The 41,913-nt window shown below is 36.3% G+C and carries 31 protein-coding genes and 2 pseudogenes; 14 read left to right on the top strand and 19 right to left on the bottom strand.

Annotated elements, in window-relative coordinates:
* Positions 1–648: 648 nt before the first annotated feature.
* From ACFOU2_RS00005 to ACFOU2_RS00055, 11 genes are all read right to left on the bottom strand, one after another.
* Complete coding sequence (locus ACFOU2_RS00005; protein ID WP_377911054.1) at positions 649–2,403, bottom strand: phospho-sugar mutase; 1,755 nt, start codon at positions 2,401–2,403, stop codon at positions 649–651.
* Positions 2,404–2,684: 281 nt separating this feature from the next.
* The gene (gene manA, locus ACFOU2_RS00010) at positions 2,685–3,632 is read right to left on the bottom strand and encodes a mannose-6-phosphate isomerase, class I (RefSeq protein WP_377911056.1); all 948 of its coding nucleotides are present in this window, start codon (positions 3,630–3,632) and stop codon (positions 2,685–2,687) included.
* Positions 3,633–3,736: 104 nt separating this feature from the next.
* Entirely contained in the window at positions 3,737–4,945 is a 1,209-nt protein-coding gene (locus ACFOU2_RS00015) for an MFS transporter (RefSeq protein WP_377911058.1), read from the bottom strand.
* A gap of 92 nt (positions 4,946–5,037) precedes the next feature.
* Positions 5,038–5,919: an ROK family protein gene (locus tag ACFOU2_RS00020; protein WP_377911060.1), complete on the bottom strand. Its 882-nt coding sequence runs from the start codon at positions 5,917–5,919 to the stop codon at positions 5,038–5,040.
* A 16-nt stretch (positions 5,920–5,935) separates the two neighbouring features.
* Complete coding sequence (locus ACFOU2_RS00025; RefSeq protein ID WP_377911062.1) at positions 5,936–6,943, bottom strand: zinc-dependent alcohol dehydrogenase family protein; 1,008 nt, start codon at positions 6,941–6,943, stop codon at positions 5,936–5,938.
* 18 nt (positions 6,944–6,961) lie between these two features.
* Positions 6,962–9,469 carry a beta-mannosidase gene (locus ACFOU2_RS00030; RefSeq protein WP_377911064.1) on the bottom strand — a complete coding sequence of 836 codons (2,508 nt, stop codon included), beginning with the start codon at positions 9,467–9,469 and terminating at the stop codon, positions 6,962–6,964.
* 91 nt (positions 9,470–9,560) lie between these two features.
* The gene (locus ACFOU2_RS00035; protein ID WP_377911065.1) at positions 9,561–10,622 is read right to left on the bottom strand and encodes a BtaManbiosPhlase; all 1,062 of its coding nucleotides are present in this window, start codon (positions 10,620–10,622) and stop codon (positions 9,561–9,563) included.
* A gap of 12 nt (positions 10,623–10,634) precedes the next feature.
* Entirely contained in the window at positions 10,635–11,579 is a 945-nt protein-coding gene (locus ACFOU2_RS00040; RefSeq protein WP_377911067.1) for an MTP-1 family protein, read from the bottom strand.
* 220 nt (positions 11,580–11,799) lie between these two features.
* Positions 11,800–12,636, bottom strand: coding sequence for a carbohydrate ABC transporter permease (locus ACFOU2_RS00045; protein ID WP_377911069.1), 837 nt, complete (start codon positions 12,634–12,636; stop codon positions 11,800–11,802).
* Positions 12,623–13,504, bottom strand: a complete 882-nt coding sequence (locus tag ACFOU2_RS00050; RefSeq protein WP_377911071.1) for a carbohydrate ABC transporter permease — start codon at positions 13,502–13,504, stop codon at positions 12,623–12,625. Before ACFOU2_RS00050 ends, ACFOU2_RS00045 begins: the two co-directional genes overlap by 14 nt.
* On the bottom strand, positions 13,504–14,823 hold the full coding sequence (locus ACFOU2_RS00055; protein WP_377911073.1) for an ABC transporter substrate-binding protein: 1,320 nt from the start codon (positions 14,821–14,823) through the stop codon (positions 13,504–13,506). The genes ACFOU2_RS00050 and ACFOU2_RS00055 overlap by 1 nt, the downstream gene beginning before the upstream one ends.
* Before the next feature lie 556 nt (positions 14,824–15,379).
* Between ACFOU2_RS00055 and ACFOU2_RS00060 the strand changes: the two genes are divergently transcribed.
* On the top strand, positions 15,380–16,393 hold the full coding sequence (locus ACFOU2_RS00060) for a substrate-binding domain-containing protein (protein ID WP_377911075.1): 1,014 nt from the start codon (positions 15,380–15,382) through the stop codon (positions 16,391–16,393).
* A gap of 989 nt (positions 16,394–17,382) precedes the next feature.
* Here the strand turns inward: ACFOU2_RS00060 and ACFOU2_RS00065 are convergent.
* Together ACFOU2_RS00065 and ACFOU2_RS00070 are read right to left on the bottom strand one after the other, a co-directional pair.
* Entirely contained in the window at positions 17,383–17,766 is a 384-nt protein-coding gene (locus tag ACFOU2_RS00065; protein WP_377911077.1) for a hypothetical protein, read from the bottom strand.
* Complete coding sequence (locus ACFOU2_RS00070; protein ID WP_377911079.1) at positions 17,763–18,029, bottom strand: hypothetical protein; 267 nt, start codon at positions 18,027–18,029, stop codon at positions 17,763–17,765. Before ACFOU2_RS00070 ends, ACFOU2_RS00065 begins: the two co-directional genes overlap by 4 nt.
* Before the next feature lie 316 nt (positions 18,030–18,345).
* Between ACFOU2_RS00070 and ACFOU2_RS00075 the strand changes: the two genes are divergently transcribed.
* Positions 18,346–19,053: an IS6 family transposase gene (locus ACFOU2_RS00075; RefSeq protein ID WP_377911081.1), complete on the top strand. Its 708-nt coding sequence runs from the start codon at positions 18,346–18,348 to the stop codon at positions 19,051–19,053.
* Between the two features lie 471 nt (positions 19,054–19,524).
* Here ACFOU2_RS00075 and ACFOU2_RS00080 read toward each other — a convergent pair whose 3' ends face one another.
* On the bottom strand, positions 19,525–21,363 hold the full coding sequence (locus ACFOU2_RS00080) for a helix-turn-helix domain-containing protein (RefSeq protein WP_377911083.1): 1,839 nt from the start codon (positions 21,361–21,363) through the stop codon (positions 19,525–19,527).
* Positions 21,364–22,592: 1,229 nt separating this feature from the next.
* On the opposite strand from ACFOU2_RS00080, the gene ACFOU2_RS00085 reads away from it, so the two are divergent.
* The 3 genes and pseudogenes from ACFOU2_RS00085 to tnpB all read left to right on the top strand — a co-directional run.
* Complete coding sequence (locus tag ACFOU2_RS00085; RefSeq protein WP_377911085.1) at positions 22,593–24,131, top strand: hypothetical protein; 1,539 nt, start codon at positions 22,593–22,595, stop codon at positions 24,129–24,131.
* A gap of 918 nt (positions 24,132–25,049) precedes the next feature.
* The gene (locus ACFOU2_RS00090; RefSeq protein ID WP_377911087.1) at positions 25,050–25,667 is read left to right on the top strand and encodes a hypothetical protein; all 618 of its coding nucleotides are present in this window, start codon (positions 25,050–25,052) and stop codon (positions 25,665–25,667) included.
* A 366-nt stretch (positions 25,668–26,033) separates the two neighbouring features.
* Positions 26,034–27,077 (top strand): annotated as a pseudogene (gene tnpB / locus ACFOU2_RS00095) (IS200/IS605 family element RNA-guided endonuclease TnpB); the annotation flags it as partial.
* 344 nt (positions 27,078–27,421) lie between these two features.
* Here the strand turns inward: tnpB and ACFOU2_RS00100 are convergent.
* Positions 27,422–27,544, bottom strand: a complete 123-nt coding sequence (locus ACFOU2_RS00100; protein ID WP_377911089.1) for a hypothetical protein — start codon at positions 27,542–27,544, stop codon at positions 27,422–27,424.
* Between the two features lie 208 nt (positions 27,545–27,752).
* On the opposite strand from ACFOU2_RS00100, the gene ACFOU2_RS00105 reads away from it, so the two are divergent.
* The 4 genes from ACFOU2_RS00105 (at position 27,753) to ACFOU2_RS00120 (ending at position 31,023) form a co-directional block, all read left to right on the top strand.
* On the top strand, positions 27,753–28,217 hold the full coding sequence (locus ACFOU2_RS00105; RefSeq protein WP_377911091.1) for a hypothetical protein: 465 nt from the start codon (positions 27,753–27,755) through the stop codon (positions 28,215–28,217).
* Complete coding sequence (locus ACFOU2_RS00110; protein ID WP_377911093.1) at positions 28,201–28,758, top strand: hypothetical protein; 558 nt, start codon at positions 28,201–28,203, stop codon at positions 28,756–28,758. The genes ACFOU2_RS00105 and ACFOU2_RS00110 overlap by 17 nt, the downstream gene beginning before the upstream one ends.
* Before the next feature lie 390 nt (positions 28,759–29,148).
* The gene (locus tag ACFOU2_RS00115; protein ID WP_377911095.1) at positions 29,149–30,360 is read left to right on the top strand and encodes a hypothetical protein; all 1,212 of its coding nucleotides are present in this window, start codon (positions 29,149–29,151) and stop codon (positions 30,358–30,360) included.
* Positions 30,361–30,420: 60 nt separating this feature from the next.
* Positions 30,421–31,023, top strand: coding sequence for a hypothetical protein (locus ACFOU2_RS00120; RefSeq protein ID WP_377911097.1), 603 nt, complete (start codon positions 30,421–30,423; stop codon positions 31,021–31,023).
* A gap of 384 nt (positions 31,024–31,407) precedes the next feature.
* On the opposite strand, the gene ACFOU2_RS00125 is transcribed toward ACFOU2_RS00120, so the two are convergent.
* The 4 genes from ACFOU2_RS00125 to ACFOU2_RS00140 all read right to left on the bottom strand — a co-directional run bounded on the left by ACFOU2_RS00125 (position 31,408) and on the right by ACFOU2_RS00140 (position 33,724).
* Complete coding sequence (locus ACFOU2_RS00125) at positions 31,408–31,875, bottom strand: UPF0158 family protein (RefSeq protein ID WP_377911099.1); 468 nt, start codon at positions 31,873–31,875, stop codon at positions 31,408–31,410.
* A 194-nt stretch (positions 31,876–32,069) separates the two neighbouring features.
* A complete protein-coding gene (locus ACFOU2_RS00130) occupies positions 32,070–32,276 on the bottom strand; it encodes a hypothetical protein (RefSeq protein ID WP_377911101.1) in 207 nt (68 codons plus the stop codon).
* A gap of 428 nt (positions 32,277–32,704) precedes the next feature.
* Complete coding sequence (locus ACFOU2_RS00135) at positions 32,705–32,998, bottom strand: hypothetical protein (RefSeq protein ID WP_377911103.1); 294 nt, start codon at positions 32,996–32,998, stop codon at positions 32,705–32,707.
* 213 nt (positions 32,999–33,211) lie between these two features.
* On the bottom strand, positions 33,212–33,724 hold the full coding sequence (locus ACFOU2_RS00140) for a hypothetical protein (protein ID WP_377911105.1): 513 nt from the start codon (positions 33,722–33,724) through the stop codon (positions 33,212–33,214).
* A 2,447-nt stretch (positions 33,725–36,171) separates the two neighbouring features.
* On the opposite strand from ACFOU2_RS00140, the gene ACFOU2_RS00145 reads away from it, so the two are divergent.
* From ACFOU2_RS00145 to ACFOU2_RS00165, 5 genes and pseudogenes are all read left to right on the top strand, one after another.
* A complete protein-coding gene (locus tag ACFOU2_RS00145; RefSeq protein ID WP_377911107.1) occupies positions 36,172–37,146 on the top strand; it encodes a hypothetical protein in 975 nt (324 codons plus the stop codon).
* Between the two features lie 548 nt (positions 37,147–37,694).
* The gene (locus tag ACFOU2_RS00150; RefSeq protein ID WP_377911109.1) at positions 37,695–38,204 is read left to right on the top strand and encodes a hypothetical protein; all 510 of its coding nucleotides are present in this window, start codon (positions 37,695–37,697) and stop codon (positions 38,202–38,204) included.
* A 23-nt stretch (positions 38,205–38,227) separates the two neighbouring features.
* Positions 38,228–38,794, top strand: a complete 567-nt coding sequence (locus tag ACFOU2_RS00155) for a hypothetical protein (protein WP_377911111.1) — start codon at positions 38,228–38,230, stop codon at positions 38,792–38,794.
* Positions 38,795–39,985: 1,191 nt separating this feature from the next.
* Complete coding sequence (locus ACFOU2_RS00160) at positions 39,986–40,504, top strand: HNH endonuclease signature motif containing protein (RefSeq protein ID WP_377911113.1); 519 nt, start codon at positions 39,986–39,988, stop codon at positions 40,502–40,504.
* Between the two features lie 147 nt (positions 40,505–40,651).
* Positions 40,652–41,020: pseudogene (locus tag ACFOU2_RS00165) on the top strand (C40 family peptidase); the annotation flags it as partial.
* Between the last annotated feature and the right edge of the window lie 893 nt (positions 41,021–41,913).

Here is a 41,913-nt window from a genome sequence, read left to right on the forward strand (position 1 = left end):
ATTGGAGAATCCACGGATGTTTGGGTATCACCGCTATCGTTTTCATGTCCAAACCATGCTTCTTATGCATAATATTGGATGTTTATTATAGTTTTGCGACACGCTCTATCAAACAAACACTATCTCTATGACACAACTAATAAACAGCCAGTAGAAATTTTTAATGATTTAAAAAGTCGTTTTGAACAATTTAGACTCTAACTTTGTTCAACTATCCTGAAAATTACTATTTTCATTTATTTGATGGTGCTGCAACTGTGCGGCATGGAGGTCTACCACGGAAGAACGATAAATATTCCATCATCTGTGGTGCTACGAAGTGTGGCATGGTTGGCTAACGGTGGCTTGAGTTTAAGAAGAGGATTTGCTGCGGCAACTCCTCTTCTTATTGTGCTAACGTGGCAGGTTAATTGAATAAGATTGCTCAAACTCCTACTATCTCTTATGACGTATTTGGCTCAAACTGTGCAGGAAGGAGGATAAACTTATAACGTAATTTCTCCAATTAGAAAACCTACATAAACTGTTTGGATTAGCTGCTTAATATTAAAATTCGAAAGAAATGAATAAATCTAATGTGTGTAGTGGAAATTTTTACATCAAAACCCAAATTTCGTCCCACCGGCTCTAGTACGCCTAAAATCATGATTATCCCTCATTTCGGTTATTGAGACATCTATTGACTGTAGCAAGAAAAGCTGTTTTCACTCGTTCAAGCTTAGCTAAGCTATTTTCAAGGGATGTTCCTTTCACTCCAAAATAAAACTTAATTTTTGGTTCTGTACCGCTTGGCCGTAAGCTTAGCCACGTTTCATCTTCTAAATGATATTTTAGGACATTAGATTTAGGTAGTGTTAAAGATATGTCACTTTTCTTCCTCATTTCCTTGCGAATGGATTGTTGATAATCTTCTAGATAATTCACAGATATCCCTGCAATAGAAGTAAGCTGGTTGTGGCGGAAATCTTCCATTAACTGATTAATTTGCTCGGCACCTTCTTTTCCTTTTAAAGTTAAGGAATACAAGTCTTCACAATAATAGCCGTATGTTTCAAAAATATCTAATAATCCGTCATACAAGCTTTTGCCTTGTTTTTTATAATAGGCGGCAACTTCACAAATAAATAATGCAGCTTGTACAGCATCTTTATCACGTACAAAATCCCCAATTAAGTAACCGTAACTTTCTTCGTAGCCAAATATAAAGGAATGCTTTCCAGTTTGTTCAAATTCCTTGATTTTTTCACCAATAAACTTAAAACCTGTTAACGTATCAATCGTTGTAAGACCATAACTTTCAGCAATTGCTCTTCCAATTTCAGATGTTACAATTGTTTTTAAAATAACACCATTCTGAGGCAGTGTAACTTTTTGTTTCTTTTGTGAAAGCAAATAATGCAGCATCAGTGCTCCTGTTTGGTTCCCGGTTAGCACTTGGTAGTGTCCATTCTTATTTTTCACAGCTACTCCAAGTCGGTCTGCATCTGGGTCCGTTGCAAATAAAATATCCGCATTTTCCCGTTCACCATATGAGATAGAAATCTCAAAAGCAGCATGTTCTTCAGGATTTGGTGATTTAACAGTTGAGAAATTAGGGTCTGGATTTTTTTGCTCTTCTACAATCGTTACATTTTTATACCCAAAGCGTTCAAGCCCCTTTTTAATTAAAGCATACGACGTTCCATGCAAGGGGGAATAGACAATCTTTAATTTTTCTGCCATTTCACTAATTAGAGATTGATCCAAAACAATGGATTGTAACGCATCGAGGTACGCTTCGTCTATTTCTTCTCCAATAAAAGTTAAAATCCCTTTACTTATTAATATGCCTTCATCCGCTATATCAATTGCTAACTCATTTTCCACACTATTTACATAACGAACTAGTAAGTCTGCTGAGTGAGGTGGCAGCTGTCCACCGTCTTCACCATACACTTTATAGCCATTATATTCTGGAGGATTATGGCTAGCCGTAATCACAATACCTGCAAAAGCTCCTAAATGTCGGACAGCAAATGATAACTCTGGTGTAGGGCGTAATTCTTTAAATAAATACACTCTAATATTGTGTTGCCCTAGTGTAAGAGCCGCTTCCTTTGCAAACTCAGGAGATTTATGGCGTGAATCGTAAGCAATAACCACTCCACGTTTTTTTGCCTTTTCTCCATATTCTTCGATAAAGCGAGCCAGCCCTTCGGAAGCTTTGCGAACTGTATAGATGTTCATTCGGTTTGTACCTGCTCCAATTTCTCCACGCATTCCACCTGTTCCAAACTCTAACATTTTATAAAAGGCATCTTCTAAAAATTTTTCATCTTGTGAATGAGCTGCTAGTTGTTCTTTCAACTCTGGATCTAAATCCTCATACTCATTCCATTTTCTGTAAATTGCATTCCAAGCCACAGTGTATCACCCATTATTCGTTCAAATTTGATATGGTCAGAAAGACAGTTCCTTTGATTATGAACTGTACCAAAACTATAAAGCCAGCTAAAGCGTTCTCCTGTTTTGATACTATGTCAATAAAGAAGACGCAGATTTTTTATAGATATAGTATCAATTCTTATGTTCATAACCCTAAAGTCTATTCCAAGCACTTTTCATCATATGTCACAATCGGATAAGTGTATCCGTATCCATGTCTGGAAACCCCAAGCTAAGCCCTTTTGTTATTTCAAATTAATTTAAAGGTGGGATACTATTAAACTTATACTACCCTTCATAGTAAATTGTCCTACTGTAGACGGTAGGATGAAATGGTCTCCTTTCGCTAACTTAAACAAAGAATTGGCTATTTGCAGTTCTCCTTCTCCCTCGATAACACTCACAAGTTGAAACGGTTGATTTTGCTCCTGAACAATCTGACCATTCAAGTCCCATTTATGAATCGTAAAAAATTCGTTACTTATAAAGGTTGTAATTTTCACATTACCCTGTTGTTTAACCTTTACAGACGTATTTGCTGGTTGATGAGGAATTGTTGTTACTGCAATTGCTTTCTCGATGTGTAATTCTCTTTTATTTCCGTTATCATCTACACGGTCATAATCATACACACGATACGTCGTATCTGAACTTTGCTGTGTCTCTAATACTCTTATTCCTTTTCCTAATGCATGCAGTGTACCACTTGGAACATAGAAAAAATCTCCTTTTTTGACAGGCACTCTTTGTAACAAACTATCCCATTTTCCTTGCTGGATCATATCTTTAAATTCTTCTTTTGTCTTTGCATGATGTCCAAATATGATTTCGGCATTTTCATTACACGATAAAATGTACCAGCATTCCGTCTTCCCTAATTCCCCATTTTCGTAAACAGCTGCATATTCATTGTCAGGATGTACTTGAACAGATAACTCATCATTTGCATCGATAATTTTAGTCAATAATGGGAATACTTTATGATTTATGTTCCCAAATAACTCAGGGTGCTCTATGTACAATTGGTCTAATGTCCATCCTTCATATTCACCATTTAATACTTTATTGGGTCCGTTTGGATGTGCAGAAATCGCCCAACATTCCCCTGATGTAGGAGATGGGATGTCGTACCCGTATTCGTCTCGTAAGGCTGTTCCTCCCCATATCCGTTCTTTAAAAACCGGTTTAAGAAAAATCGGTACTTTCATCAAACTCTCTTCCCTTCTTTACGGTATAATATCATTTTTAAGTATTCATTCTATTTCATTCAGAAAATACTAACTACCAATCCAATTTTTGTACTAAAACGTAATTAAAAAATAGAGGTTCCATTATGTTTTCTTTCGGAAAAGAAGCGAAAATATCCGTATACAAGTAAAATCATCAGACTTAAAAATGCAAGTAGAATTTTTATTGCCTCTTCATTTATAAAAAATTGGTTCATGATAATGAAAAGAATAATACCTGCTATTCTACCTAAGTTAAGAGGGATTTCTCTTACAATCATATAATCTCCAAATTGTTCAGGCGGATGAATTGTTTTTTCAATAACTTCATAATTAATTGTCATAAAAGGGATGTTCCACCAACATTTAAAGATAGCTATGAGTAACCCATAAATAATAACTCCTGAATAGTTCGTCCAAGTTATTAGCACACCTGTAGCCATGATAGTAAAAATTGCTCCCGCTAAAAATATCAGCTCTTGGTTCGCTTTTGTTATATATTTGCCTATCCCATAACTACTTAGAACTGTGAGGAGAGAAATAAATGTCGTAAAGTTTCCTAAGCTCATTTCACTTTGAAACACTAAATATAATAGGATATTAATGATAAATGCGACAGCTCCGTCTTGAAACCCAATAAAAAAATTACCAACTAAAATCATACGCCATGTATGCTTATCCTTAAATGCCAATATACTGCTGAGATGGTACTCCCGTTGCAGTTGAAAGTCTTTTGCGCGATAACTAATAGCTCCTGCAATGACAAATAAAAGAAAAGTAAGAAGAAATACAAAATGATAACCCGTCAACGCTTGATTGCTTGAGATAATCCATCCAGACACGATTGGAGAAACAATTCCGGTGAAAGCGGCTAGTGCACCGCTGATTCCAAGATAATATCCTCTATTTACTTGATTCGTTACATAATAGACCAGTGTATTTTGTGCATAATAAAAACAGCCTGTACCGAAACCCGATAAAAACCCTAAAAAAACTAAATAATGAACCGCTTTTTCATTTAATAATAGAATGGAAAGATAATAGATAACAAAACCCAGCAATCCCATTCTTAAACAAAAAGTAATACTTTTCTTTCTTGCAATCCAACCAGACATTAGACTGACTGCCAGGACAGCTGTATAAGACCAAATGTTGTACCAGGCAATTTCTGTCATGTTTGCAGTAAGCTTCCAAAGATAAACATTTACAAAAAGACCAGATAATCCGATTGAAAGAAAAAAAAGCGTTTGAATTATCAGTAACTTATTGGCATCGATTGATAATGTTCGTTTCACTGTAATTCCCCTACGATACAATTTTCATAATTGTGCATGACAACAAGGGGAGAACATCCTGCTTTCAGGATGTATACCCCCTCTTGTTATCCTTACATTTTAGTACATTCCATCTCTAGTTTTGCCAGCGCTAACGCTCCACATAACCCTGCATTATTTCCTAAACCGGGAGAAACAATATATTCATTTATATGTGCTAATTGTTCAACTTGAACATAACCATTTAACATAGTAGCTAATTGCTGATAAATAAGCGGGAAAAGCTGCTTTTGTTTCATAACTCCTCCACCCATAATAATTTTTTTCGGTGAAAGGATTAAAATATAATTCATAAGGGCTTGCGCGAGATAGAAAGCCTCCAATTCCCATACCTTGCGCTGCTGCTCAAGTTCCACTCCGCTTTTCCCCCATCTTTTTTCGATTGCGGGTCCAGCTGCCATCCCTTCTAAGCAATCATGATGAAATGGGCAGTTTCCTGCAAATGAATCTTCCGGATGCCGCTGAATTAAAATGTGCCCCATTTCTGGATGAGACATTCCATGCAGAAGTTTCCCTTCCACAACGGCCCCTACACCGATGCCAGTACCAACTGTAATATAAATGCAACTGTCCACATTTTGAGCTGCTCCCCATTGTGTTTCTCCTAAGGCTGCCGCATTTACATCCGTATCAAAGCCAATAGGAATAGAAAAATGCTTCTTTAATTCGCCCCAAAAGTTATAATGACTCCATTGCTTTTTGGGCGTAGTTGTAATATAACCGTACGTTTCACTAGTTTTATCTAAATCTACAGGACCGAAGGAACCAACACCGATTGCATCTAATTCTTTCTCCTTAAAAAATGAAAGTACTCGATCGATTGTTTCCTCTGGTGTTGTAGTAGGAAAACTCACCCTTTCCAATACATGCCCATTCTCATTTCCAATTCCGCAGACGACCTTTGTGCCTCCAGCCTCTATACCGCCTAGTTTCATATATTTCTCCCCTCGTTTAATAGACAATAACTCCTTTAGATACTTGTAATGTCGGATAAGTCTTCATAATTTTAGGAAGTTTCTCTATGCTAAAGCGGTGACTAACAAGCCTTTCCGTGTCTATTATTTTCTGACTGATAAGTGAGATAGCTTCTTCATGAGTGTGCGGGTTAATGAAAGAACCCATGATTTTTAACTCCTTTGCAAATATCTCAAATGGAGAAATGGTCATTCGCGTTTCCGGTGAAGATACTCCAAATGCTAATACTTGTCCACCTTTTCTTGCTGCTTGAAAAGCAAATTCCATGCTTTCTTTTCGCCCCACACATTCTATTACAACATCTGCTTTGTTTTTTAACATTGCTTGATTTTCTTCCTTCATAGGATTCATTACTGTGTGGGCACCTAGTTTATATAATAATTCATGCTTATTTTCATCGGGTTCGCTTACAAAAATAGTAGAAGTTCCCCGCATTTTCACAAGCTGTAAAAATAATTGACCAATAAAACCGCCTCCAATTATTAATACCGTATGATTCGGTTTAATAGTCAGCTTCTTTATCCCATGCAGCACACAGCCAAGAGGTTCCACCATAGCGCCTTCTACAAAACCCATTTCAGTTGGTATTAGGTAACAATTTGCTTCAGGTACCGTGCAATATTCACCCATCCCCCCGTCTCTTGTCACTCCGATCGCTTGAAGACTATTACATAAATAATGTCTGCCATTTCTGCAAAATTCACATTCTCCACAATAAATATTAGGGTCAATAGAAACTCGATCTCCTACTTGTAAAGAGGTTACCTCTTTTCCAATTTCAACTACTTCTCCTGATAACTCATGGCCTAGCACGATTGGAGGCACCACTTCAGCTGAACCAGGATGTCCATGAAAAATATGTTGATCCGTTCCACAAATCCCGCAGGCTTTCACCTTAATGCGCACTTCTTTTATCTTTAATTCCTCATGATGCCATTCGGTTACATCAATTGTTCCTTTTCCTTTAAATACTGCTGCTCTCATATCCCTTTCCCCTCTTCTTTACTGTTTTGTGCTATTAATCGCAGATACCGTAAGAGTTTCCCAAGGAATACATTTCCCTTGCGCTTGTGTTATTTTCACCTTTTTCGTCACGTTAGGTAACAAATCGAAGAAATTATCATTTATGACAAGTTGCTCCATATCTAGTTCAATTTTTACCATACGTGCAAAAGCACTAGAGGTAATAGAGATTTCTTGTTTTTCTTTATCTACTGCTATCTCTAGATCGGCGACAGGAAACACTACATCTTTATGATCACGGAAATGATATACATTTTCTTCCAAATTATGCTGTAAGGATCGTAGAATCATAACAGCTTCCTTCGGATTTAGACCATTTAATACTTCCTTCTCTGATAAACTAGTGATAAATGTAGAGGCATTTGGCTCGGTCAATACTGGAATGACCTTTGAGAACTGTTTATTGCCAAAGAAGTCATATACAGCAAGTTCAATTTCATCTTCATAGTGTTCCAATTTATCATTTACGATCCAGATCTTCAGATCTTGATCCGGCTCGTGATCAATACTCAGCAAGATAGGATTGAAAAATTTACGAGCATAGTGATAGGAAGCTTTCGGCAAGCAATAATAGTCCACTACAGACCAGCTCGTACCCGGCCAACAATCATTGAGCTGCCAGAACAATGCTCCACTTGTATGCGGTTTATTTCTTCTATAGTGTTCAATTCCATATTTAAGGCCTTCTGCTTGAGTTAACATAGAAAAGTTCATATATTCTTCCATATCCTCAGGAACTCCTGTATATCCTTCCATCAATAAAATCCCCTTTGGATGGTGGATATCTTTGTTCCGATAAGCTATTTCATCGCTTCCCCAGAAAAATTGATTTTTCGGCAAATTCTTCTTTAAAGTATAACGATTGGACGAAGCATGCATACCAAACTCGCTTGCGAACTTAGTAGTATCTTTTTTGAAGTTCTTAAATGACAATCCTTCCATGCTGTAATCTACTGTTTGCGGCTCCCCAAACACACGAGGTTCTATATTTCCGTGCCATACTTGCCAGTTATGTGTATCTCCTTGCTCGCGTGAATTATGATCATTTCCTCCGTATGGGGAACTCGGCCAAAATAATCGTGTTGGGTCAAGTTCTTCCAGCAACTCCGGCATTAACTCATGATAAATTTTCTCTCCATAGAATGGGTGAGGAATTTCACCAGACGAATGGAGAGCCTCGTATAGCCAATCATTTTCGTTGTTGCCGCACCACAGTGCCAAACAAGGATGATTTCGAAGTTTTTTCACAACATGGACAATTTCTTGTCGCACGTTTTCCATAAAGTTTTTGTTATAATCTGGATAGAGTGCACATGCAAACATGAAATCTTGCCAAACTAAAATCCCCAATCGATTACATTCATCGTAAAAAACATCTTTTTCATAGATTCCCCCGCCCCAAACACGAAGCATGTTCATATTTGCGTCTTTTGCCATTTGAATAAGGTGTTTATAGCGTGAATCAGGTGTTGAAGCTAAAAAACTGTCAATTGGAATCCAGTTTGCTCCTTTTGCGAATATTTTTACTCCATTTAAAACGAAAGTAAAACTATATTCTCCACTTTCATTTTTCTGTTGAACTTCAATAGTACGAATACCAAAATTCTGTATCGTTTCATCAATTTTTTCCTTATTTGCGTATAAATTTACTGCTAGCCTATAAAGATTCGGTATCCCTAAATCATGGGTCCACCACAGCTTAGGTTTATTTATATTTAAGATAACACTTGCCCTTTTCCCATTCATTTGCACTCGTTCTTTAAACACTTCTTCCCCAAACGTCAGACATACATCTACTTCATAGTCTTTCGTTCTTACATGAGGGGCGATTTCCACATCTACCTTTACAATAGCGTGATTTTCCTCGATACTTACAGTTTGAGCAAACACGTTTTCTAATTTGGCATATCTTCTTTTTTCTAAGCGTACGTCCTTCCAAATACCGGTGCAAACTAAGCGAGGTCCCCAATCCCATCCGAAATGACTTTGTGCCTTGCGGGTCCAAATACGTTTTTTACTAAAACCGGACCAATAGTATTGTATTTTCTCTTTTACTCGTGTCTGAATAGGATCAAACTTTACTGCAAGTACATTTTTCCCTTTTCTTAGCTCCCGCGTAACATCAAATGTATGACTAATAAACATGTTTTCTGTCGAGCCAAGTTCCACTCCATTTAGGTACACGGTTGCATACGTATCAAGCCCTTCAAAAATGAGTTCCATTTTTTCCCCGTCGTTAATGACGCCATGAAAATCAAAATTTGTACGATACCACCATACTTTTTCTTCTACCCATCTACATTTTTGGTCGTTATGACCGAAGAATGGATGTTCAATAATATTACGTTCTATTAAGGTAGAATGAACGTCTCCCGGCACTTTCGTAGTAATCCAAAAATAATCAATAAAATCAGGTGAAGCTACCTCTAAATCCCTTACTTCACCAACATTAAAATCACGGATTTTCCAATTAGCATTTAGCTCCATATTCTTCTCCTAATAATGTTCATTTTCTGTCTATCAGTAGATAAAGATAACGCCAAAACCTCACTACAGATTTTGGCGTAAATTACTACATTTAATAATATGTGAGTGAACCAAGAATCTCTTGAAGGCTTAATTCAGCACATGCCATAGAAGTATCAGCTACGCCATAGTACATTTTTACGGTATCTCCTTCTACTAAAACACCGCATGAGAACACAACATCTCCGAAAAATCCTTCTTTTTCATAATCCGCTTCCGGTTCAAGAACAGGTTTATCTGAACGGGCAATTACTTTTGTTGGATCTTCTAAATCAAGTAAAACTGCTCCCATACAATAGCGATTTTCCGGGGTTGCACCATGATAAAGTTCGAGCCATCCTTTTTCCGTCTTGATTGGAACGGCTCCTCCCCCTATGCGTCCGCTATCCCACATACCTTCTCTTAGTCCCATTAAATGTTTATGATTTCCCCAGTATAGTAGATTGTTTGATTCTGCAATCCAAATTTCAGGATCCCCAATACTTTTCAAACTTGGTCTATGAAGGGCATAATATTTTCCATTGATTTTCTCAGAAAAAATAAGTACGTCTTTATTTTCAGGAGCAAAAATCATACCGTGATGTTCTACTGTTATAAAGTCTTTTGTAGATACCATGGATTCTCCAACTCCTAACGGAGAAACAGCACTAAAGTAGATATAGTATGTGTCCCCTATTTGGGTGACTCGAGGATCTTCAATTCCAAACGTTTCAAGTTCGTTTGTTGGATAGATAAACGGATTCTCATCAATTGCAAAGTTATGACCATCTTTACTTCGTGCAATGCGAATATAAGAAAGAGAAGTCAAATATTCAAATCCTTGCTGCTTCGACACATTACGGATTACACGTGGATCTGAGAAATCGTATCTTTTATCATCGGTATGAAATTCGACTATTTCTAATTCATTTGTTTTAGGATTAAACACAGGGGCTTTTACAATTTTAGGATCATTGCTAATCGGACGTTCCGCAATTCTTAGTAACATAAGGACTTCATCTTTATATTTCGCAACTCCTGCATTAAACGCACCAATCACTTCAAAATCTTCACGATGCGGCTTTACATCTGCTGGTGTAATGAGTGGATTTTCTTCATAGCGATATACCTTCATGTTCATTTCCCCTTACTTTTCAAATTGTATAAATGGATCTTGAATGGTAATTTTCTGTGCTTCTGCGTCACTAATTCCTGCATATAAATCAGCAGTTCCATCTTCTTGCCGAACTAAGCCGCCGCTAAATACAACATCTTCTAAATCAGAACGTTTTGCTTCACCCTCTAAGAAGTTTCTGCGCATTGCGATGAGCTGGATGTCTGAGTATTCTCCAGTTTCAGGATTGAGCACAAAAGTCATCGGATAGTAATGACGGTTACCCTCTTCGTCAAAACAGGCGATATGACCAAGAACTCCTACCAAACCATTAGAAAGAATGTGCAGCTCATTGGCACCGCCCCATTCTTCGTCGATAAACTGACCTTCTAAAAGCGGTGTCCCATTAACAACATCAATTGTTAATTCCTCAAGGGTTGAGATACGAGTAAATCCGATTTTTCCGCGCCCGCCTTTTTCTCCTTGAGGCCTTGTAAATATTCCTATGGAACCGTCTTGCAATTCTACAAGCCGAAGATCTTTCATGCCGTCTGGACCTTTAAAGAACTCTTTTAAATTTGCTATATTCGTTCCTCTGTAAAACACTGTGCGCCAGCCTAATGCATTTTCCAATGTTGGATGACGGAAAATTTCCACCCCACCTAGAATAAGATTTCCCCTGATTTTTGTAAAAAATGGATCTTGTAACTGAAGAACCGGTGCAGCTTCTCTTGGTACCCATTCATCATTACGATTTACAAAAAAGTATACTTGAGAATGTTCGCTGTCCCTAGGCTCTACACGTCCTGCAATTACTAGTTCTCCTTCATCTTCAAATGGTGCTGTAATGTTGTATACATCTTTTTCCCCTACACCTTTGAACACAAGTTTTTCTGGTCGAAATGCTTGCTCTTTCTGCTCATATTCTTCTACTAGTACAGAACATGTCTTGACAGCATTTTTTATTAACCTTTTCACATAAATCCCCCTTTATTCCTTCACTACTAAAACCTCATATGGAAGAACAGTAATCTCTGTCTTCTCTTGTACCACACTTCTTTTATTAGCCGAGAAGACTCCCACTCCAAGATTTGCCAAATGGTGGGAATATTAAATAGATAACAGCTTTTTACAGAAAGATCATAACGACTCTTAGTATTCCACTAACCATTCATACGTCAGTTTAACTCCTAGAGAATTACTTTAGAGTAAATTGCATTCCTTCTTGAAATTTCTTAGCGAAAATAAGGAATAAAATAATAATTGGTAGAGTTAATAAAACAGAAGCCGCATATAACGGACCTGGGTAGCCTCCATAAGGTCCAAACATTTGTGATAATAAAACGTTTAACGTTACCATAGCATCACTTTTAACAACTAGCATGTCCCATAACAGTTCTGTCCATCTCTCCATAAAAAGGAATAAGAAGATAACAATCGTTATAGATTTAGACATTGGCAGGATAATTTTGTATAGAATTTGCAAATCAGTTGCTCCATCCAATTTCGCTGCTTCAATAAATGTAGTTGGGATTGCTTTAAAAAAGTTGGTATACATAAATATTGCCCATAAGCTCAATGCTTTCGGAAGAATCATTGCCCAATATGTATCATATAAGCCGATTTTTTGAATGATAAGAAAGCTTGGTATGAGCAAAATAATCGCTGGAAAGAACATCTGAAATAAAATGACATTATTTACAGTATCTCTACCTTTAAAAGGTATTTTTGCCAGAGCATAAGCCACCATGATCCCCGTGGCCATCATTAAAAAGGTTGAAGAGGCAGACACAATGATACTGTTAAAGAAAGCTCTTAACCATGGTCGAGGCGTACCTGCTTCACCACCGCTGAGGAGCCACTTATACGATTTTAAGCTAAAATTTGTCGGAAAAAGTTTCCTGTCCACTTGATTCCAATCTGCAAAGGAGTTTAATACCATATAGGCATACGGAAAGACCATTACTATTAATAAGATTGTGGCAACAACATAGCGAATAATTAAACTTTTCTTTTTTTTATTAGCTCCAACCATTACGCTTACCCCACAATTCTAATAATTTTCTGATAATGAAGATTGATATGAACGTTACAATAGAAGCTATAATTGCTACAGCTGAAGCATAACCTGCTTGAAGATTCATAAACGCCTGTGTATATATTTCCATCTGCCATGTATTTGTTGCGTAGTTAGGACCGCCGCCTGTTAATTGGTATACTTCTGTAAAAATACCAAATGTAACACCAATAGAAAGAATTAAAGTTGTGAAAATTGCCGGATAAAGTAAAGGAAGTGTAATTTTCCAGAAACATTGCCATGTTGATACTCCATCAATAGCAGCTGCTTCATAAACTTCTTTATTAATACTCTCTAAACCTGATGTTATGATCAATGCATAGTATCCAGTGAATTTCCATGCGATAATCACCGATACTATAACAAGTGCTGAAAAAGGTGTTCCAAGCCAGTTAATATCTAACCCAAATTTTCCTCTTAACATTTCATTAAGTGGACTATTATATGATAAGAAGCCTTTCACAATAAGAGAAGAAACGACTCCTGAAGCTAGGTACGGTAAAAAAAAGCCAATCAAATATAATCCTTTAAATTTAGGTAAGCCATGGATAATTAAGGCCACTACAATAGATGAAGTAATGACAAGAGGCACAAACACTGCCATAAATTTGAACGTTACGAAAAATGCAGCATGGACACCTGGGCTTTTTAACGCCTCCATAAAGTTTTCAAATCCCTCAAACTCAAAAACAGGTGATATTAAATTCCAATCTGTAAACGAGAGATAGAGCGACCATCCTAACGGAATCAAAAAGAATATAATAGAGTATAAAAGGTAAGGACTGGAGAATAACCAGCCCAACCCGTTGCTTTCTTTACCCTTCATTACTTAAGCTCCTCCTTGATGGCTTTCTTCATATTTTTCCAGCCTTTTTCCGGAGCAATTTCTCCTTTCACTACAGGATTAAAGGCATGCTGTCCAATAAGCGTTTGTAACTCATTGTATTTTGCATTATCCATTGGCGGTACTCCATATGGTACTGCTTCTGCATATGGTTTCAATTCTGGTTTTTTATCAAGGAACGCCTTAAATGCAGCATTTGTCGTTAAATCATCACGTGCAGGTGGTAAATTTGTTGTTTCAAACCAGTTTAAATCATGTTCTGGATTAGAATATACCCATTTAATAAACTTCATTGCAGCTTCTTGTTGCTCTCGAGTTGCTGATGCATAAATGACTAAACCTTTTGTATCCGCAAATGTTTTTGGATGTTCTACTTTCATATCATCAGGAACCGGCGGTGCAGCTAATGTAAATGTTTCGTTATATTTCATTTCAGGAAATTTTTCAGCCCAATAGTTAAATGTCCACGGCCCTAGATCTGTAAAGATGCCTAGACCAGTTTCAAACGGATCATTTGCTTTTTTCGTTAAAAGGGCATTTTCTTTCTGTAATTGGCTCATCAATTCGAGAACATTCATGCCTGCTTTATCATCAGCCACAAACTTTTTGCCTTCAATAAAGTTATTTCCATCAGAGGCAGCGTCGTAAAGCATAAAGAAGTCAAACCATCTTTTCCAGGCAGTTGGATCAGCTAAATCTGCTTTCGCCCACATGTATTTATCTGGATATGTAGCTTTTAATTTTTTCGCAACATCAATCATTTGGCTATACGTTTTTGGTGGTTCGTTATAGCCAATCTTTTTCAAAATATCAAGCCTCCAGCCAAACAACATTGCATTTGAATAAATTGGTAATACATATTGGTTATTATCGGAGAACTTCCATGACTCAAGCGTGTTTTTCATATTACGTTGCGAAACTACCTCGTTCCAGCCCTCCAGTTTATTAAGAGGAACAAGCGCTTTACTTTCTGCCAATTGAGTTGCAAAACCACGAGAAATGTTTTCAGACATTGTCGGGGCACTTTTTCCGACAATCGCTGATTGAATGTTTGCTTCCGAGCTTGGAGTCTCTTTCATTGGACTAACATTAATTTTAATTTTCGGGTTTTCTCCCTCGAAATCTTTCGCCATCTTCTTCCAATACGTTTGCTGCGGAGGATTTGGCGATGCCCAAAACTCAATGGTTGTTACACCCTTCAATGTTTTGGTGGTCTCTTCATTTTTTGATGAACATCCCGCAAAAGCAGATACTGCTAATGAGAGAGTTAAAAAAACTGATGCTGCTTTCTTCATTTTCATATGCGTTTCCTCCGTTAAGTTTTGTAATGATACTAATCAACTCAGTAAAGGAGGTTTCATAAACCTTTAAAAGAGTTATAGTAACTGCCAACAACAATTGACAGTTTTTCTTACTTGTTGTCAAACACTTTTGATAACGTTATCATTTTTTTAAGTACTAATTCTTCGAAGCTTGACTTTTAAAACACCAAACATTACAAAATAATAAGTAATTTTTAGTAATGTTAATTTGTAATTATTGTAATCAGCATTACGATGCAATTATCACACTATATTCATGTATAGTCAACATATTTTTTCAAAAAATTTAAATTTGTAAAGAAAAAACAAATTATTGTTTATAAATGAAAGTTTCGTTATATAATTATAGTAACGTTACAAAAATCAATTTTGTAACGTTACTAAATATAAAAATACTATTATATCCTTTTTATAATTCGTTATATATTGCAGTGTTTTTTGTATACATACTGCTATTAAAAGAAACGTCCATCTAATGACACTTTCTAGAAATAAAACTTCACTAAAAATGGAGAAAGGATTTGGAAAAGTACTTATGAAGAAAAAGGTAACTATGCAAGATATAGCAGATAAATTGAATATCTCTAAGAACTCCGTTTCTCAAGCTTTGACTGGAAAATCTGGGGTAAGCGATCACACAAGAAAGTTAGTTCAACAGGTCGCCGATGAATTAGGTTATAAATATCAAAAATCAAGAAAGCCACAAGTGGTGAATAAAACAGGAAATATCGGTTTGATTGCTTCTGATTTTACTTTTTCCCAAAAAAGTTTTTTCGGAGAAATATATCTTAGCGTAGAGAAGGAAACGTCCAGCAGAAGAATGAATTTATTAATTCAATCCATTAGTTCTCACGCAAAAGAAAACCTCATTTTACCACCTTTTATTGAAAATAATATGATAGATGGCATCGTCATTCTGTCTCATATTAGTACAGAATACATTAATGCTGTAATTGCCACAGGTATTCCTACTGTATTAATTGACCATCATCATCCGCTCATTCAAGCAGATGCAGTATTAACAAACAACCGCTTGGGTGCTTATACAGCTGTCGAACATTTGATAAAACTTGGACATAAGGAAATTGGATTTATTGGCAATATTCATTTTTCACCAAGTTATGAAGAACGGTTGGAAGGATATATGCTTGCGTTAAGAGAGTATGGTATTAAACCAAGCGAGGATTTTATGATTACAGATATAGTGGAAAAAGAAGAAGAAATTGCAACATGTTTGTCAAAAATAGAAAAGCTGCCTACAGCGTGGTTTTGTGCAAATGACGGTTTAGGCTTTTTTGTTAATTCCTGTATGCAATATCTAGGAAAAAAGGTGCCGGAAGAAGTATCGATCTGCAGTTTTGATAACGGACAACTTTCCAAAATCGCAAAACCAAAGATTACAACAATGGATATCGATTTGCATTACTACGGTAAAAAAGCAGTAGAGCAACTCTTCCGAAGAATAGAGAACAGAAATGAACCTTTAGTAGAAATTTTATTACCTACTAAGCTTATCAAAAGAGAATCAACCGCCCCTTGTATATATTAATATTTCTTAATTTATTATAATCGGCGAGAAGCCCCCTCACTTCAAGCTTTGTTAAGTGGGGGTAGTTCAATAAATAAAAAAATCCCAAATGGATGGAGCCACCTTTGTTTGGGTATTCACTTTTTTGGCTCTTCATCGAAAGAATAATAAAATTGAAAATTCAAATAAAATTCACGCAACACTAGTGACTTCACACACAATAAGTATAAATAAGAGAGGAAGAAGGGCCAGAGACAGTTCTTCCTCTCTAAATTTCCGATTAAGAAGTCGCTTCATGAATAGATATATAAATAAAAAATACCCCAGCATGATTGTAGCTGCATGAAAAGGGTATCCCCAAATTAAACAAAATGTACTGATGGTTACTATAAGAATGATTGAAAACTCCGTCTCATTCAAATGTTCACCCATTTATCAGAAGCTTCCCCAAACATTTCTAATTTAAATAAATCCTTTTACTTTTAGGATAAAATAAACAGTCACGGTCCATGATATAAGTGGGATGATCGATCATAATAAATTAGCTTAACCATTCAAGCAAAATTATGTGATCTGTACATCTGAACTGTATTTAGCAAAACCCTCTTAAAGAAAAGTCATAAAAAAAGCATGTAAGTCAAAGTTATTTCTTACATGCTTTTTTTATGACTATTTCAATATCACATCATTGTGTTGTATATTTGGTTTGTTTCTCGCTTTTGGGGTGGAGGTTGGCCGGGGGTGTGGGGGATGACCCTCACCTATAGCGTCACTATTTTAGAAAGAACACGTTACCTCGAGCGTTTTTCTGTATAGAATGAGAAAAACAACAAATAAAAACTCTAAAAAACCAATGGTATCAAGGCTTTGCGTTTTTTTCGTACATATCAAATTTGATACGTACGAAAACCAGTTAGAACAAAAAAGGACCCGTCATAAACTGCACCTCCAATTGTTAGTTGTGTCTAACAATTGGGGTGCAGTTTAGAAACAGCCCTTTTTCTCCTGCTTTAATATTTAATGGTTAAATCTTTAAAATCAATAACGATGCCTGTTTTTAACATAAAATCAATACCTAAGATTCCGTCAAATCCATAGAGTTCTTTTGTCATTCCTAATTGAAGCAAAAATGAATCTAACTTTTGTCCATCAACCTCTACATTTTGTACATCTTGTTCATAACAAAGCTCGCTATATCCACCGACTCCATACATCCGTTTCGATTTCCCGTTTATAATATCCAGTTCTATACCTATTTCTACAAGAAGATCCGTGTCAAATATCGTAGTTACACATCCTGTATCTAATAGTACATTTTCCAATACAATTGTTTTTTCAGCATGTGTCATTTCTATCGTTGCAATAGGAAGACCGTTTTCTAATCTTACTTTCATACTCGTCCCCGGACACCAATAAAGTGTTGTTCTTCCACTTCAATTTGTTCTTTACTTGTATGGAAAATGTATAATTCTCTCTCAGGAAATTCACGATGTAGCTTTTTATAACCACTCCATGCTGTATTTGAACTTCTATGTTCCTCTAAGACAGACATTTCTTCAATGATTCGTTTATTTTCTTTTGAGTAAGCAGAGACAGCTTCCACTAATACATATTTATCAGGATACTGTTTTCTTATTTCCGTCCATTTCAAAATCACTACCCCCTCAAATTTTCTTAAGCTTATCTTAACATACCACATACATTTTTATAAAAGGGGTTATTTTATTAAATTTCTGGCCCCATGAGAATCGCTTATTCGTCGCAAAATTATCGGGCCTATTTCTTTTAGATTATATGTATATCAATCTGCCAAACTGGAAAACCTTCAAATAGATATGTTATGCTATCCTCTCTACATACTATCTAAAAATAAAAGGATGAGGTTCTGGTGCAAAAACTTCAAGACAATTGCAATTAATCTCTAAAACTTGGACATACTGATATTATTACTCTCAAAAAGGTGCGTGATCAGTATGAAAAAACAACATTTATTCAAGTGGAAGCATTATCATCCTGATATTATTTTGTTAACGATAAGATGGTACCTACGGTATAGCCTCAGTTTTCGTGATTTGGTGGAAATGATGGAAGAACGGGGCTTATCTATGGCCCACACAACTATTATGCGTTGGGTTCATCAATATGGGCCTGAATTAGATGAAAGAGTACGACGTCATCTTAAAACAACAAATGATTCCTGGAGAGTCGACGAAACGTATATGGAAGTAAAAGGTCAATGGATGTATTTATATCGTGCAGTCGATTCAGAAGGGAATACTATTGATTTTTATCTAAGTGAATCAAGAGATAAGCAAGCAGCCAAGCGCTTCCTCAAGAAAGCCTTGGCTTTTTCGTATGTTTCCAAACCTCGTGTCATAACAGTGGATAAAAACCCAGCCTATCCTGTAGCTATTCAGGAGTTAAAAGAAGAGATGAGTATGCCCGAAGACATACAAGTACGACAAATTCAGTATCTGAATAATATTGTTGAACAGGATCACCGTTTCATTAAGAAAATAGGGCGTACCATGTTAGGGTTAAAGTCATTTCAAACAGCCACTTGGATTTTAAAAGGCGTTGAAGCGATGCATATGATGAAAAAGGGACAACTTCGACAAGGGATGAAGTCTGCCCAAAATGAAGTAAAATTCATACATAGACTGTTCGGGTTGGCCGCCTAATGAGTTATCTGAAAGTAAACCTACAATTTTTTTCTATTCGTCTTTGTATTTGCACCAGAACCTGCGTAATTGAAAACTATCCTGCTCCGTTAGCCTCCCATGCAGTACAAGCGCTGCACTACAGAGGATGAAAATGGATGATAATGACTATCTGATTCTATGGCTGACGAAGAAGGTCGATATACTATGGTGCCTTAGAGCCCAACCGCTAGTCTGACTCCGGTGACCATGGTGTGCCACAGATTGCCGTGCCTTATATGAGTAGCATCTATGGGGAATTATCCTTTTTTTGGTTGCTGCACCAGCTTAGACTATTTCAACTCTGTATGACGAAAGGTTTGCCCTTTTTGTCCCATGAAAAAATCCCCTCCAAGTATAGTGTAACAGCCACTTATGAAAAGTGGGCTTTTTACACTGTCTACTTAGAGGGAATAATATCACAACACGTTCTCTTTTCACCAACAGATCTTATTATCCTTCTAAAATCCATTTCTTCATTTTCTCGATGTTATCAGGTAGCGGCTTTTCAATCATGCCCCGCTCAAATCTTGAAAGTGTCGTACGACCAATGCCGATTTGTTCAGCCGCTTCTGTAATATTCAACCCTCTCTTTTTTCGTACTTCTTTAATGAGCTCCCCAGTAATGTCAATATCCTCTCCATAGAAAAGAGTCATTTGTTTTCCAAATCCATTTTCTTCTTCGCCCTCTTGTTCTTCTAGATAAGTGGATTCTCGGTAAGTTCTTTTGATCTCTTTTTTAGCCAAATACTCAATGGGGTTTTCATAGGTTTCCTCCTGATCATCTAATTCTAGGAAACTTAACAGAGCTTTTGTATCCTTTAATGATGCAGGTTTATCAGGTGGCAAAGCAGTTAACTCTCTGGCATCGATTCTGTAGTGCTCCAAGACAGAATGAGGCGGATGAATTACTACTTTTAGGTGTAACCAATAGTTTTCGAGCCAGCCTTTTTTACGCCCGATAATAGTCTCATCGATTCCTCCTTCATATTCCCAATCCCCTATGACCCCATCATCTTTTAATGTATTGAGTACTTTTTCAAATCCGTCCTTGGTTCTAGAAGCGTATCTATTCTCGACTTTAAATTCCATAACACTCAGCAATCCTTTTTCGCCACCAATGCTATAAGGCCTTAAAAAATCCCTTTTACTCTTCCGAATGCGCCATTGCCATGAGAGATAGCGTGTTAACCTTTTATGATATTTCTCTTTCTCAGGATTATATTCAAGCGCTTTTAGTGATAAATAGCCTACAGAATTCGTAGAACCGTATAAATAGTTGGCTAAAATTTGCCCCGGCTTAATCGAGCATTCATAAATACCTACAGGATTATCATTGTTATCATATAAGACTGTAATATTATCCATTAAGAATAATCGTTTAAATTTACCGCTTTTATAATCGCTTAACTCCACATGCTTTCGGCGATCTACTAATTCCAACTCATCGTTTTCGTCTAGCCTTACCCAAATAGCTGCCAATGCAGCAATTCGCTTCATGACTTCTTCACGTTGCTTTTTTCGGTATGTAATGGAGGAGTTTTTTCCATTAAAACGTCCTTGTAGTTGACGCAAACTTAAAACATCATCAGAATGGAAGTTGATCATGGCATCTGGGTGGTGGGCCTTTTTCATCCAGACATATGAAATAATGTCGAATATGTCACTTGTGAGATCATCCATAGAGGTAATGGCTTCACCGATGAGGTTCTCCCATATTCCCAGCTCTTCTTTGGTCAATCCAAGCTCTTCGTTATCATCTGCTCTCAGTTGGGCAACGGCTTTTACTTTCTTTTTGTCCATAATCTTGACTGTTGGATAAGGATCGCTTAACATCTGGCCTTGTTTAAAGGTATTTTTACTGATAGCGTCACGTAACTGATAGATTAATGCGTCACTATTAGACTCTATATGGCTTTGTTTTAGTAATTCTGTAATTATTTCTTGGTTAGAGCTTCTGGTATTTCCGCGTTTTCTCTTTAATTTTTTGGATTGGGCTTGAACCCCAAGTAAATCCTCTTTGATGGATTCCTCCAACACAATTTCAATCTTGTCCCCGTATTCTTGCACAATTTCGTCGATTTCTATATTTGACGACTTGCTTATTAAATCAATAATAGTATACAAGGCAGAAAAGGATTTGGAATTAATTTGTAGCTGTCCATCTTTTTCTTGATATTCGCCTTGAATGGCTTGTTCCCATATTGTTACGATATCAGGCCTATGCTGATAAAGTTTTTTCGCCGCGAAATAAATTTTCATAATTTTCTCTTCCAAGGTTACTACTTTCAAACATTCCCGCCTGCCTTTCTCCTCTTTATTTAATAGGGTTCACGCTTTTTGTCAGCATTTTAATAAATGAGCGTGCACATGTCTATCATTATATACAAAGTCTGAATTCATTTGCTGGTTATATGTCAATCAAAATCCATCGTATACCTTTATTCATATTTTATCATTATAACTATTTTTTCTGTCTACCATTCTTTATGACGTTTTTTGTTCACGCTTTTGTTTAGATGCACACTTTTTGCCCATTTTTGCCTCAAATCCTTCCTTGTTCGTGCACGTTCTTCTTTTTTAGAGGGAAAATGTGCACACAAACCTGGCCAGACAAGAATGTATAGAGTTTAACGAACCCCATTTTGCCAATGATTGTATATAAATATCCATATATATATACAAAAATGTACAAAAATCCATCTTTTATATCCATGTAATGTAAATAGCACACTATCTTTCCTGAGCAACATGAATCCTCACACTTTCGTGCATCTTCTGGGCGACACTTCACTTCACCTTTTTATGAAAGGGGCGACTTTTCACTTCACCTTTCCGTGCATGAGGGCGACTTTTCACTTCACCTTTTTTGTGCACAAAGGAAGACTTTTCACTTCACCTTTCTTTCTTCATTAAAACTTTAAAAAGCCTGATACGACAATCTTTTTAAACGCGAAGAAACATCCTTATGTAACGTTTTGCATACCAGGTGATTGAAAAGAACGACTTCACGATTCACCTTTATGTGCATACGGGCGACTTTTCCTTTCACCTTTTGCCCTTTTTGGGCGACACTTCCTTTCACCTTTTTCTCAAAGGGCGACACTTCCTTTCACCTTTTCATGCACGTATTGGGCGACTTTTCACTTCACCTTTTCGTGCATATCTTATTTTCTTTCTCCTTGAATATTTCCAGAAAAGCTTGATATAACAACGTTTATAAACGTGCACGCTCCTATTGCAATCAGTAACAGAGGGCGACTTTATAATTCACATTTCATTGTCTGAGGGCGACACTTCCTTTCACATTAAAAAAGTTTTACCTAATTTGACCAAATAGATATATCAAGGGTTCAAAAGGCGTGCGCACCGTGCATTTCCCCTCTAATTAGAAGCGGGCAAATCATGCACGCTCATTTGTTATAATGTTTCAAAAACCAACAACGTGATTTGTCGAATGTTACTCTTTGATATAAGAATCAGCCGATAAAGGAAAAAACAACAGAAAGGTGGTGGAACTCATGGACATACTGTCAAATGGTTTTGGTTTGGAAAAAGGACAAAAGACTGAGCCTATTACCATTAACTACGGCTTTATGAATGCACTGTTTAATATTGAATTGCGATATGGATCGGGTGAAATGTTTCCCATTACTAAGCATCAAGAGCAGTCCAAACAACGCTATCGTCTATTGCATCATTTAGTCCGTTCTGATTTTTACACAGCGATTCTGTTACAGACAGTGTGTCACGCAAATACATATGAAATTAATAATGTGAACTATGCATCTTTATATGATGCTCTTTGCGCCTGGTATGAGGATCCCATCTCCTTTCATGACTTTGTGATCTCTCTAAAGAAATTTGAACTGCTGAATCTCATCATGCTTTCTAATAAACGTGACAATGGCCGCTTTGATGTGCAGCTTCGAATTCAGGAGAAAGATACCTTTTTCGTCGTAGCTCCTACCATTATATTTACAAAGAAGTTTACAGACCTAACAGTTTCTCATTGGAAGTTATTTTTTGCTGCACTCTTACAAACAGGTAAAGATAAACATAAACTTATTTTCCGCTATTTTGATAATGATAAAAATGAGAATATGATGCATAAAGGGTTAAAACAATTCCTTCATAAACAGCAATCTTCCGATGTCAAGCGCTTAATTGAAGAATTGCTTGTTCTCCCAGTTTGCAATGGACAACCCTTACTGGCTCGTCCCAAAGATCAACTTACATACAAAAAGAGCGGACGTAAATACCATATCGCTTATTTTGTCCTGAACCCCGAATTGATATTGCCTCATCAAAAAGGACGTAAATATCATTTTCCCATCCAACCTAGTATTAAATTTTCGCGATTTGCTAGGTTTATTAAGCATGAAATGGAAAAAATGGGGCTTTCTGAGCACTTTTTATTTAACTTTGACCTTCTGGATCAAGTCATAAGCACGCTAAAACCCAAAGGAAAGGTCATCGCCCGTCATGTTCTACATAAAGTAAAGGAATATGTAAATGAGCATAAGTTTCTCCCTGAGCGCTTAAAAGACTTTATGGAATCCATCTCAAGAAGCCGGATGAGAGCAGTCATTGAGAACCTAGCCAGAGAAGAGAAAATCCATCAATGGATTGCTCCACACTTGAAAGGTGAAGCAAAGGAACACCGTATATATGAATTCATAAATCGCATGAGCTTTTTTGCTCCTACAACTTTACGAAAAATGTTTAGAAGAGCCTATTCTTATTTACAAAAGTACTATACGACCTTAGCTTTATATTCTTACACTGATTATTGCAACGTAGAATTCTTTGAACGCATGCCAATGATCAAAGAAATTCGCCAAACAGCAGCTCGTAAAAAGGTGTGCCCTGTTTCTTACGCGGCTCTTGAAAGAGAAGCAATGGATATTTGGCACTCTCATCCTGAGTGGGAAGAATGGGAAGCGGTTAAAAATATCGGTCAGTGGTTATTAGAAGAAGTGGAAAAGTTAGAGGCGAAAGATACAATGGCCTATTTACCGGATGGTATAGTGCTGGAAGATCTTCTGCTCTCACTGTAAATAGACTTATGTGCCCCTCCCCTTTTTAAAACACTAAAAAGGATGGGGCTCTTCGTCTTGCATTTAAAAAAAGAATGGATATGTTTTCTGATGTACATCTTATAGCCATTGGTTATTTTCACGGTAAGTAAGTTCTTTCACCATTAAAAAAGACGGATTTTTATCCATCCTGCGTTAACTTAAACATAAAAAAACAAAACAAAAATTGTGAGAAATTGTGAATATTAGGGAAAAGAAGGACAACTTTAGATGTATATAATTTCATTCAAATGAAGAGGTGTGTTTAAATCATAAAAAAACAAAATTATAGTTGTTGACTTTGTATATATTGTGTATATTGTGGATAATAATCAACTCAGTTGCTATAAAATCCAAAGAATGAATCTCTCTACACGACTTGTTTATTTATACAATGAAGCGGTTCAGTTTTAGTTAGTTTTTTTAGGAATAAAATGACCTTTCTCCAAATTAAAATGGTTTTTTTATGATTAACTGAGTTCCACTTGGTTTTTTTACTTTCTAAATAAAAGTAACCCCTGGTATATCAATGGGTTTACCACTCTATATAAGGATTATTCTTTATAAAAGGATTTTACTTATATTTTTTATATAAGAAACAAAACAAATAAGTATCCATTGATAAAATATGAAGTAGGCCGTTCTTTAATAACCGGTAATAATTGGATTATGCTATATGAGTTAATAAAGTGGCTTTTAAATCGTTCATATTTATTTTTCATAGATTGAATACAACTTTTCGATTAACTTATTAATTTGGAGCCTTAATCTAATATTGTGAACTAATACATAATTACCCTACAAATATTTGCTCCTTATAAAGCTCTAGATGATCCACAATCTATATATAACGATTCCAGATGAAGGAAAAAATGAAATTACATAACAAGGTGGGATAATATGAACTCTCCACAGACAAGACATTCCAATAATAGTAATCGAACTCCAAAAGCAAAAGAATTGGAATTAAAGATATACAAGGCAGTCAATCAAAAAAGTACAATGGATGTAAAATCCCTTTTGACGGGTGATAAAGTATATAAAAAATCTCCGGATGGTTCGGAATACACCTATAATGGGCGTCTCTTAATTACCATTACGGAACATGGAAAAACATCAGCCAGAGCGTATATCGAGAAGAAAAAGATAAAGCCGATCCTTTATGCGATTATGAATCATACCTTCCATCAACGGTATGGGATAGGAATATCAATGAATACCGGATTTGAAGATTGGGGTCGTTCCGTGAAAGATGGTATTGAACGAGGACGACGCTTAAAGATTTTCTTTACAGAATATCAACAATACATGTTCCAGATTGAGGAAGGCCCAGTAGAGACCACAATTAAAGGCGGAAATAAGTTTAAACACCTGGAGAGAAAAGTCCAAAAGTATCTTTCTAGGGACGAATCACTCGAATTTGCTCATGAAGTCTACGACTATATTCAAAACGAGGAGATTAAGGGTCTTTTAAATGGTCGTCCTCTTTATACGGTTATTCCAAGGTATGAGGAATAACATTCCGAGAAAAGTGATAACCTTACTGTTCTTTCTTGCAGGAGAGTAAAGTTTTTAACCTTTTCAATAGCTATGACAGAATTTCTTAATCAAATATCTTGTTCCTCCAGTTGCAGGATGATACTGAGTCCGAACTGGGGGTGTCAAGAGGACTCACATCCAAAAATCCTCGTATGTAATCTTTTGATCAAATTTTTTTTAAGCCCCTAATACTTTATCATTTCCGACAGAAGACTCCTACCTCAAGGAATGCGAAGGGCACAGCCCAACGAGTAGATGGGAGATGAATGGCGGTTGGCATTAGCCAAAATGATCCTCTTGATGGTATAATCAGAACAAATGTTCCTAATTCGTGAGGCGAGATCCATGCTAGTGAACAAAGCCTACAAGTTTCGCCTATACCCAAATAAGAAACAGATCGAACTCATTAACAAAACCATCAGCTGTTCAAGATTTGTTTTTAACTTTTTTCTGGGAAAGCAAAAAGAAAAAGATGCTTATTGGCATGTCCGTGAAGAAATGGTTCAAAATGGCCAACTTCCAGCGAATAACTGGAAAGGCAAGTACTTAAACAAATACGAAACAGTGAAATCACTTCCTGAGCTAAAGAAGCATTACTCTTTTTTGAAAGAAGTAGATAGTATTGCCTTGCAAAAGTCAGTAGAGAATTTAGCTGATTCCTATGACCGCTATTATAAAAAGCAAAACAAACAACCACGTTTTAAGTCAAAAAAGAATCCTGTTCAATCCTATACAACAAAGCAAGCGAATGGAAATATAGCTGTAATAGACAACTATATCAAATTGCCTAAACTCGGGAACGTCCGTTTTGCGAAAAGTCGTGAAGTCGAAGGGCGAATTTTAAGTGCAACCGTAAGAAGAAATCCTTCTGGCAAATATTTTGTTTCTTTAGCCACCGAATCGGAAGTAACGGAATTACCCAAAACTAATTCGGCTATCGGAGTTGATGTCGGCTTAAAAGACTTTGCCATTCTTTCGGATGGGATGATTTACTCCAATCCGAAGTTTTTCCGCACGCTGGAACAAAAGTTAGCCAAAGCACAAAAAATAATGAGCAGACGAACCATAGGCGGTGCGAATTGGTACAAAGCTAAAAAGAAAGTCGCTCGTATCCATGAAAAGATTTCCAATGCAAGAAAAGACTATCTAGACAAAATCTCCACCGAAATGGTCAAAAACCGCGACATCATCGGAATGGAAGATTTGCCCGTTTCAAACATGTTGAAAAACCATCATCTGGCAAAAGCCATCAGTGAAGTGTCCTGGTCACAATTCAAAAGCATGATGGAATACAAGGCAAATTGGTACGGTAAACAAGTCGTAACCGTTGCAAAAAACTTTGCCAGCAGTCAACTTTGTTCGAGTTGTGGCTATCAAAACAAAGACGTCCCTCTTCCCTCCCCGGATTGGAACCTGGAGCAACATTTGTTTTGGCTGGAGCAAAACCCTGAGGAGTCAAAAAAAGAAAAAAGAGTTGGGGACAAGCCCGTACAAAAAATGAAGTCCGCCTCCTCTACCAATCAGGTAAAAGAATTAAACCACTTATCCCCAGTCATGCCGTCCTCGTCTGCTATTAAGGAGAGCAAAAGACAAGAACAGCCGGTTCCGAGCATGCAGAATCCTATTATCCTTAGAAATCAAGGGGGAATCCGGTTTAGTCTATGAGTAGTCAATGAAAAACGAAAAAAGGAAAAGGAGCATCAGCGCCAGATGAGAGGCGTTTATACTCCTTTTTATTTAACCTTTTTAGGTTTTACCTTTAGGGTTAGTTTCCCCTTATCCTTCATAGCAAGTTTGACGAATTTTGCAAGCAACTCATCATCCTCTTTGGAACGTTTGCTCTTTTTAGCAGGCATGTAGGCCCCTCCTCTTCGATGAATGTTCGTGTATTTTTTCTTGCTATCTATTATGGTCAATGAAACTATTTTTTATACATAAAAAAATCATACAAGCTGTTCTAACCCCTCTCCTATTCTCATATTCTTAGACCAATGGGAATGCAGACATTCGGACCCTGAGCTAAAGCACGAGAGGGGAGCCAAAAATGGGAGAGGGAGGAAGGCGATGTCCAAGGTTAATCCAATGCACAGCAGGAAACAAATTGAGTCCGATCGGTTAAGGTATCAACAGCTTACTAAATCAACTCTACCTCAAAATCAACAAAAGCCGAATAAAACAACCAAGACTCGAAAGAAGCGTTCAGACGCAAAAGTTGACGTAAAAATACCTTTAACGACAACAGAGAGGCAACAGATTCGCTTATTGGCCAAGATAAAAGATCAGTCCACAACCGAATGTGCCACCAATTTCATCTTGCTATATATGAACCGAAATTGGGACTTTAAGGAGGTAGAATACTCCTCGGTTGATAAAAAATTTGTGCACGCCAAATTCAAGCAGAAGGACTATGATACACTGTTTGGTTATGCTGTGAAATGGGATTGTAGTGTAAGAGAAGCAGCCTATCGCATGTTAGCAACCGCATTACGGTCAGAAACAGGGGGAATAGAAATTGTTGAGATCGTATAGTCGGAATAATTTAATCCAAAGGGAATTAGAAGCCTTACCAAAAGGGAAACCCAATTTCTTTGAACGTTTAAGCTATCGGCTATACCGGAGTATTAAAGTAAAGTATGAGCTCGAAATCCCTTCTTCTGTGTATTTACGTGCCATGACTTTTTGTGACGATTTATCCGAACGGTATGAAGAGGATTTTACACCGGCTGAATTGATGCTAGTACTGTACAAAGGATTTATAGCAAGGGTTCAAAAAGAAAACGATCTTCAAGTCATTTACACTCAATATATGGTACGGTTGCAGGAACAAACCTATATAAGTCCACGCAAAAGAAATAGCTATATAGACTTAGAGGTTTATATGCACCATGATATGGCTTTAAGAGGTGAAATGGCCCTGGCAGATATGGATATTCATTTTCCTAACCATCCATTTACATTGGAAAAAATCATGGAAATTGATTTCATGTTTTTCGTAGAGGAATGCCAAAAAGGAGGCAAGACACACAGACAGCTGATGAAAGATATTGTTGCTTGTCTGGAAGAGGAATAGAAGAGATGCAGCAGATTACTGCATCTCTTTTTCTTTTGTTTTCTTTTAATTTTTTATTAATCAAAAATGAGACAAGCAAGGTGTAACACTGTAAATAGTTTAATGACATTATCGGAATTTTGCTGGGAGTCCCCTCTCCTCCATATTTCAGAGATTTCTGGATGGTTGGAGATTTTGGGTCACACATATAAGAATAATTAATGGAATAACCTCTCATTAACAAATGAATATATAAATGAAAAATCTTCAATTATGTATTTGTTTATATAAATATATAAATATTATGATTTCTTTCAAAATCCTTCACAAATAAAGTGGATTATTATAAAATCATTTATATAAATGAAAAAAGAAAAAATAACTATTTTACATAAAATAGGAGGAAGGCTAATGCCGAAAGCACCAAAAACTAAAAAGGTTCATTTATTGGTAGCAAACGACAATGGTAATTCAGAGCAAGCTTTATATGTAAATGGAGAATTAATTAGACAACCTAATGTTTACGTAAGACCGACCAAAAAAGATTTCTTTAGAGATATTGATGCAGCGAAACTCGTTCCTACTCTGTTAGAGGAGATCAATGTAACCATTTCCTCAAAGGCTATTAGAAGAAACAGACAATACTACATTGGTAAAAAAGCGATAAAAAGTGAATACACACCGAAAAATATGGATCTGAAAATTGAGAAAAAGTATTCGAGTGACCTTCCCATTATCAATACGACAGGTACATTAGCAGTAAAAGCGGTTCAAATTTATTTTGAGCAATACAAAGAAATTCCAAAAGAGCTTGAAGTAACGGTTGATATGGTCACTGCTCTTCCCGTAAAGCAATGGAGTCCAGAAAACTCTAGTACCTTTTCAAAGAGATTTACTGAAAACCAACATATTATAACTGTACATATTAATAACGTAGACGTATTGGTGAAATTAGATTTCGAACTAGTTAAGGTTGCTCCCGAAGGTAGCCCGAGCCTCTTTGCATTGATAGATGACGGCAACGGGAATTATCGAAATGACGATATTTTTGAAGACTTTAATAAATTGTATGGAAAGAAAATTGACGGTCAATATATAGAAACAAAGACCGTTGGCCATATAGATATCGGTGATGGAACAACGGACTTCCCTATTACCAAAGGGTTCAATCTGGAAGACAGCTTTGTTCATGGTTGTAATCATGGGGTAGGACATGCAATTGACCAAGCGATTGCTGAATTTTTAAACGATGATAAGAAAGCGGTCTTAACAAAGGTTACAAGACAAAAGTTTAGCGAATATATCAAGGACGAAACGAATCAGTATCATCAGGATGCAGTTGAGAGCCTTGAGGCTGCATTAGAGAATGAGGCAGATTTCATTTACGATGAATTTATTAAGGTTTTATCAGCGGTAGATAACGAGATTGATTTAGTCGTAGTTTATGGAGGCGGTAGTATTGTAATGAAGGAACAATTCTATCCTCTTTTAAAAGAGCTTTGCGACAATTTAAATAAAAAACTTTTATGGATTCCTGAGAAATATGCTGCTCTTATGAATGTTGACGGGTTGAAGGTTATCCTTGACACAATGTTAGATGATTTGAAAATGGAAAAAGTATGAAGTAATGAGAGGTATGAAACCAGCAAGGTTTCATACCTCCTTTGTTAAAGGAGGTACGAGATGCCGCGTAAGAAAGGAACAAAAAAGGCTGGGGATCAAGTAGGCTTTAAGCTCAAAGAAGATGAATCTCCCCTGATTTTAGAATGGGTAAATGAACAAAGTATATTTGCTGAATCGATAAGATATCTTATTGAAAAAGAAATTGCTGAAAATGGAATAAGGGACTTAAAACAGGTCATCAAACAAGGGTTTTCTTATTATCGCCATGCTCCAATTCGAAATCCTGAAACGATAGAAAAAGCTGCTATAAGTTCACCTGTAAAGCATTTAAGCAACAATAAAATAGAGAAAAACGAATTTATGGAACCAGCAGAGTTAAAAGTTTCTACTCAAAATCAGAATGAATCTTCGCATCAGACAGAAGTTTTATCCGAGGAGGACTCCCCTGCTCAGACTCATTTAACGGAACGACCACAAGAGGTTTTGGCTGAAGAAGAGGACTCAACAATCAAAGACGAATTAGGCGTGCAGCAAGAAGAAACAAATGAGCAGTCACCTAAACAGGAAGATTCTTCTGAGGAAAAACAAGATGTTCACTCAGAAAATGACCAGCTTAAAGAGGGACCAAAATCAGCCCGTCGCAGAACAAATTTATTTGGGTGAAGGGCTTATCCCCTTTAGATGGAAATAGAATATATGATAGCGATGTCCTGAATGAAGGATGGATAGATGAGGCCTCTCTGTTATCTATCCTTCATATTTACCTCTCTCAGCGGGAAGATTCTTGCTTGAAGCACGTGAAGGTGTTAAGATGTCTGTGATAAATGGAAGCGGTTCAAAAGTGGAACCGTGGGATTTTACACACAAAAGACTACTGTTAAACATATGGCCATCTTTACTCCTGCGGCTGGCGATAATCATAAGAGTAAAGTTTTCTTCTTCGTGAAATAATATTCCTTTCATCCCTGTAAAAATTCAGGTAATGTAAAACAATGGAAAAAAGGAAAAATTATCCTAGACAACGTTTTGATTAAATTGATTATTCATTCATCCTATATAATTTACGTTATTATCTCGACACCATTCAACTGCAATTTTTTTAAATCGTTCATCACGAAATGAATACCATTGGTCTTCAATTTCAAAATCGATTATTTTGTCTTTAAATCTTCTGAAGGCACCCTTTCCCTTAATTGACTTTAATAATATATTTTGCTTTCTTGGATTTCTAACAGTTAGACAGAAATCTTCCATGATTTCATATTCATTGACTTCATATTTAGTTGGTAGCTCTTTGTAATTCTCAAAGTTTTCAACGACATCGTTAGCAACCTTTAAATCTTCTTGTTGCCAATCAGGTAGATGATCGAATGGCTCTTCATCTTCAGCAGCTCTCAAGTCATCTTCAGTTACCGAAATTATTTCACCGGTTTTGATATTTAGAAATGTCCGACACGCTTCAAACTGTATTTCCATTTCTTCAATAATATCTTTAAGCCTTATTTGAATACTCATAATAAATTCCCCCTCTATAATCTTTTACCGATGCCACCCGTTAGCTCGCCATGCCAGATTTCGGGACACCGCAGATGATGGAAGAAAATCTTTCCTTCCATATAGGAGTTTAACAAAATTGCTTCAACCTTAGCTGCGTCCTATATTTGTATCAGCGTCTTTCCCTTGATGTTTATTTTATCAAGAGGTTCTTTTTAACTATCTTTAAATATAGTATTTAGTTTTCCTATCATTTCCTGGTTTATATTTCCAATGACTTTGGTTTTACCCACACGCCTAATAATGAGTTCTTGATTTTCAAACCTGAATTTTGGGGTCTTGTTTTCAGCAATTAACAATTGTGCCTTTTGAAATAATTTTGCCTGAGTTTTTTTCTGTTGTTTTTTTAAAAATGATAGCATTTAATCAGTTCCTTCCAGCATAGCTAATCTTATCTGAAATTTTACTTATATTTAATGATATCCATATTGTACTAAACTGTCCCATTTGTTCAATAAGAAAAAGAGCCTTCCTTTTTAAAGAAACGCCCCCGTTAGCCAACCATGCCGCACTGCGGCACCACAGATTATGCAAGAATTACCGTTCTTCTATGATAGTAGAACAACTAAAACTTATCATCTTTATAAAAAGTATATTACCCCAGCAAAATCTAATGAGATTACCCCTGCCAGACCAGAACACAATGCAATTTTGGTTTTAAAATTTCTATGTTTAACTGTTTCTGAATGAAAGTTTGTATAACTGATTTTGTTTCATTTAACGAGATAAGTTCCCCAACCCATATTAATATTCTTTCTTAAACCAACCTGCTCCGTTTGTTGAAGAACAATTAGATGATATTTTTGTTCTCCTTTTTTACGAATAATACGGATGTAAAGTAAGTAAGTATAGCTGTTAGTAGACCTGCACCAAACAGTATACTGCCAATAATTACAAAGTTATTTTTATAAGTTTCAACAATCATGTTGTATTGGCTAGTATCAGCGACGCCATCTTCTTGGTTAAGAAGCCAGGAATTCCCTAGAGAAGTTCCAAAAGAAATACTTGAAAACATCAGAACTAACCCTGCTATTGCTAATAAAGATGAAATAATACTTAATCCTTTAATATGTTCATTTAACAATCAGATCCCCCCTAAACTTTAAAAAAGTCAACCCTTCTAACAATCCTTTTTCTAGCTAATTCACTTATATAATATGTAATATTTATATATTACCTCAAAATCCTTATTTAACTGACCTACCCCGTTTGTTGAACAAGAAAAAAGGAATCGCCGCAACTCCCGTTCTAGAACTCTTGCCCCCATTAGTTGAAGAAAGCAAAATATGGACATCTTTCAACGTAGGATAATTTCTTTTACTCGTTCTTTTGAGGATAAGTTAGCAGCGTTTGTACCTATTAAAAAAGAATAGCCATGTAAAATCACTTCTGTTAAGGTCTCACCCGGCCCTAATTCGAAAATAGGTTTCTGTGCTGATACTTTGCCCTTTAAGAGTCCTCTATCGATTGTTTTAAATTTTATTTGCTTTGATGAGTTGGTTATGAAAAAGTCATCATCGGTTAATTTCCATCCGATATCATCGAGGAGATTTTCCAGTTCATCTATCGAATTGACTTGATCAATGTTGAATGTATACCTTTTATCATCACTATCTAAATCATCTACTTCTCTTACAAAATTATGGATAACTTTTAGGGGGAAACGGTTATAGTTTTTCCAAAAATCAGTTAAAGTTTTTTTATATTCACCGTCGACACTATACATGTAAATCGGTTTTTTTGTACACTCACAAAACCAAAAATTCAGCTGATTATTTTCGTACGCTGTTTCATCATCAATATCAGCCATGCCATTTTACTCCCCTCATATATTAATTACTTAACCACTGGTTTTATTTTCCGTTATTTCTTAATCTTCTTCAACTATTCTGCACCGTGCAGCAAAAGAGCAATCACCTTATTAAGCAATCGTCATGATTTGCTTAATAAGGAACCTTTTAATTATGGGGATTAAGCGAGTTTGTCCAAGCAGTTTTACAGCTACTCTTGAGGCATTTTTACAATTATGAAAACCAATTCCTGGAATTCTGAAAAAGAATATTTGTTGGATAGAAATTGTCCCCATTGGTCCTTATCGCTACGAAAAGACCCTTATCATTTCATATTCTGTTTCTTCTGGAGTGTCCAAGCTACTTCAATAATCATTACAGTAGGTATAACACCAATCAGCAAGTTCTGCGTGAGAGACGGTGGTGTAACGCGTCGATAAGTAACTTTCTCAAGTTTTATACCGCATGGTCTAAATCGCCTAGCTTAGACATGGGTACTCTCCTTTGGTTCATGTATCTCTTTCTTTATGGAATTGCCTAATATAATTCTTTCCGCAGATCATAAATCCTTGTTCAACCAAGCACCGATTTTTCGATAAGAAAAAAATCCTCCTTCTTGTTGAAGAATCGTTCCCCCTTCGTCCATAATGTCCCGGTGCGGCATTACAGATTATAGAAGAAATTCTATTCTTCCATGGAAGATAAAGAAGCAAATTTTAATAGTTGAGGATATTGTTTCATTCCTCTAAAAAATAAATAACAATTTCTTATAATAATTGATTCATTTTTAACTCTAATTATTCAATTACACAATAATGGAGTTTTACTATAAACATTTATTTGAACTTTATTGTAATTTTTAATATAAATGTTTATATAAATGAATATAAATATTTATATTTATATAAATATTTATAAATGAAGTTATAAATATTTATATAAATACTTAGAGTTTAATCTATACTATCCATTGAGAGTTATAGTTAGCATAGTGTTTATCTTCTTACGCAGTTAACGAGTTATAGCGCATTGTAACTCTTTGAAATACCAGAGATGAAAATTAAAAAATGGGTAGAAGCCCTTGGCTAAAATCCTTTGAATCTATGAAGCTATAAACAAATGGACGCAGTACAACTGAAGAGCTATAGCGCGTTTTAACTTTGAGCCTTACTTCGATGGTTATAGGTAGCTTTTAGCTTTTGTTTATCAAGAAATCCAATTGTCAAGTCACGAGTGGATCAATTGTAAATCTCCTATCTGAAATGGAGGATTGTAAGTAAAGCATTTAATTCGAGGGTGTTTTTACACATTAACGACTCTTATGTGGATGCGGTAATAGTGTTATTTTGTCTTTCGCTTGTGAAAACAATAGCCTTAGGAAGAATCCTTTTGGTAAAATGTTGTATATTACATAAGCTTTTACGTTGCGAAGAGACTTATTTTTAAAGAATACAGTCTTCGCCCGAAGTATCTCTTCTCTAATTTCATTAATTGTTGGAATTGATGTTGACCTTCTTGTAATATGTGAACATGCCTTAAAGTTTAAAGGAACTATATAACGGATACGAAGTTGTTTTGACCATTATTCAAAGAATGTAGTTGTTTGCCCTTTGAACAAGCAGAAGTCATGTTAGTGGCGATCCTCATAGATGTTGTAAAGCTTTCAAATTCCAATTGATGCTTCTGAAACATCTCCTCGCCTTATATTATATTTAGACTGTTATTTGTTCTCTACGTCAAAAACTACGTCCAACACACTTTGCCTATCAGACGAGAATAATAAGCAGCTTTTGGAGTTTCCCTTCTAATTAATCGGCCTTTTTCATATGCAGTCGAGCTTTCATTTTCAGAAATTAAAAATTTTTGCCTCTTTTCATTCTTCCCTCATTTGTATCTAAGCATGCAATGAGGGTCATAATACTTCGATGATTCTTCAAATTTTGACGGAGAATTTCCATTTCAGAATGTTAGCCCCAAAAGCCTTGATAATAATAGCGCTAAACATTTTTGGACGATATGAAGCTTTTTTAGCTACAATGCGCTATATATGAATTAAGGACAATCCACTAACGAACGGTTAATCGGTAGCAGTATTAAAATCATTTAAAGCAAGCGATTTTAAACAGTAGATTGCTTATTAACGGTAAATATATTGTTATATCAGTCGCTATCATTAGATGGACGAATTACAACTTTAGAGTTGTAACGCGCTGAGGATAGTTTGTTGGACAATTGGACGACGATTAATTGAACGTTTTTTTTTATAAATATGTTTGTATTTTGATTAAATAAATTTCAAATGGTTAATAGTTTTTGATTCCGTCTGCGCTTCGTCCAAATAGCGTAACCGCTATGAATCGTCCGAATGTCTGTAACCTCCGAAAGTACTTGAAAAAACAACGCTTTGAAACTACTATAGATTTATATAGTATAGCTGGGGGGTGATGGATCAGTGGATATGAAGGAATTGCTTGAAGAAGAATTTGAAGATGATGCTTTATATAAGACGATTGTGAAGGCGGGCTTGAAAAAGGAGCTTTTTACAAAAGGAATTCTGTCCATGGACAAAGAACTGGTTTATTCAACTGTAGAAGCAGGGAAGATTATAGGGAGACCGGATTCAACCATACGGAATTATTTTCGGACAGAATTGATTGATTACATAGAGCCTGAGAGAATGGGCAAATTCTATAGGATGAATTACAAGAGTACGTTTAAGCTACATATGATTCTGATCTTAGTGGAAAAAACAAGTAGAAATATCGCGGATATCTCTTATGAGATTGGCTTGAGAGCTTTGTCTTCGTCAGATAAGCATACAATTAGGATATTGGAGAATAATTCGAATAATCCTGAAGTTCCTGCAAGTCAAAGTAATCTTTACGAAAGACTTCAAGCGATGGAGCATAACTTTAAAGTGCTAAATAGTTGGATTCATGTCAACCATGAAAAAGAGCTATTAAAAGACTATGAAAATAGGTTACTTCACTGTGAAAAGGATATTGAAGGAATTCAGAAAGATAAAGTTAACTTAAAATTAGAAGAACGAATGATAAGATCGGATGAAAAATACTATAAAATGCTCGACCAAAGTTTGAGGAGAACGCAGAGTAATATTCCTAAAAACCAAGGGATTCTTGGGAACATACTCTCAGCTTTTAAGCAGGAGAGAAAATCAGAAGAAGAAATCGGATTAGTAGTACAAGAAGCAGCGGCTACTGCTGAGCAGGCCATTGAAAAACTAAAAGTAAGCCAGGTGGTAGAAAAGATGGCTCTTTTAAATGAACAGTTGGCTAAAAAGGAGAAAGAACGGGAAGAGCTAAAAGAGAAGATAGAAAAACAGAAAAAGAAACTAATGCATGTACAGAGACAAGGTGCTCAATTGCTAGAAGATGATCTTCCATCTCTTTTAACATTTCCTACTATTGAAGACCAAGAGTAGGAACAATACAAAAAGAATATATATATTGTCTATTTGACTGGAGGAACGCAAGCTTAATAGCTTGTGTTCTTTTTATCTTAATTAGGCGAGAAGACCCCATCCTCAAGGAATGAGAAGGACGATAGCCAAATGAATAGAGTGGGGATGGATCGCCTTCGGACAAGAATTAGCTTTAGCTATCTCGGTTGTCCGACTGTTCGAGTACTACTTGAAATAAATGAAAATGATGGTTCTGGTGCAAAAATAAATTTTCGAGAATATAGGAGCTGATTGAATCACTTTTTCTGTATCATGAAGCTATTCGAAATAGTTTATGTATAAATTTTAATTGATTTTGTACATAACTTGTTTGGAATTGCATCATAATCCGAAATTGAACAGGCTATGTAGGTTCTATATCCCTATTAAATGGTTTTTGCACCAGAACCTAAAAATCAACTTCAAAATCGTACAGCCATGGACCATGCACCGGTTGGAAATGAACAGCTGATGGATCCAGTAATCAAAATGGAAATGTCACATCTATTGATGAATTACGTCGTCGCCGTTTGGAAACTGGAAACCTTGCCAATGCTCCGTTAGTAGATCGTCGAAATTCAGAGGGAGCACATCGAGAATCGGATACTAGGACAGAACAATCAGATATGCGTGATGTAGAGCTTACAGATCGTTCGCAAAGTCAAAGAAATCATAAAATGATGGATCGTCAAAGTGAAGACCGCAGCAATGACCAGCAAATCCAACAGCTAACCGAACGCAGAGTCATTGAAAGAGATGCTGAGCGAGAAGCGACTCAAGATATGACCAATCGTGAGCATCATGAAAGCAATAGTAAAAAAGCTACTAATCGGAAGGCGACCGTGACAGACACAGATCGGCGTGTTCAAGAGAATATCATCACAAGGGAAACTGCTTCCCAACAAGTGAATCGTCATAATGAGAGGAAGGACGAAGATAAAGAGCGTACCCATAGTATGAAAATCGATCCTTCTAAACCTATTACCAAATGGGAGGCGCAGCAGCAAATCGATGAACGAAACGGTTCTAAAAAAGAGTAGGGGGGTGAAAAGGAGGGACGTATATGTTTGGATGGAACTTTGAAAATAGTAAAAGTGACCGCATCAAACTGTTTCTCTTTATTCTTGCGGTCTTTCTTGTAGTAGGGTTCACCGTTACGACGATTCTCCGCAACATGAACAAAGCAGAAGTCACAGTCATTGAAACCAAAAAGGCAACTGAGTCGACTGAACAGGTTGATTCAGAGCTTGCGTCTGAGGATCAAAATAATGACTATGACCAAACCGAGAAATTTTCAGAAGAAACGCTGGAAGCTACGAGGGAAATCGCTGTTCAATTCGTCACAGCTTTTCATACGTACAATGCAGATAAGCCAATGAAGTATTTGGAAGACAGCAAGTCTTTTATGACCGAGGCTTTATATGAAAAGGTTCAACGAAATGGAAGGCGAGAAACCCTTGAACGGTCTTATCTGACGGTAAAAGAAACACAGGTTACACCAGTCGTCAATCGAAGTAGTATGGTCGTTCGGTGGAATGTGATGGTGATAGGTGAAGCGAAATCCGTGGATGGAACGATGTCAGAAACGGAAGATTGGTATTGTGCGAAACGTTTCCTTATAAGTGCATAAGCACGAAATAGGAGAGTTTTCGAATGAAAATTACAACTGATTAACCGAAACTCGGAATGAAAGTCGTCATGTTGAACTGAAACGAGTTACCTAATACTCCTACATGCAATCAAGGATAGTAGTCCAAAATTGTATGAAGCTAGGTGAAGTCGACTGAAAGAAACCTAAGTCACTTAAACAGGATATGGTTTATGATAGGTCGGGGTGCTATAAAATATCTATGGTGAGAATGCCCACTGAGGCTGACGAACTTGCGAATGTACGGGTCTAAAAATCTATTGTGATCGAAAGGCGCAAACTGCGAATGCAGGGTCAAACACCGAAAAGTACGATTAGTACCTAGGAAATTCGGGATATCTAACCAAGAGGATATAGTGTTGACAGGCTCAAAGCAAGCACCTACGGGTATATGAACAGCTAGGTTAATCGGAACGTTGGAAGCAAGAAACATCCATATAAACGACTACTATCGGGATGGTGTCTATAAGGTAACAGACCGAAATGACTTTATTCTTGTAAAAGTAGGGATACGACCAATGAAATTCTTATAACGAGAATGGAGGAACAGTCCCAAGTCTTGTTCTTTGAAAACTAAATCAACTAAATGAAACTTACAGGATCGAGTAAGATGATGGGACTTTTCGGAAGAAAGGAGCAATAATCCATCGGTGAGTACAACTTTACGACATGCGGAATATTACAACATGCAAGGAATATTTGACGACCTTTATGAGCGAAGTAAAAACAATGCAACTAAAGGATTAAGATTATATGAACATATTATATCGAGAGACAACAATCTATTAGCATATCGTAAAAAATCAACTAAACCTTGATATATCAACCGAGAAATCAACAATTACAAATCTAAGAAAAAGAGAGTCTAGTTTTCTAGGTTTTTCTCTCAAAGCAGTATCCAAACATAAAAAATATGTAGCAAATACACATGTAGTAAAGAAGACACAAGACAATATCACGAAGAAAGTAAAGAAACTTATATGCAAAATCCAAAAGAATCCTTCACCAAAAACTATAAACCATTACAATGCATATGTTCTAGGTATCAAAAACTACTACAAAATAGCTACACATGTGAATAAAGACTTTACAAAAATAGCTTATCGTCTTAATTGATTTCTACATAATCGTCTGAAATCAATAGGGAAATATGGAATACCAATTAAACCAAATGTGACATATAAACGTCTTCACAAAAATAACTTTAAAACATTTGAAATTAATGGTATTTATTTATTTCCCATAGCAGATATTCAAACTAAAAACGCCATGAAATTTAGTCAAGACATATGTGACTATACAAATAAAGGACGGTTGAAAATTCATAAAAACCTCAAAGCTGATATTGCAACAGAAATTAAAAAGATGTTGCAAACAACTCATGAAGAGGGAAAACTAGAATACGCAGATAATAGAATTTCAAAATATTCTATGCAATTTGGTGAATGTGCGGTGACAGGGAGATTTCTTATAGCAGAGGAAGTACACTGTCATCACAAGTTACCTCGACATATGAAAGGAACTGATGAATTTAACAACCTTGTAATTGTACATGAAATGGTTCATAAACTAATCCATGCTACAAATAAAAAGACGATTGAACGATACAGGAACTTTCTTCAATTGGATGGAAAACAATTGAAGAAACTAAACCAATTTCGTAAAGTTTGTAATTTAGTTGCTTTAGTCTAAAAGAATAAGATGGAGCGCCGTCATTCTGATCAGTACGTAGAAAATGTACTCGGCTTCGCCGATCAATACGTAAAAGGCTATATTGTGATAGAAGGCAGTAACGGTACCCTGGGAAATCTTAGCGGAAGTGCGGAAGAAATTGTGCAGGTCTCACAAAAATGGATCGGAAATTCAACGTATGTGTTCGGCGGAGGGCGAAATCAAAGCGATATAACTAGAGGTCGCTTTGACTGCTCCAGTTTTGTGCATTGGGTTTTTGCAAAACTGGGAGTCTAGGTCCTTTAACTTCTACCAGCACAGAAACATTGAAACATTTAGGACAGCCTGTATCACCTAGCCAAATGCAGCCAGGGGACCTTGTATTCTTTGATACTTATAAAAATAGATGGTCATGTTGGGGTGTATCTTGGAGATGGGAAATTCATAGGGGCGCAGTCACGTACCGGTGTGGCCATTGCTGACATGTCAAAAGGTTACTGGAAAGAAAAATTCAATGGACGTGTGAAAAGAATATAAAAGGAATGAATGGTGGTTTTGCTCCATTTAAAAGTTCAATTAAGAATGATTGATTTCTAAGACCTTGTAGAAAGTTCAGAATGAAGAAGCTTATTTCACTTAACCCATAGCCTTATCCCTAATGATGAGGCTATTTTTTTATGTTCCTTTCTTTGAAGTATTTTATGATCTCGATGATTCCAACAATAGTGGCTACAATCATCTCAACATCCTGTAACCAATTCACTGAATCCCCCCTTTTGATACAATCGTGGATATCCAGTATACATAATCTATTTTTAATTTAAATCGGACTTTTGTCGTTTAGAAAACCAAGGGGAAGAAGGCCTTTAAATTAAGTGAAGAGACTGGGAAACCTTGTCCCGGCTTTCTTATGGATAACAGGAAGAATTTAGTGGATATAACTAATTCAATAAATACATCTCTTCTCCAACAAAAGGGTGGCGTTGAAAAAGATTGGTAAAAGGATCGACTGTTCTGTTGTTCTTTTTATCTAATGTAAAATCAATATTAAAATTTAACGGATTCTTGGGAAAAGCAAAAAGCCCTTTTCAGGGCTTATTTTCTGAGTCACGTGCAGTAAGAGGTGTTTTACTGCTAACGCCTCGCTTATTTAGATATATTTTATCCAGTAATTGTTAAGTTATTGTGAATCCAAAGTAAAAAAAGCGTTAGGTTGCTCTGCGCGCTTTTTATATCGACTTTGATAGTTCAAGAGGCATTGCATAAAACGGTTCTGGTGCAAAAAACATTTGATAGAGACATAGAACCTATATGGACTATTCAATGACAGAGAGATCGTTTTATTGATTACATTCCTTATGTGGGAGATGGACGTCACCGAAGGTATCGACCAGAGACTGCGGATATACTGCGCTTCATTGCGGAAGGGT

This window comes from Bacillus songklensis (genome assembly GCF_042649685.1).
Classification (GTDB): Bacteria; Bacillota; Bacilli; order Bacillales; family Bacillaceae_H; genus Bacillus_BA; species Bacillus_BA songklensis.

What these genes read in the sequence shown, in the direction of transcription:
- manA (WP_377911056.1), bottom strand. Translation starts at nt 3,632, where the DNA reads ATGAAAGTACCGATTTTTCTTAAACCGGTTTTTAAAGAACGGATATGG.
- ACFOU2_RS00020 (WP_377911060.1), bottom strand. Translation starts at nt 5,919, where the DNA reads ATGAAACTAGGCGGTATAGAGGCTGGAGGCACAAAGGTCGTCTGCGGA.
- ACFOU2_RS00025 (WP_377911062.1), bottom strand. Translation starts at nt 6,943, where the DNA reads ATGAGAGCAGCAGTATTTAAAGGAAAAGGAACAATTGATGTAACCGAA.
- ACFOU2_RS00030 (WP_377911064.1), bottom strand. Translation starts at nt 9,469, where the DNA reads ATGGAGCTAAATGCTAATTGGAAAATCCGTGATTTTAATGTTGGTGAA.
- ACFOU2_RS00035 (WP_377911065.1), bottom strand. Translation starts at nt 10,622, where the DNA reads ATGAAGGTATATCGCTATGAAGAAAATCCACTCATTACACCAGCAGAT.
- ACFOU2_RS00045 (WP_377911069.1), bottom strand. Translation starts at nt 12,636, where the DNA reads ATGGTTGGAGCTAATAAAAAAAAGAAAAGTTTAATTATTCGCTATGTT.
- ACFOU2_RS00050 (WP_377911071.1), bottom strand. Translation starts at nt 13,504, where the DNA reads ATGAAGGGTAAAGAAAGCAACGGGTTGGGCTGGTTATTCTCCAGTCCT.
- ACFOU2_RS00055 (WP_377911073.1), bottom strand. Translation starts at nt 14,823, where the DNA reads ATGAAAATGAAGAAAGCAGCATCAGTTTTTTTAACTCTCTCATTAGCA.
- ACFOU2_RS00060 (WP_377911075.1), top strand. Translation starts at nt 15,380, where the DNA reads ATGAAGAAAAAGGTAACTATGCAAGATATAGCAGATAAATTGAATATC.
- ACFOU2_RS00065 (WP_377911077.1), bottom strand. Translation starts at nt 17,766, where the DNA reads ATGAAAGTAAGATTAGAAAACGGTCTTCCTATTGCAACGATAGAAATG.
- ACFOU2_RS00075 (WP_377911081.1), top strand. Translation starts at nt 18,346, where the DNA reads ATGAAAAAACAACATTTATTCAAGTGGAAGCATTATCATCCTGATATT.
- ACFOU2_RS00085 (WP_377911085.1), top strand. Translation starts at nt 22,593, where the DNA reads ATGGACATACTGTCAAATGGTTTTGGTTTGGAAAAAGGACAAAAGACT.
- ACFOU2_RS00090 (WP_377911087.1), top strand. Translation starts at nt 25,050, where the DNA reads ATGAACTCTCCACAGACAAGACATTCCAATAATAGTAATCGAACTCCA.
- ACFOU2_RS00100 (WP_377911089.1), bottom strand. Translation starts at nt 27,544, where the DNA reads ATGCCTGCTAAAAAGAGCAAACGTTCCAAAGAGGATGATGAGTTGCTT.
- ACFOU2_RS00105 (WP_377911091.1), top strand. Translation starts at nt 27,753, where the DNA reads ATGTCCAAGGTTAATCCAATGCACAGCAGGAAACAAATTGAGTCCGAT.
- ACFOU2_RS00115 (WP_377911095.1), top strand. Translation starts at nt 29,149, where the DNA reads ATGCCGAAAGCACCAAAAACTAAAAAGGTTCATTTATTGGTAGCAAAC.
- ACFOU2_RS00120 (WP_377911097.1), top strand. Translation starts at nt 30,421, where the DNA reads ATGCCGCGTAAGAAAGGAACAAAAAAGGCTGGGGATCAAGTAGGCTTT.
- ACFOU2_RS00125 (WP_377911099.1), bottom strand. Translation starts at nt 31,875, where the DNA reads ATGAGTATTCAAATAAGGCTTAAAGATATTATTGAAGAAATGGAAATA.
- ACFOU2_RS00130 (WP_377911101.1), bottom strand. Translation starts at nt 32,276, where the DNA reads ATGCTATCATTTTTAAAAAAACAACAGAAAAAAACTCAGGCAAAATTA.
- ACFOU2_RS00140 (WP_377911105.1), bottom strand. Translation starts at nt 33,724, where the DNA reads ATGGCTGATATTGATGATGAAACAGCGTACGAAAATAATCAGCTGAAT.
- ACFOU2_RS00155 (WP_377911111.1), top strand. Translation starts at nt 38,228, where the DNA reads ATGTTTGGATGGAACTTTGAAAATAGTAAAAGTGACCGCATCAAACTG.